Annotated in this window: 48 protein-coding genes and 1 pseudogene; 26 read left to right on the forward strand and 23 right to left on the reverse strand. The window is 66.7% G+C overall.

Going from position 1 to position 57,671, the window contains the following annotated elements; genetic code table 11:
- Positions 1–1,015 (forward strand): reverse transcriptase domain-containing protein (locus ABLE92_RS20055; RefSeq protein ID WP_348806554.1); only part of this gene is annotated, 1,015 nt, incomplete at its 5' end.
- A 537-nt stretch (positions 1,016–1,552) separates the two neighbouring features.
- Here the strand turns inward: ABLE92_RS20055 and ABLE92_RS20060 are convergent.
- The gene (locus tag ABLE92_RS20060; RefSeq protein ID WP_348806555.1) at positions 1,553–4,849 is read right to left on the reverse strand and encodes a hypothetical protein; all 3,297 of its coding nucleotides are present in this window, start codon (positions 4,847–4,849) and stop codon (positions 1,553–1,555) included.
- Positions 4,846–6,201 carry an SWIM zinc finger family protein gene (locus ABLE92_RS20065; RefSeq protein WP_348806556.1) on the reverse strand — a complete coding sequence of 452 codons (1,356 nt, stop codon included), beginning with the start codon at positions 6,199–6,201 and terminating at the stop codon, positions 4,846–4,848. Before ABLE92_RS20065 ends, ABLE92_RS20060 begins: the two co-directional genes overlap by 4 nt.
- A gap of 276 nt (positions 6,202–6,477) precedes the next feature.
- Here ABLE92_RS20065 and ABLE92_RS20070 point away from each other — a divergent pair, with 276 nt between their 5' ends.
- Both ABLE92_RS20070 and lysS read left to right on the forward strand, forming a co-directional pair.
- Positions 6,478–6,897, forward strand: coding sequence for a rhodanese-like domain-containing protein (locus ABLE92_RS20070; RefSeq protein WP_348806557.1), 420 nt, complete (start codon positions 6,478–6,480; stop codon positions 6,895–6,897).
- Between the two features lie 63 nt (positions 6,898–6,960).
- A complete protein-coding gene (gene lysS, locus ABLE92_RS20075) occupies positions 6,961–8,505 on the forward strand; it encodes a lysine--tRNA ligase (protein WP_348806558.1) in 1,545 nt (514 codons plus the stop codon).
- 15 nt (positions 8,506–8,520) lie between these two features.
- Here lysS and ABLE92_RS20080 read toward each other — a convergent pair whose 3' ends face one another.
- Both ABLE92_RS20080 and ABLE92_RS20085 read right to left on the reverse strand, forming a co-directional pair.
- A complete protein-coding gene (locus ABLE92_RS20080) occupies positions 8,521–8,991 on the reverse strand; it encodes a hypothetical protein (protein WP_348806559.1) in 471 nt (156 codons plus the stop codon).
- 22 nt (positions 8,992–9,013) lie between these two features.
- Entirely contained in the window at positions 9,014–10,510 is a 1,497-nt protein-coding gene (locus tag ABLE92_RS20085) for a bifunctional aminoglycoside phosphotransferase/ATP-binding protein (RefSeq protein WP_348806560.1), read from the reverse strand.
- Between the two features lie 193 nt (positions 10,511–10,703).
- On the opposite strand from ABLE92_RS20085, the gene ABLE92_RS20090 reads away from it, so the two are divergent.
- Together ABLE92_RS20090 and ABLE92_RS20095 are read left to right on the forward strand one after the other, a co-directional pair.
- On the forward strand, positions 10,704–10,982 hold the full coding sequence (locus ABLE92_RS20090; RefSeq protein ID WP_348806561.1) for a hypothetical protein: 279 nt from the start codon (positions 10,704–10,706) through the stop codon (positions 10,980–10,982).
- An 80-nt stretch (positions 10,983–11,062) separates the two neighbouring features.
- Complete coding sequence (locus ABLE92_RS20095) at positions 11,063–11,413, forward strand: DUF4259 domain-containing protein (RefSeq protein WP_348806562.1); 351 nt, start codon at positions 11,063–11,065, stop codon at positions 11,411–11,413.
- A gap of 295 nt (positions 11,414–11,708) precedes the next feature.
- Here the strand turns inward: ABLE92_RS20095 and ABLE92_RS20100 are convergent, their stop codons facing one another.
- Positions 11,709–13,256: a FadD3 family acyl-CoA ligase gene (locus ABLE92_RS20100; RefSeq protein WP_348806563.1), complete on the reverse strand. Its 1,548-nt coding sequence runs from the start codon at positions 13,254–13,256 to the stop codon at positions 11,709–11,711.
- 42 nt (positions 13,257–13,298) lie between these two features.
- On the opposite strand from ABLE92_RS20100, the gene ABLE92_RS20105 reads away from it, so the two are divergent.
- From ABLE92_RS20105 to ABLE92_RS20145, 9 genes and pseudogenes are all read left to right on the forward strand, one after another.
- Positions 13,299–14,564 (forward strand): acyl-CoA dehydrogenase family protein, encoded by a 1,266-nt coding sequence (locus ABLE92_RS20105; RefSeq protein ID WP_348806564.1) that lies wholly within the window; start codon positions 13,299–13,301, stop codon positions 14,562–14,564.
- Complete coding sequence (locus tag ABLE92_RS20110; RefSeq protein ID WP_348806565.1) at positions 14,561–15,391, forward strand: SDR family oxidoreductase; 831 nt, start codon at positions 14,561–14,563, stop codon at positions 15,389–15,391. The genes ABLE92_RS20105 and ABLE92_RS20110 overlap by 4 nt, the downstream gene beginning before the upstream one ends.
- 29 nt (positions 15,392–15,420) lie before the next feature.
- A complete protein-coding gene (locus ABLE92_RS20115; protein WP_348806566.1) occupies positions 15,421–16,578 on the forward strand; it encodes an acetyl-CoA C-acetyltransferase in 1,158 nt (385 codons plus the stop codon).
- Between the two features lie 189 nt (positions 16,579–16,767).
- A complete protein-coding gene (locus ABLE92_RS20120) occupies positions 16,768–18,273 on the forward strand; it encodes an aldehyde dehydrogenase family protein (RefSeq protein WP_348806567.1) in 1,506 nt (501 codons plus the stop codon).
- Between the two features lie 61 nt (positions 18,274–18,334).
- Complete coding sequence (locus ABLE92_RS20125; RefSeq protein ID WP_348806568.1) at positions 18,335–18,928, forward strand: TetR/AcrR family transcriptional regulator; 594 nt, start codon at positions 18,335–18,337, stop codon at positions 18,926–18,928.
- A 56-nt stretch (positions 18,929–18,984) separates the two neighbouring features.
- Positions 18,985–20,855, forward strand: a pseudogene (locus ABLE92_RS20130) (ABC transporter ATP-binding protein).
- Entirely contained in the window at positions 20,852–22,687 is a 1,836-nt protein-coding gene (locus ABLE92_RS20135) for an ABC transporter ATP-binding protein (protein ID WP_348806569.1), read from the forward strand. Before ABLE92_RS20130 ends, ABLE92_RS20135 begins: the two are co-directional and overlap by 4 nt.
- A 59-nt stretch (positions 22,688–22,746) precedes the next feature.
- Positions 22,747–23,703 carry a hypothetical protein gene (locus ABLE92_RS20140; protein ID WP_348806570.1) on the forward strand — a complete coding sequence of 319 codons (957 nt, stop codon included), beginning with the start codon at positions 22,747–22,749 and terminating at the stop codon, positions 23,701–23,703.
- Between the two features lie 87 nt (positions 23,704–23,790).
- Positions 23,791–25,407 (forward strand): acyl-CoA synthetase, encoded by a 1,617-nt coding sequence (locus tag ABLE92_RS20145; RefSeq protein WP_348806571.1) that lies wholly within the window; start codon positions 23,791–23,793, stop codon positions 25,405–25,407.
- Between the two features lie 18 nt (positions 25,408–25,425).
- On the opposite strand, the gene ABLE92_RS20150 is transcribed toward ABLE92_RS20145, so the two are convergent.
- The gene (locus tag ABLE92_RS20150) at positions 25,426–26,262 is read right to left on the reverse strand and encodes an SDR family oxidoreductase (protein WP_348806572.1); all 837 of its coding nucleotides are present in this window, start codon (positions 26,260–26,262) and stop codon (positions 25,426–25,428) included.
- A gap of 152 nt (positions 26,263–26,414) precedes the next feature.
- Between ABLE92_RS20150 and ABLE92_RS20155 the strand changes: the two genes are divergently transcribed.
- Positions 26,415–27,458, forward strand: coding sequence for a TY-Chap domain-containing protein (locus tag ABLE92_RS20155; protein ID WP_348806573.1), 1,044 nt, complete (start codon positions 26,415–26,417; stop codon positions 27,456–27,458).
- Between the two features lie 67 nt (positions 27,459–27,525).
- Here ABLE92_RS20155 and ABLE92_RS20160 read toward each other — a convergent pair whose 3' ends face one another.
- The 5 genes from ABLE92_RS20160 to echA20 form a co-directional block, all read right to left on the reverse strand.
- Positions 27,526–28,176 carry an NAD(P)-dependent oxidoreductase gene (locus ABLE92_RS20160; protein ID WP_348806574.1) on the reverse strand — a complete coding sequence of 217 codons (651 nt, stop codon included), beginning with the start codon at positions 28,174–28,176 and terminating at the stop codon, positions 27,526–27,528.
- 64 nt (positions 28,177–28,240) lie between these two features.
- Entirely contained in the window at positions 28,241–29,332 is a 1,092-nt protein-coding gene (locus ABLE92_RS20165) for an NAD(P)H-dependent flavin oxidoreductase (RefSeq protein ID WP_348806575.1), read from the reverse strand.
- Between the two features lies 1 nt (position 29,333).
- Positions 29,334–30,110 carry a CoA-transferase subunit beta gene (locus ABLE92_RS20170; protein ID WP_348806576.1) on the reverse strand — a complete coding sequence of 259 codons (777 nt, stop codon included), beginning with the start codon at positions 30,108–30,110 and terminating at the stop codon, positions 29,334–29,336.
- A complete protein-coding gene (locus ABLE92_RS20175; protein WP_348806577.1) occupies positions 30,107–31,066 on the reverse strand; it encodes a CoA transferase subunit A in 960 nt (319 codons plus the stop codon). Before ABLE92_RS20175 ends, ABLE92_RS20170 begins: the two co-directional genes overlap by 4 nt.
- Before the next feature lies 1 nt (position 31,067).
- Positions 31,068–31,838 carry a (7aS)-7a-methyl-1,5-dioxo-2,3,5,6,7,7a-hexahydro-1H-indene-carboxyl-CoA hydrolase gene (gene echA20 / locus ABLE92_RS20180; RefSeq protein ID WP_348806578.1) on the reverse strand — a complete coding sequence of 257 codons (771 nt, stop codon included), beginning with the start codon at positions 31,836–31,838 and terminating at the stop codon, positions 31,068–31,070.
- Between the two features lie 92 nt (positions 31,839–31,930).
- Here echA20 and ABLE92_RS20185 point away from each other — a divergent pair, with 92 nt between their 5' ends.
- The 3 genes from ABLE92_RS20185 (at position 31,931) to ABLE92_RS20195 (ending at position 34,151) form a co-directional block, all read left to right on the forward strand.
- On the forward strand, positions 31,931–32,731 hold the full coding sequence (locus tag ABLE92_RS20185) for an SDR family oxidoreductase (protein WP_348806579.1): 801 nt from the start codon (positions 31,931–31,933) through the stop codon (positions 32,729–32,731).
- Between the two features lie 78 nt (positions 32,732–32,809).
- Positions 32,810–33,709, forward strand: a complete 900-nt coding sequence (locus tag ABLE92_RS20190; protein WP_348806580.1) for an SDR family oxidoreductase — start codon at positions 32,810–32,812, stop codon at positions 33,707–33,709.
- Positions 33,710–33,779: 70 nt separating this feature from the next.
- Complete coding sequence (locus ABLE92_RS20195) at positions 33,780–34,151, forward strand: DUF8021 domain-containing protein (RefSeq protein WP_348806581.1); 372 nt, start codon at positions 33,780–33,782, stop codon at positions 34,149–34,151.
- A gap of 64 nt (positions 34,152–34,215) precedes the next feature.
- Here the strand turns inward: ABLE92_RS20195 and ABLE92_RS20200 are convergent, their stop codons facing one another.
- Entirely contained in the window at positions 34,216–34,872 is a 657-nt protein-coding gene (locus ABLE92_RS20200; RefSeq protein WP_348806582.1) for a GNAT family N-acetyltransferase, read from the reverse strand.
- Positions 34,873–35,023: 151 nt separating this feature from the next.
- Between ABLE92_RS20200 and fadD8 the strand changes: the two genes are divergently transcribed.
- Positions 35,024–36,661: a fatty-acid--CoA ligase FadD8 gene (gene fadD8, locus ABLE92_RS20205; RefSeq protein WP_348806583.1), complete on the forward strand. Its 1,638-nt coding sequence runs from the start codon at positions 35,024–35,026 to the stop codon at positions 36,659–36,661.
- Positions 36,662–36,895: 234 nt separating this feature from the next.
- Here fadD8 and ABLE92_RS20210 read toward each other — a convergent pair whose 3' ends face one another.
- Entirely contained in the window at positions 36,896–37,252 is a 357-nt protein-coding gene (locus ABLE92_RS20210) for an ArsR/SmtB family transcription factor (RefSeq protein WP_348806584.1), read from the reverse strand.
- A gap of 59 nt (positions 37,253–37,311) precedes the next feature.
- Between ABLE92_RS20210 and ABLE92_RS20215 the strand changes: the two genes are divergently transcribed.
- Positions 37,312–39,258 carry a heavy metal translocating P-type ATPase gene (locus tag ABLE92_RS20215; protein ID WP_348806585.1) on the forward strand — a complete coding sequence of 649 codons (1,947 nt, stop codon included), beginning with the start codon at positions 37,312–37,314 and terminating at the stop codon, positions 39,256–39,258.
- Between the two features lie 23 nt (positions 39,259–39,281).
- Here ABLE92_RS20215 and ABLE92_RS20220 read toward each other — a convergent pair whose 3' ends face one another.
- Positions 39,282–40,433 carry a DUF5685 family protein gene (locus ABLE92_RS20220; RefSeq protein ID WP_348806586.1) on the reverse strand — a complete coding sequence of 384 codons (1,152 nt, stop codon included), beginning with the start codon at positions 40,431–40,433 and terminating at the stop codon, positions 39,282–39,284.
- A 95-nt stretch (positions 40,434–40,528) separates the two neighbouring features.
- Entirely contained in the window at positions 40,529–41,785 is a 1,257-nt protein-coding gene (locus ABLE92_RS20225) for a cytochrome P450 (RefSeq protein WP_348806587.1), read from the reverse strand.
- A 174-nt stretch (positions 41,786–41,959) separates the two neighbouring features.
- Between ABLE92_RS20225 and ABLE92_RS20230 the strand changes: the two genes are divergently transcribed.
- Positions 41,960–42,601, forward strand: a complete 642-nt coding sequence (locus tag ABLE92_RS20230; RefSeq protein WP_348806588.1) for a TetR/AcrR family transcriptional regulator — start codon at positions 41,960–41,962, stop codon at positions 42,599–42,601.
- A 183-nt stretch (positions 42,602–42,784) separates the two neighbouring features.
- On the opposite strand, the gene ABLE92_RS20235 is transcribed toward ABLE92_RS20230, so the two are convergent.
- On the reverse strand, positions 42,785–43,264 hold the full coding sequence (locus tag ABLE92_RS20235; RefSeq protein WP_348806589.1) for a nitroreductase family deazaflavin-dependent oxidoreductase: 480 nt from the start codon (positions 43,262–43,264) through the stop codon (positions 42,785–42,787).
- A gap of 3 nt (positions 43,265–43,267) precedes the next feature.
- Complete coding sequence (locus ABLE92_RS20240; RefSeq protein WP_348806590.1) at positions 43,268–44,431, reverse strand: steroid 3-ketoacyl-CoA thiolase; 1,164 nt, start codon at positions 44,429–44,431, stop codon at positions 43,268–43,270.
- A 421-nt stretch (positions 44,432–44,852) separates the two neighbouring features.
- Between ABLE92_RS20240 and ABLE92_RS20245 the strand changes: the two genes are divergently transcribed.
- A complete protein-coding gene (locus ABLE92_RS20245; RefSeq protein ID WP_496560830.1) occupies positions 44,853–46,040 on the forward strand; it encodes a cytochrome P450 in 1,188 nt (395 codons plus the stop codon).
- Between the two features lie 10 nt (positions 46,041–46,050).
- A complete protein-coding gene (locus ABLE92_RS20250; RefSeq protein ID WP_348806592.1) occupies positions 46,051–46,515 on the forward strand; it encodes a nuclear transport factor 2 family protein in 465 nt (154 codons plus the stop codon).
- A gap of 262 nt (positions 46,516–46,777) precedes the next feature.
- On the opposite strand, the gene ABLE92_RS20255 is transcribed toward ABLE92_RS20250, so the two are convergent.
- The 3 genes from ABLE92_RS20255 to ABLE92_RS20265 are packed head-to-tail and all read right to left on the reverse strand — an operon-like array spanning position 46,778 to position 50,095.
- Positions 46,778–47,956: a thiolase family protein gene (locus ABLE92_RS20255; RefSeq protein WP_348806593.1), complete on the reverse strand. Its 1,179-nt coding sequence runs from the start codon at positions 47,954–47,956 to the stop codon at positions 46,778–46,780.
- The gene (locus ABLE92_RS20260; RefSeq protein ID WP_348806594.1) at positions 47,956–49,005 is read right to left on the reverse strand and encodes a thiolase family protein; all 1,050 of its coding nucleotides are present in this window, start codon (positions 49,003–49,005) and stop codon (positions 47,956–47,958) included. The genes ABLE92_RS20255 and ABLE92_RS20260 overlap by 1 nt, the downstream gene beginning before the upstream one ends.
- A 49-nt stretch (positions 49,006–49,054) precedes the next feature.
- The gene (locus tag ABLE92_RS20265) at positions 49,055–50,095 is read right to left on the reverse strand and encodes a Zn-ribbon domain-containing OB-fold protein (RefSeq protein ID WP_348806595.1); all 1,041 of its coding nucleotides are present in this window, start codon (positions 50,093–50,095) and stop codon (positions 49,055–49,057) included.
- A gap of 87 nt (positions 50,096–50,182) precedes the next feature.
- Here ABLE92_RS20265 and ABLE92_RS20270 point away from each other — a divergent pair, with 87 nt between their 5' ends.
- The gene (locus ABLE92_RS20270; RefSeq protein WP_348806596.1) at positions 50,183–51,220 is read left to right on the forward strand and encodes an LLM class F420-dependent oxidoreductase; all 1,038 of its coding nucleotides are present in this window, start codon (positions 50,183–50,185) and stop codon (positions 51,218–51,220) included.
- A 108-nt stretch (positions 51,221–51,328) separates the two neighbouring features.
- Here ABLE92_RS20270 and ABLE92_RS20275 read toward each other — a convergent pair whose 3' ends face one another.
- The 3 genes from ABLE92_RS20275 to ABLE92_RS20285 all read right to left on the reverse strand — a co-directional run bounded on the left by ABLE92_RS20275 (position 51,329) and on the right by ABLE92_RS20285 (position 54,718).
- On the reverse strand, positions 51,329–52,798 hold the full coding sequence (locus ABLE92_RS20275; RefSeq protein ID WP_348806597.1) for a cytochrome P450: 1,470 nt from the start codon (positions 52,796–52,798) through the stop codon (positions 51,329–51,331).
- A 70-nt stretch (positions 52,799–52,868) separates the two neighbouring features.
- On the reverse strand, positions 52,869–53,873 hold the full coding sequence (locus ABLE92_RS20280; RefSeq protein ID WP_348806644.1) for a TIGR03617 family F420-dependent LLM class oxidoreductase: 1,005 nt from the start codon (positions 53,871–53,873) through the stop codon (positions 52,869–52,871).
- A 23-nt stretch (positions 53,874–53,896) separates the two neighbouring features.
- Entirely contained in the window at positions 53,897–54,718 is an 822-nt protein-coding gene (locus ABLE92_RS20285; RefSeq protein WP_348806598.1) for a crotonase/enoyl-CoA hydratase family protein, read from the reverse strand.
- A 70-nt stretch (positions 54,719–54,788) separates the two neighbouring features.
- On the opposite strand from ABLE92_RS20285, the gene ABLE92_RS20290 reads away from it, so the two are divergent.
- Positions 54,789–56,471 carry an acyl-CoA synthetase gene (locus tag ABLE92_RS20290; RefSeq protein WP_348806599.1) on the forward strand — a complete coding sequence of 561 codons (1,683 nt, stop codon included), beginning with the start codon at positions 54,789–54,791 and terminating at the stop codon, positions 56,469–56,471.
- Complete coding sequence (locus tag ABLE92_RS20295) at positions 56,468–57,607, forward strand: NAD(P)H-dependent flavin oxidoreductase (RefSeq protein ID WP_348806600.1); 1,140 nt, start codon at positions 56,468–56,470, stop codon at positions 57,605–57,607. Before ABLE92_RS20290 ends, ABLE92_RS20295 begins: the two co-directional genes overlap by 4 nt.
- Positions 57,608–57,671: the final 64 nt, after the last annotated feature.

The raw sequence follows: 57,671 nt of genomic DNA on the forward strand, positions 1-57,671 counted from the left end.
TGGACATGCGCAACGCCGGAACTCCTCAGGTTTAGTCTTCGCAAACCAAACCTTAAGCAGGACAACGGCGTTGCGCCCTCACGCCACGCCGAACCCACCCACAACTACGTCACAAGAGCCGTGTTTCGACGAGATCGATCACAGTGCCCTGCTGCAACGGGTGCGTGCTCGGATCGCCGATAAACGTGTTCTGGCCTTGGTCAAGGCGTTCCTCAAAGCGGGCGTCTTGGGTGAGGATCAGCTGACGCGGTATGCCGACTCCGGAACTCCGCAGGGCGGTATCTTGTCGCCTCTGTTGGCCAACATCGCCTTATCGGTCCTGGATGAGCACGTCGAGGGCTGGTGGGCGGCACACACGAATTCCACGGCCCGTTTCCGGCACCGGAAATCCGGAGGAGCGACGTACCGGCTGGCCCGGTACGCCGATGACTTCGTGATCATGGTGAACGGGACGCAGGCGCACGCGGAGTCGTTGTGGACCAGTGTGGGTGACATCCTGGCCCCCATGGGGTTACGCCTGTCGGCGGAAAAGACCAGGGTCGTCCACATCGACGAGGGCTTTGACTTTCTGGGTTTCCACATCCAGCGGCATACCCAGCGAGGCGGCACCCGGCGACATGTCTACATATATCCGTCGAAGAAGTCAGTGGCTTCGATCCGACGGCGTATCAAAGACGTCACCACACAGATCACCCAGCTATCCGCGGATCAGATGTTCCGAGTACTCGGTCCCATCGTTCGCGGATGGACACAGTATTTCTGCACCAGTTCGGCCAGCGACGCATTCGGCGACCTCAATTACTTTCTGTGGCGTCGGGTGTGGCAATGGCTCCGGCACAAGCACCCGCGGACCGGCCGCAGGGACTTGGTTCGGAGATACTTCCGAACGTGGTGGCCGGAATACAACGGGGTCAGGCTCTTCGACCCGGCAGCGGTACGCATCCAGCGTTACCACTACCGCGGCACCAAGATCCCCAACCCCTGGGAACCCCACTCACACGCCGTCCCAGCGTGACCTAGGGAGAGCCGGATGCGGTGAAAGTCGCACGTCCGGTTCGGAGGCGCGGCCCCGGGAAATAGCCCGCGAGCAATCGCGGACACTACGCCCGGGGTCGACGCTCACCATATGGGGTTGTTGATCCCCACCATGTTGTCGGATCGGGCTGTCATCTGGCGTGATCCGGTCACCGGGGAAACCATCACCACCTATCCGCGGTAGGCGGCTGGCTTCGGCTGGTGCTGCGCTGCAATCGGTTTCCAGCATCGGGTTGCGAAAGTGGTGTCGACCTCGACAAGCTCGGCCCGGCGGATACGCGACGAGCTCGCTGCGCTCGCGCGGCGCACGCGACCAACGGGGGTTGCGTGGTCTCGAGGCTCGTCGCCCATGGGCTCCTCGCACCTCGACCGTCGGGAGTTGGGTTGTGCTGCAATTTGTTTCCCGAATCGGGTTGCGCGGTCTCGACCTCGACAAGCTCGGCCCGGCGGACACGCCAGGGGCTCGCAGGATCGCACGAGGCGACTCGACCAGTGGCCGTGGCACTCGAAGCTGATCTCAGCTCTGACGACTCTCGCGATCCTGAAGGTCGCGCAGTGCGCGCGCCTTGACCAATGCCGCGGACCGGCCCTTCCGTCCGGCGATCGCGTCGATTCCTGGCCACGTCACCGTTTCGATCGGTGCCAGGCCGCGTCGGTGGGCCTCGGCGAGAAGTGATGCCACGCCGAGAGATACGTCGAGAATCCCGTTCAGCCATCGTGGCGTCGGACCATCCATGGCGCCGGCTGCGCGCACCGATTCGGTGAGGACCGGCCACAGCGTATGCAAGGTATCCGGCGACTTGTCGATGACCTTGGCGATCTTCGCCGGGCTCACATCGGGTGAGGTGAGCATCGAGCGCATGGCCAACCGAACCGAATCCGCGCCAAAGCGACCGAAGTTGATCATCCACCACACCGCGTAGGTGTCGGCGTATGAATTGCACAGGTGACTCAGTGCAATCGCCACCATCGACACCGTCAGTGGCGGTGGCGGACTCGACTTCGTCGGCGGTGAGTCGGTCTTGGACTCTCGATCACGCCAGCGGGACACTATGATTCGCTCGGAATCGGCATCCCAGTGCAGCCACGCCGAGCGAGCCGTTGCCTCGGCGATCGGGTGCTCCACACCGGATGCCTGTCCCTCGTGCTGCAGCGGGTAGAGCCAGGTGGTCGGCATCCGGAAGGTGCTTCCGGGAAACTGCGGATACGTCAGCAACACCTTCATGGCCCGCCGGGTGGTGGTGGCGCCTTCCTCCCACACCACCGTGATGGTCGCGCCGTCGTCGATGGCGGCCGGTGGCGCGATATCGGGTGACCACACGTCGTCGACGGTATAACTGCCGAATCGCGATGCGGGTGCCGCGGGCTCTGGCGGTCGCGGCGAGGTGATCATCTCCGGCAGCGTCCCGACGACCGTTCGAGCCGCGGCGACCGCGACCCCGGAACCTTTGCGAACGGCCAACTTCCGCACTCCCGGCAGTGCGAGAGAATCGGCGGGGGCGGTACCGCCCGCGACAGCGACGCGCACCGACGGCAGCAGCGCGGCGAGGGTGTCGACGACGACGTCGGTTCCACTGAACACTCGTGTCGCTTCGGCGGCCACTGCGGCGAGATCGTCGAGGATCGGCCACACGACACTGAGGAGGCCGTCGTCGGCGAGTTCCTTCAGGGCTCGTGCGAATGCGGCCACGTTCTGCGGCGTCTCGAACGAGTCCAGGAATCGGACCTCGGCCACACCGGGCCGGAGGAGTCCCCGCGCGAACGCATCGAGCACCGCCTGGTGGGCATCGGCCGCAGCGCGCGGATGCGGATCACGTTGTGCGCCAAGCATGTTGATGGATGCGCCCGGTGGTAGAGGCGAACCACGACGGGCAAGCTGACGCAGGATCTCACCTTGACCGGGGTCGGCCTCGTAGTCCCAGCCGACCGAACCCATAGCCGCGTCGCCCCATGTCGGAAACTCCCAGAACTTCCGTGAATAGCTGTATCGATCGCCGAAGCGCCCATAGAGATCGGTCAACGCGGCCGGCACATGCACATTGCCCGGATGCCACCGGCCCTGCTGCATCACCATCGCGGGCTCGGGGATCGGCTCGTCGACGTACGCACCGACGATCTCGCCCGCAGACCGCGAGTTCTGTTTCCCGCGATGGTCGACGACAGCAACACCGCTCGCCCGCAGGTCGGTCGAGAGCTCCGAGGTCACCGTTGCAAGATCCAGGCGAGTCAGTGCCAATGCCAGGTCTTCCTCGGACGCCGAAACATCATGCAGTGCATAGCTGGTCATCCGGCTCAGCAGATCGGCCGCATCGATGCGGAGATCATCCCAACTCGGCTGCGACAGCACGCACGGAATCTCGCCGAGCCGGCACACCACCGCGTAGTCGCGGGCCTGGGTGAAGCCGTAGGGCTGGTAGGCCTTTCGCGGCAGTTGCCCCTGTCGCCACTCGCTGATCCACGCCAGTCCGAGGCGTTCCGAGTCCCGCACCCCGCGAACCGCGGTGCGCGTTGCCTCGAGGTCGTCGCTTGCGCAGGTGACCGCCAACGCCAAGAACCTTTCCAGTTCAACTGAGGCGAAATCGTGCTCGGCCGAATCCATCAGTGGACGTATCGATTCGGTCAGACGATCCGGCGTCGCGGCGCCGGCATCGAAGCGGGGGACCGTCCACACCTCGGGTGTCGGGGACCACGCAACGACGTCGGACGGAGCGTCGGCGACGTCGACCGACATCTCCCAGGCCTGTGTCAGCGCCGCAAGGGATTTCACGTCGGCCGACGACGTGGCCACCTCGGCCAGTGCTGCCGACACCTCCGCGACCGTGGCGTCGTCGGGTCGTGATCGGCCCGCGAGGGCGTCGAAGATCAGGGTGCGCAGACGACGTGCCTTCACGCCGGGCACGGTGACGGCCACGAGGTCGGCGAGTAGTTCGTCGGGCCCACTGGTGAACAGCGGCAGTCCGAGTCGCTCGATGATCTCCGGTGTCCCGGTCGCCAAAGCCGGTATCCACTGCTCGGCGCGGTCGGCGATCTCGCTGTCGCTCATCGCGAGTTCGGTGGTGAGGAACTGTGCCCACGCCGCGCGATCACCGGGGCGGCGCGCGGCATCGAGACCGACGACGGCCAGATCGAGCATCTCGTCCCGGTCGATCAGCCCGCGCGAGACCCCGGCCGCGAGAGCAGGACGCAAAGGTCCCGTCATCGGTGCGCCGACTGCCACCGCCGCGCGGGCGTGTTCGGCGAAGCGGGCGACGATGTGATCGGCGGTGACGAGCGTGGGGCCGGATCGGGTGAACTCCGCGGTACTGCGGTGCAGCGCCGCGTCGGCGTAGGCGGCCCAATCGATCAGGTAATCGACGTTGTCCGGCACCGGAAGCTCGAGATCGAGGACCAGCCGCAAGGCCACGTCCGCGAACACGGTCGGCTGATGCGTCATGGCGCGCCGTGAGCTCGTGCAGACCCGGCCGATGAATTGTGTCGCGAAGGCCGTCCCGCGGTCGGAGATCACCTGGAGCAGTGCGGCGCGCGGCACCTCGAACGGCACGATGGACGCGGCCCGCCGGGCGTCGACCCCCACCCGGATGGCGAAGATCGAGAGGCGGTTCAGGTCGGCATGGCCCACCTTGCTGATCCAGGTCCACACTCCGGAGTCGTCCTGGTCGTACACCTGCAGCGGCCCGGTCGCCAGGCCGTCGCGAGCGCGGCGCCGCTGATCGTCGGTGCCGATGTCGGCGGTGGCCAGCCGGTCGTACGGCAGGTCGGGCCAACCGAGTTCGGTGAAGATCGAGACCGCGTCCTCACGGGATTGGGCGGTCATGGCCGGCCTCCTTGCATCGGGTCATCGGGGCGCATTCCGGCGGCGATCCGCGCGGCGAGCACATGTTTGCACGGACCGCGATCACCGCCGTGACGCAGATACCAGGTACAGGTGCACCGAGCCTGCGCGACAGCGGGATTCAGGTGGACCCGGTACTCGGACACTGTCCACAGATCGTCGTGCTCGTGGGTGACCGCATGCTCGGCGACGAGCTTCCGCGCCGCCCGCAACCGCGGATTGTCGCGCTCGATTCGGTTCGGATCGTCGGGCAGTTCACGATGAAACCACCTGTCCTCGTGGGCATCCCAACCGACACGCCCTGAGGCGGCGAGAACGGCGAGCGCACCTGCTGCGCGATCGGCATCGATATCGGCCTCGCGTGCCAGGCGGGCGACGTCGATGACCGGATCGAAGGCCAGCAGGACGGAAAGCATTGCGGCATCGTCGAGTACCTGATCGCCGGCTAATGCCGCCAGCAACGATCCCTCACCGGAAAACCCGCGCCACGGCTCACTGGTCAGCCCGATCGTGAGCCGCGCTCCGGGCAACGTCACCTCGAACACCGAGGGTGCACCGTCACCCCCGTCACCGACGATCGCCCGATACGCCGTCAGCCCATCGACATGAATCATCATGCGCCGCAACACATCGAGCCGGTTCATTCCGTGCACGAAGACGCCGTCGGGCACCTCCCGACGACTCACGCGGGCGCCGGTACGATCGGCGACCACCCATCCCCGTTCGGCTTTCGCCGTCGCATGCGGCAGCGTTGCGATGAACCGTCGTGCGCGGGTGCGGTCGAGGGTGAACACCGGCCGCGCACCGTGATGAAGGTGAGCGGCGTTGCCCAGGGCGCGGACCCACCGATCGGGCATGTCCACCGGACGTTCGACGGCCGTGGCCGCCATCGTCGACGCGCGTAGCCCGCCCGAACCGACGTCGAGGTGCAGGAGGTCGGTGCGCCGTACACGGCCCAGGGCGGTGCGGGTCGGCAGGTTGATATCGACGTTGGTGGTGCCGGTGCCGATCTCGCCACCGTCGAGCCCCGAGCCCAGGACGTCGAGTCGGGCGTACACCCCATTGCACGCGGAGAACACCTCGGCGCGCAGCCGGTCGCGATTCGCGGTGAGGACCGGATCGCGCTGACTGGCCGGGGTGAACTGGAAGTAGCGGGTGCCGGTGACGTCGGCGAGGGCCAGCAGTCCCTGGGCGACCACGACCGGATGGGTGGCGAATCCGTGGAAGAAGCTCGGATCGGTGTCGAGGCCGCCGGGAACCCGGGCCGGTGCGAGGGCCAGCGCCAGTCGGTCGGCCTCGAGCGTGGACGCCCCCACGAACATGCGCTCACTCATCGCCCCGCACCATATCGGACCGGCGAGGGACCACCGCGCGACGTCATTCACGGGAACGCCGAGCGACAGCTCCCCGGCGCGACTTTCACCCACCCCGAGCAAGAAACCCCATCGCCTCTGGTCACGCCGCCGCAACTGTGGCAGACTTGTCGCCGTGATCAAGAGCTGTCAGGAGTGTTGTCAGGGCTGAGCCCGCGTCGTCGTTTTTTCACGACACAGCGGTGGCCCCCTCGCCAACCCTCCCGCTCGTTTCGATCACTTTCGAGGTTTCCTCCCATGACCGCATCGGTCCAGCTTCTCGCACCTGTTTCTGCTCCCGCCCCCAGCGCTCCGCTGTCGCTGCGCATCGCCGACTACCGCGACGCTCTCGCCGCCGGCGCCACCCCCATTGACGTGCGCAGTCAGCGCAAACGCCAGGCCGACGGCGCGCTGCTCGGTGCGATCGCCGTCGACGCCGCCGAGGCGATCGACCTGCTCACCCCGGGTTCGCCGTCCGCCCTGCGTATCGCCGCCGGTGATGCCCGTTGGATTCTCGTCTCCGACGACGGCCACGAAGCCGAGTGGCTGGCCTGGCATCTGCAGGCGCGCGGCGTCCCCGGAGCGGTGTTCGTGATCGGCGGATATCGCGGTCTGCGTCGCGCCGGGATCAACGGGCAGATCAACCAGGGTGAGCTCGACGTCTTCTCCGCCCACTGACCCGCGGGTGACCCACGCGACGCAACTTGGCCGACGCCCCGACCACCGAATACCCTCACGTGCGTGAGTGACGCCCAGACATCCCAGGCCCCCGCCTCGTCGGCCGACGAGCAGACTCCCGAGCAGCTGCGTATCCGCCGGGAGAAGCGGGAGCGGATTCTCGGAGAAGGACGCGACGCCTACCCGGTGTCGATTCCGCGCACCCACAGCCTCGCCGAGATCCGCGCGACGTACCCCGACCTGGAGGCCGGCACCGAAACCGGTGAGATCGTCGGCGTCGCCGGGCGCATCATCTTCCTCCGCAACAAGGGCAAGCTGTGCTTCGCGACGCTGCAGGAGGGCGATGGGACGCAGCTGCAGGCGATGATCTCCTTCAACGGTGTCGGCGAGGATTCCCTGGCCCGATGGAAGGCCGAAACAGATCTCGGGGACATCGTCTTCGTCCACGGCGAGGTGATCAGCTCCCGCACCGGCGAGCTGTCGGTGATGGCCGACTCCTGGGAGATGGCCTCCAAGGCGCTGCGTCCGCTGCCGGTCGCGCACAAGGACATGAACGAGGAGACCCGCGTCCGGCAACGCTACGTCGACCTCATCATGCGTCCCGAGGCCCGGCAGATCGCCCGCACCCGCATCGCGGTGATCTCCGAACTGCGCAAGGCCCTCGACCGCCGTGACTTCCTCGAGGTCGAGACCCCGATGCTGCAGACCCTGCACGGCGGTGCCGCGGCGCGCCCGTTCACCACGCGCTCCAACGCCTTCGACATCGACCTGTTCCTGCGGATCGCGCCGGAACTGTTCCTCAAGCGCTGCATCGTCGGCGGAATCGAGCGGGTCTTCGAGATCAACCGCAACTTCCGCAACGAGGGCGCCGACTCCACCCACTCGCCGGAATTCGCGATGCTGGAGACCTATCAGGCCTACGGCACCTACGACGACGCCGCGGTGATGACCCGCGAACTCGTGCAGGAAGTGGCGCAGGGCGCGCTCGGCACGCTCACCCCGACGATGCCCGACGGCTCGGTATACGACCTGTCCGGTGAGTGGACGCCGCTGTCGATGTACCCGTCCCTGTCGGAAGCCCTCGGCGAACAGATCGTGCCGATGAGTGACTCCGGCGGCACCAGCGTCGACGAACTGCTGGCGATCGCCGCCCGTGTCGGCCTGGAGATCCCCAAGGACAAGGGCTACGGGCACGGCAAGCTCGTTGAAGAACTGTGGGAACACATGGTGGGCCAACACCTTTCGCAGCCCGTCTTCGTGCGCGACTTCCCGGTCGAGACGTCACCGCTGGTGCGCGCCCACCGCAGCACCCCCGGCGTGGTGGAGAAGTGGGATCTCTACGTCCGCGGCTTCGAATTGGCCACCGGCTACTCCGAACTCGTCGACCCGATCATCCAGCGGGAACGTTTCGTCGACCAGGCGCGCCTCGCCGCAGCCGGCGACGACGAGGCGATGGTCCTCGACGAAGAGTTCTTGGCCGCAATGGAATACGGCATGCCGCCGACCGCCGGCACCGGCATGGGCATCGACCGGCTGCTGATGGCGCTCACCGGTCTCGGCATTCGCGAGACCATCCTGTTCCCGTTGGTGAAGCCGCTGCGGGACTGAGCCTGCGAGAGCGGTTCAGAACCTGCTCAGCAGCCGACGGGCGGTGAACACCGTCCCGCCGATGCCGAAAAGCAGTGCCAGCAACCCGATCCCGGCGGTCTGGATGATGTGCTCGGTGCGGGTACGACCCCGCGTCGGAGTCATCACGACCGGGTCATCCGGGCCGATGGTCTCGCGGTCGGCCGCGTAGCCGTCGGGTGCCTCGAAGGACAACTCGTCCGGCAGCGTTGGTGACGGGACAGCGGGCAGCGTGACCGTCGTCGGGGTCAGGAGAAGGTCAGGGCTGTTGCGGCCCTGCGAAACACACCGGTCGCCGGCGCCCATCGAGGTGCCGGCGCACTCATCGGGGTCGGCAAGCATCATGATGCCGAAGACGATCCCGAACACCGACCCGATCGCGATCGCGATCGAGCGCAACGTCCCGATCGAATCTGCCTTTCCCGGCTGTGCCTGTCCCGCCTCTGCTTGTTCGTTACCCCGACCCACCAGTCAGTTGTGTCACATCCGTTCACCGCGACGCAAATACGTCGCGTACCGCGTCGACCGAATCGCCGACGCGGTGCCACCGCTCGTCCGGTGTTTCCAAGGTCCGGGTTTGTCGCCGCGCCACGTCGGCAGTGGCGTCGGATGCATCCGGACCGCGATGCTCGATGCGTGAGATACGTTCGCTCTCGGGGAGTTCCAGCCATACTCCGGTGAATACGCAGCCCGCGTGCTCGGCCACATCGGCGATCGCCTCGGATTGCGTGCGCCGCCCGAACACCGCGTCGGCGATGACGCTCATCCCGTTCGCGAGGTCAAGGCCCGCCAGCCGAAACACCTCGGTGTAGACGCCGGCCCGCGCCTCGTCGGTGTAGGCCGAGCGGGGCAGCGGCTCGTCGACGGCCACCCCGGCGAGCCGTTTGCGGAGCACGTCGGTGCGCAGAATCCGCGCACCCGGGGCCGGTGCGAGATCACCGCCGACGGCCCGCGCCACCGTCGACTTCCCGGTACCCGACCCGCCGCCGATCGCGACGAGCCGCGGTGCGACGGGTTCGGTAAAGCCCAGCGCCAGAGCAAGATACGAGTTGGCCCGATCGGCGGCACCCTCGGCGGCGGCGACATGTGCACGGACCGTCGCCCGCACACCGAGGATCAGCGGCAGCAGTGCGAAGCCGTCCTCATCGTCGGCGGAGAGATCGAGGTAGGCGTTGATGACGACGTTGGCCTCATGCCGTAACCCGCGGGCCCACAGATCCATCACCAGGAAGCCGATGTCGTAGAGCACGTCGGTGGTGGCCATCTCGGCGTCGAATTCCAGGCAGTCGAACGGAATTGGCTCGCCGTCGACGACGGCGATGTTGCCCAGATGCAGATCACCATGCCCGTGCCGGACGCGCCCGGCCCGTGCGCGAGCGTCCATCAGGTCGGCGTGCGCGGCGATCATGGCGGTCAAACGGTCGGTGAGTTGTTGTGCCAGTGCGGGTTCCAGGATCTCGGGGAACACCGACATACTCGCCAGATTTCCGTCGACGACCTCCTGCAATCGGGTTGCGCCGTGCGGATCGTCGGACACCTGTGCGTCGCGGTGCATGTCGACGACGCGTGCGGCGAGGTTCTGCAGCAGGCGGTCATCGAGGGCTCCGGCGTCGGCCTGCCGGCTGAGCAGCGCATCGTCGGCGAAGCGCGTCATCTCGAGAACCCAGTCGACGGTCTCGCCGGGTCCGTCCAGCGACGCCGATCCGTCATCGGCGCGCCGCAGTGCGTGCAGTCCGAGGTAGATGTCGGGGGCGGTGCGGCGATTGAGGTCGAGTTCGGCGGCAAGGGCGTCGTGTCGCAGGTCGGGGGTGGAGAAGTCGAAGTAGCGCAACCGAACCGGCCGTTTGAGCTTCCACGCCCGATCACCGTTGAGCAGGATGGTCGCGCCGTGCGTGTCGATGCGGGTGGTGGGCGCAGCGGGGTCGAGGACACCGGTCTGGGCCAGCAGGTCGGTGCTCTCGGTCTCACGGGTCCGCGCGGAAGTCACGCATCAAGCACATCACAGGTCATGGAGGTCGGCTGGACGAGGTCGCATGGCTCTTTGACCGGTCAGCTGTTGCAGACTTTGGTCGGTCGACACGCCGAGGTCATCCGGTGATCAAACGTCTACGATCTGTGACACACAGGCGTGGCGCGTCGGACTGCCGTAAGCCATACCGCCGGTCGCAGAGTCGGTCCTGATGACTACGCTGGGTGGTCATATCACGGGCACGGCAGATGCTGGGACGGTTCACATGGGTATTGGACAACGACTCTGGGATGACGGCGTTTTCGTGCCCGAAGGCGACAACACGCCACAACCGGTGTTCGTCAACGCTCTGCTGGCGCGACTTGGGTTGCTCGATGCCCCGCGCGACAAGCAGGAGTCGGGCATCGCCACCTGGTTGCAGTCCAACCAACCCAGCAAGACCCTGATCATCAGCCTCGAGCGTCAAGGGTTTGGCGACCTACTGCACTGACCGCAAAGTCCTGTTCTATCGGTGATGCCGGCGGCCGGATCGGTAGGAACAGCACACGCTCATTGATAGCGTCGGGAGCCATGGGTATGTGGGCAACCGGGCCGTTCGGCAACGCCAAGGCGCTCGACTTCGTCGGTGACGTGGTGGATCAGCTGACCGAGCCGATCGCCGAGTTCCTGGAGTCGCCGTCGATCGACGAGACCTTCGACGAAGCGTTCGCCGCCCTAGCCCCGCTCAACGAGGTGATGGCACGTACGCCCGTTCGGCCGTGGGGTGGTGACGGTCCGTCGGCCGGCGATCTCCGCGTGACGTTCCTGCGGTGCTATGACGACCAGGTCGGTGACATGGGCGCGGGCGAGCAGTTCTCGCCCGATCAGCGGGCTGCGCTGGTCGCCGAACTCGACCGGTATGCCGGGCTCCACGGCGGATGACTGAAGTCGTCCCCGTCAGCGGTTCTCACTGGAAATATCCGGTGAGCTCGCCTCACGGAGACGTTTGTGGGCATTCCTCGTCGGCACCGCGCTGGCAAAAACTCCAGTGTGAGGCATGCGAGATACGCACGGGCATAAGGGATCAAGACCGACTGCGTCGAGCAACGCCTCGCTGCTCGACATGCCAAAAGTGGGGGAAGAATCTTCTTCCCCCACCTGTTGCTTCCTTCCCCAGCAGTTTCGTGCCGACGAGACGATTTCCGGGGGAGGAACGTTCTTCCCCACTTTCAGCCGCTCACGCCAACTCCCGTTTGAGGATCTTCCCCGCGGCGTTGCGCGGGAACGCGTCGACGAACACCACCGAGCGCGGCACCTTGAAGTTCGCGAGATACTCACGCGCATAAGCGATCACACCGTCCTCGTCGAGGTCGGCGTCATCGCGGACGGTGAGATAGGCCCGCCCCACCTCACCGAGACGTTCGTCGGGCACCCCGATCACCGCGGATTCGGTCACCCCGTCGAGTCGGGCGAGGGTCTGCTCGATCTCGGCGGGATAGACGTTGAAGCCGCCGCAGATGTACATGTCCTTCAGGCGGTCGGTGATCTTGAGGTTGCCGCGCTCATCGATGGTGCCGATGTCGCCGGTGTGCAACCAGCCGTCGGCGTCGACGGTCTCCGCGGTGGCCTGCTCGTTGTCGAGGTAGCCGCGCATCACCATCTTCCCGCGGGCGAGGACCTCGCCCTGATCCGACAGTGCGATCTCCATCCCCGCAAACGCCCGGCCGCAGGTGTTGGCGACGGTCTCGTCGTCGTCATCGGGGGTGCAGGTCGAGACGAATCCACTGGCCTCGGTGAGGCCGTACGCGGTGATGACGGTGTCGACGCCGAGATCGGCCTGGATCCGTTCGATGAGGACGACCGGCACGATGGCCGCACCGGTCACCACCAGCCGTAGCGAGGAAAGGTCGAGGCAGTCGCGGGCCGGATCGTCGAGGATGGTCTGGAAGATCGTCGGTGCCCCGGGGAACACGGTGATGCGCTGGGCAGCAACCTGTTTCATCGCCTCGCTCGGTGAGTAGACGGCCAGCGGATACATGGTGGTGCCGAACAGGGTGCACGGCAGGATGCCGGCCTTGTAGCCGAAGGTGTGGAAGTACGGGTTGACCATCAGATAGCGGTCATCGGGGGAGAGTCGGCCGTTGGCGCCCCAGGCATGTGAGCCGGCGAGAGTCTGCTGATGTTCCGCCAGAACACCTTTCGACTTTCCGGTCGTACCCGAGGTGAACAGAACGTCGGAGATGTCGTCGGGCGCAACCGCTTCGGCCCGGTGTTGTGCCTCCGCCCGGGTCTCGTCGGTGGCGCGGGCCAGGAAGGCGTCCCAGTCCAGAACTCTGTCGAGGGGTTCAGCGCCGGCCGAGAACGGAATCCGCACGACCACCTGGGGAAGCGCGGCAGCGTGGTCCCGGATCAGGTCCGCGGCGTGATCCGCCCCGAGGAACTCGCCGGACACGAAGACCGCCTGCGCATCGGACCGTTCGATGACGTCGATCGCCTCACCCGCGGTATAGCGCGTGTTCAACGGAACCAGCACCGCGCCCGCGTGATGGACGCCGAGTGCGGCGACCGGCCAGTGATGACTGTTGGGTGACCACAGTGCCACCCGGTCGCCGGGCCGGATGCCCGACGCGATCAGTGCGGCGGCGACGTCGATGACCCGCTCCCGCAATTGTGCCCACGTGAGCGCGACGGGCGTGCTCCACTGGGTGTCGACCAGGGCCGGACGATCCGGCCACGACGTGGCGGCCCGCGTCAGCGCGGCGGGGGTCGTCGAGACGCTCTCCATGCTCCCAACCTAGCACTTGCTTGGTGGGCTATGCTAGCGATCATGACCTCGATCAATCTGGCAGACAGATCTCTGGATCTGGGCGAATGGGCAGCTCAGACGCCCGACGCCACCAGGATCTTCGCCAAGGCGGTCCGCGACTGGCTGGCCGAGAACCTCGTCGGCGACTTCGCCGACCTCCGGGGCTGCGGCGGGCCGGGCAGCGAGCACGAGTTCTTCGCAGAGCGACTCGAATGGGACCGGCACCTCGCTCGCGCCGGCTGGACCTGCCTGGGCTGGCCGACCCGCCACGGCGGTCGCGGCGCCACCCTCGAGCAGCGGATCATCTTCCATCAGGAGTACGCCCGAGCCAACGCGCCCGCCCGCGTCAATCACCTCGGCGAGGAACTCCTCGGCCCGACACTGATCGAATACGGAACTCCCGAGCAGCAGCAGCGTCTCCTGCCGGGCATCGTCGACGTCACCGAGCTCTGGGCGCAGGGATACTCCGAGCCGGGCGCCGGATCGGACCTCGCGGGCGTGTCGACGTCGGCGCGACTCGACGACGACGGCCGCTGGCATCTCAACGGCCAGAAGATCTGGACCTCCCTCGCCCACGTCGCACAGTGGGTCTTCGTCATCGCGCGCAGCGAACCCGGCTCCAGTCGGCACCATGGACTGAGCTTCCTGCTGGTCCCCCTCGACCAACAGGGGATCACGGTCCGGCCCATCCAACAACTCACCGGCACATCGGAATTCAACGAGGTCTTCTTCGACGACGCCGTCACCGACGCCGATCTCATCGTCGGCGAGCCCGGCCAGGGTTGGTCGGTCGCGATGGGACTTCTGCAGTTCGAACGCGGCGTGTCCACGCTCGGTCAACAGGTGGGCTTCGCCCGCGAGCTCGACTCCATCACCGAGATCGCCCGCACCAACGGCGCCATCGATAATCCGGAGATCGCCACCCGAGTGGTCCGCGCCGACATCGGCCTGAAGGTGATGCGTGCCCACGCGCAACGCACCCTCGACGGTGACGTCGTCTCCCAGGCGGGTGCGGCGTCGGTGGCAAAACTGTTGTGGGCCAATTGGCATCGCGATCTCGGTGCACTCGGCATGGACGTTCTCGGTGCACCGTCGCTCATCGGACCCGGCGCCACCGTCGAAGGCCGACCCAACGACATCACCGACCCCGAACACGTCGAACTCGACGAATGGCAACGACTGTTCCTGTTCACCCGCGCCGACACCATCTACGGCGGGTCGAATGAGGTGCAGCGCAACATCATAGCCGAGCGAGTCCTCGGCCTACCGCGGGAGGCACGCGCATGACTGTATCCGACACCCAGGCCGACCAGACCGGCCGATCGTCACTGGCCGATCCGCCGGCGGAGACGCCCGGGCACGGACTCCTGTTGGGCCGCAAGGTGGTTGTCACCGCGGCCGCCGGAACCGGCATCGGTTTCGCCACCGCCCGCCGCGCACTACTCGAGGGTGCCGACGTCCTCATCTCCGACTGGCACGAACGTCGCCTCGCCGAGGCGCACGACGCACTCGCCGCGGAGTTCGCCGACCAGACCGTCACCCAAGCGCCGTGCGATGTCTCCGACACCGACCAGGTGGACGCGCTGATCACCCGCGCCGCAGACGAACTCGGCCGGGTCGACGTCCTGGTCAACAATGCCGGTCTCGGTGGTGAGACGCCGGTCGCCGACATGACCGACGACCAATGGGATCGTGTCCTCGACATCACCCTCAACGGCACCTTCCGTGCCACCCGCGCCGCACTGCGCTACTTCCGCGCCGTCGAACACGGCGGCGTGATCGTCAACAACGCCTCCGTCCTCGGGTGGCGCGCCCAGCGCGGCCAGGCCCACTACGCCGCGGCCAAGGCCGGGGTGATGGCACTGACCCGTTGTGCCGCAGTCGAAGCCGCCGACTTCGGGGTGCGCATCAACGCCGTCGCCCCGTCTATCGCCAAGCACCCGTTCCTGGCGAAGGTCACCAGTGACGACCTTCTCGACGAACTCGCCTCCCGCGAGGCCTACGGCCGCGCCGCGGAGGTCTGGGAGGTCGCGGCCACCATCGCGATGCTCGCCAGCGACTACACCACGTACCTGACCGGCGAGGTGGTCTCCATCTCCAGCCAACGCGCCTGAGCGCAACCAGAACCGAACCAGGAGAACAGATGTCCGCACCACAGGCCTACATCGTCGACGCCCTCCGCACCCCGGTCGGCAGACGCAATGGCGCCCTCGCCAAGACCCATCCCGCCGACCTCGGTGCGCATGTGATCACCGCGATCCTCGATCGCACCGGCATCGACCCGATGATCGTCGACGATGTGGTGTTCGGCTGCGTCGATGCGATCGGCCCGCAGGCCGGCAACATCGCGCGCACCGCATGGCTCGCCGCCGGTGGACCACTGGCCATTCCGGGGACAACCGTCGACCGCCAATGCGGTTCCAGCCAGCAGGCGATCCACTTCGCCGCGCAGGGCGTGATGAGCGGCACCCAGGACGTCGTCCTCGCCGGTGGTGTCCAGAACATGAGCGCCATCCCCATCAGCCAGGCCATGATCGCCGGGCAGGAGTTCGGATTCACCACGCCCACAGCCGAATCCGCGGGCTGGCGGGAGCGCTTCGGGGATGCCGAGATCTCCCAGTTCGCCGGCGCCGACGCGATCGCGTCCAAGTGGGACATCAGCCGCGAGGACATGGAGGCGTGGGCGCTGCAATCGCATCAGCGCGCCAAGACGGCCATCGCCGAAGGTCGTTTCGACAAGGAGAACGTGCCGCTCGGCGACTGTGTCGTCGACGAATGCCCGCGCGAGACCTCACTGGAGAAGATGGCCGGTCTGGCGCCCCTCGCCGAGGGGTCACGGCTCACCGCTGCCGTCGCGTCACAGATCTCCGACGGCGCGTCGGCGGCGCTCGTCGTCTCCGAACGGGCACTGAAAGAGTACGGACTCACCCCGCGGGCGCGGATCCATCACCTGTCGGTGCGCGGCGACGACCCGGTGATGATGCTCTCGGCTCCTATCCCGGCCACCGCCTACGCGCTGGCGAAGACCGGGCTGAGCATCGACGACATCGACGTCATCGAGATCAACGAGGCCTTCGCGTCGGTGGTGCTGGCCTGGCTCAAGGAGACCGGTGCCGATCCGGCGAAGGTCAATCCGAACGGCGGCGCCATCGCCCTGGGCCACCCGCTCGGCGCGACCGGCGCCAAGCTGTTCGCCACACTGCTCAACGAACTCGAACGCACCGGCGGTCGCTACGGACTGGAGACCATGTGCGAGGGCGGCGGCACGGCGAACGTCACGATCATCGAGAGGCTCGGCTGACACTGACAGCGTCGTCAACGGGGAGGCGAGCGCTGTCAACGCTGGTGAGGGCGCCGTCGAACCATCTGGGAACATCTGTAGTCACATGCCTGTGATGTGTCGCATACTATGGTGGAACGAATGGGCGTGAACGTCTCAGCGGTGCCCGCCGCGAGCGTCGCCTGATGATCGACCAATCTGGAGGCGGCGATGACCAAACCTGCTGACGTGTCCACCAAGATCGAGGGGAACGTCTCCTCGGAGGCGCACTCGATGACCGAACTGCTGGAGATCCAGCGAGCCGCGTTCCTGCGCGACGGCATTCCGGATGCGAACACCCGCATCGATCGGATCACCCGACTGACCGCCCTGCTGCTCGACCACGGTGACGAGATCGCCGAGGCGCTGACCGTCGACTTCGGGTCGCGACCCAAGGAACTCAGCATCGCCTCCGATGTCGCGGGTTGCATGATCGACCTTGCCCATCAGCGTCGCGGGGTCAAGGAATGGATGGCCGAGTCGCCGTCGGCAAAGGTCCAGGGCCTGATGGGCTTCAAGCAGCGCGTCCGTCACGACCCGCTCGGTGTCGTCGGCATCATGGGGCCGTGGAACTTCCCGTTGCAGCTCACCTTCGTGCCCGCGGGATCGGCCTTCGCCGCCGGTAACCGCGTCCTGATGCGCCCGTCGTCGATCACCGCCCGCACCACCGCGGTGATCGCCAAGTACGCACCCGACTACTTCTCCATCGAGGAACTCGCCGTCATCACGCCCAAGCATGGGTCGGGTTCGGATTTCGCGAAGCTCACTGTCGACCACATGTTCTTCACCGGTTCGCCCGACGTCGGCAAGTCCGTCGCGCAGGAAGCCGCCAAGAACCTGGTGCCGGTCACCCTTGAACTCGGTGGCAAGAACCCGGCTGTCGTCGACGTCTCGGCCGACATCGACAAGGCCGCGAAGATGCTCGCCGATGCCCGCATGGTCAACGGCGGCCAGGTCTGCCTCTGCCCCGATTACGTCTTCGTCCCGGAGGCCAAACTCGGCGAGTTCACCGACAAGGTGATGGCCCGTTGGACCGCGAATTTCGCGACCATCTACGACAATCCGCAGTACACCTCCACGATCAACCAGAAGAACTACGACCGCATCGTCGACCTGATCGACGACGCCGTCTCGCTGGGCGCGGAAAAGCGTCAGGTGATCCCCGGTGGCGAGCCGCTGCCGTCGGCCGAGCGTCGCAAGATCCCGCCGACCCTGCTCACCGGGGTGAAGGCCGGCATGAAGATCGCCGACGACGAGGTCTTCGGTCCGGTCCTGTCGGTGTACCCGTACCGCGACCTGACCGAGGCCATCAACCACATCGCGAGCAACCCGCATCCGCTGACGATGTACTGGTGTGGCGACGACAACGACAACCTCAAGCGTCTCGCCGACAACACCCGCTCGGGGTCGATCAACGGCAACGACTTCGCCCTGCACATGTTCGGGGCGGAACTGCCGTTCGGTGGCGTCGGCCGCAGCGGCATGGGTGCCTACCACGGCAAGACCGGCTTCGACACGTTCAGTCACGCACGCGCCGTGGCATATTCGTCGATGCCGTTCACCGTGGCCGAGATGATGTCGCCGCCGTTCCTGCCGCGTGACACCAAGATGGGCAACGCACAGATGAAGCTGTGGGGCTTCTTCAACAAGCGTGCGCAGAAGAAGGTGCGTAAGTAGCGCCGGATCGCCGAAACCGACTGGGCCACCCCCATACCCAAGCGCTTGCTAGGGTATGGGGGTGGCGCCACGTAACGGTACTTCCCGTCGCGACGAACTGCTGACGACCGCGAGTGCGATGTTCGCCGAGCAGGGACTTCGCTCGACCACGGTTCGCGACATCGCCGACGCCGCCGGCATCCTGTCGGGCAGTCTGTATCACCATTTCGACTCCAAGGAATCGATGGTCGACGAGATCCTGCGCGGCTTCCTCGATTCGTTGTTCGGTCGGTACCAGCAGATCGCCGACGCCGGACTCTCGGCCGCCGACACCCTCCGGCAACTCGTGATCGCTTCCTTCGAGTCGATCGACGCCGACCACAACGCCGTCGCGATCTATCAGGACGAGGCCAAACGGCTTGCGCCACAAGATCGTTTCGCCTACATCCGAGAACGCAACACCGAGTTCCGGACCCTGTGGCATGCGGTGCTGACCCGTGGTGTCGCCGACGGCGAGTTCCGCTCCGACCTCGACGTCGAACTCGTCTACCGCTTCCTGCGTGACACCGTGTGGGTGGCGGTGCGGTGGTATCGCCCGGGCGGCAGCATGGGCGTCGAGCAGATCGCCGATCAGTACCTGTCGGTGGTGCTCGACGGGATCCTGCCGCGCACCTGAGCAAGGAAACTTAGGTTACCCTTCCTTTTGTTGGGCGTACGCGTTAACGTACGCGTATGACATCCACCGCGGAGGCCCCGCCGAGTCCGGTCGCCACGGCACCGGACGCCGACACCGATGCCCACGCCAGAGCCCGGGAGAACTCCGGCGCGCTCCGGGAACTGCTGGCGCCGGTCAGATCCCGGGTCAGGCTGGGCCAGTCGCTGCAACTCCTCGCCTCCGCGGCGACGGTCGTGCCCTTCATCGGCATCGTCGAACTCGGTCACACGCTGCTCACGCCCGGACCGGTCGATGAGTCACGCGTCTGGGTGATCGTGGTGATCGTCGTCGCTGGGCTCGTCGCGCGGGGTCTCTTCGGTGGCGCCGCGCTCGGGGTGACGCATTACGCGGACATCGACCTGCAGGCGATTCTCCGCCGACGCATCGTCGCCAAACTCGGACGCCTCCCGCTGGGCTGGTTCAGTGCCAACACCTCTGGAGTCGTCCGCAAGACGGTGCAGCACGATGTCGGTGAACTCCACTACCTCGTCGCACATGCGGATGTGGAAACGACTGCGGCCGTGGCGACTCCACTCTTCGCGCTGATCTACTGCTTCGTTCTCGACTGGCGTCTGGGCCTGCTCGCCATCGCGACCCTGCCGCTCTACGCGATCGCCTACGCCTGGATGATCCGCGACAGCACCGCACAACAGGCGAAGATGAATGCGTCGCTGGAGAAGATCAGTGCCACCATCGTCGAGTTCGTGACCGGGGTGGCCGTCGTCAAGACCTTCGGACGCACCGGACGCGCACATCAGGCATTCATCGACGCCGCAGACGAATTCAACGACGACTTCGAGGGATACATCCGTCCGATGCTGCGCATCGAGGCGCTCGCCGGTGTGATGCTGTCGGCGCCGCTGATACTGCTGGTGAACCTCGGTGGTGGCTACTGGTTCGTCCGCGAGGGATGGGTCGCCCCGATCGACATGCTGGGCGCGACGCTGATCGCCATGGTGTTGCCGAGCACTCTGATGGCCGCAATGATGGCCATGCACAATCGGCAGCAGGCCGCCGCGGCAGCCGGACGCATCGTCGACCTGCTGACGTTGCCGGAACTGCCGATCACGGCACATCCCGTTGTCCCCGAGAGTAATTCGGTGGTCATCGATGCCGTGAGCTACACCTATCCGGATACGGGGCAGGGCAACGGCGTGACGGCTCTGCGCGAGGTGAGCCTCACGCTGCCCGCCGGGAGCCTGACCGCGGTCGTCGGTCCCTCGGGCAGTGGGAAGTCCACTCTCGCGACACTCATCCCGCGCTTCGTCGATCCCGATGCCGGCCGGGTCACCATCGGTGGCGTCGACGTGCGCGACATCGACCCCGAGGTGCTCTACCGGCACGTGGGATTCGTGCTCCAGGATGTCGCATTACTCGAACTGACTGTGGCGGAGAATATCCGGCTCGGGCGGCCCGATGCCTCGGATGCGGAGGTCGAGGCGGCGGCACGCGCCGGACGGATCCACGATCGAATCGTCGCCCTACCGCGCGGATATCACTCGGTGATCGGGGTCGACGCGCACCTGTCCGGCGGTGAGGCGCAACGCGTCGCGATCGCACGCGCGTTTCTGTGTGCGATGCGCCGATCCTGATCCTGGACGAGGCCACCGCATTCGCCGATCCGGAGTCCGAAGCCGATATCCAGCAGGCGATTTCAACCCTGATCGCCGGTCGCACCGTTCTGGTGATCGCGCATCGTCTGGGTTCCATCACTCATGCCGACTCGATCGTCGTGCTCGAATCCGGGCGGATCGCGGAACGAGGCACTCACGATCAGTTGCTGGCCGCGGGCGGGTCGTATGCCGCGCTGTGGGCCGCCTGGCAACGGGGCACCGAGCCGACCCAAGAGGCCGAGTCGACCGAACAGAATGACGGAGAGACACCATGATTCGCGGATACCTGACCATCCTCGGTGACGAACGTCGCCGGTTGTATGTGGTCCTTGCCTGGGCCGTCGCCTACGGCGTGGCCCAGGGGGTGTCGATGCTGCTGTTGGTGCCGATCACCCGCGCCCTCTTCGACGGCGACGTCCACACCGCCGGAGGATGGTTGCTGCTCCTCATTCCGGTGGTCGCACTGTGCTGCGTGACGTTCTACCTGCAATCGTTGTCCGCCATGCAGATGGCCGTACACACGATGCGTGCTCTGCATCATCGCCTCGGTGACCATCTGGTCACGTTGCCACTCGGCTGGTTCACCCGAGACAAGACGGCGTCGGTCTCCCAAATAGCGGTCAAGGGAACGATGTTCGTCGGAAGCGCCGGAGCGCACCTGATGACCCCGATCATCACCAACCTCGCCGGATCGGCCACCGTCGTGGTCGGACTGTTCTTCTTCGACTGGCGGATCGGACTCACCGCCGCCATCGGAGCGATGGTGCTCTGGGGAGTGGGAATGCGTGCGAGCGCGCTGATCGCCGACGCGGAGTCGCACAACCATGACACCGCGGTGACAGTGAACGGCCGGGTCCTCGAGGTGGCGCGCCACCAGCCGACCCTACGGGCCTTCGGGAGCGCCGGTGCCGATTACCGGCCACTGGAAGACGCTCTCGAGCAACAGCATTCGATCGGTCGGTCGATGATGGGCCGATCGGTGACCGGTCTGCTGATCAACGGGCTCGCGGTACAGGCGGTCTTCACCGCGATCCTCGTCGTCGGAGCGGCACTCGCGGTCTCCGGTGACATAGAGGCGGCTGTGGTGATGGCGGTGTTCGGTCTTGCGGCCCGCTTCACCGACCCGATTTCCGAACTCGCCGAACTCGGTTCGGCGATGCGGATGTCCACCGCGGAGATCGATCGGATCACCGACATCCTGCACACCCCGGCGATGCCGCAACCCGCGTCGCCGGTCGCCCCGACCGAACGCGGGTCGATCGAGTTGGTGGACGTGTCGTTCTCCTACGACAGTGATCCGGACGACGGTGATCCGGACGACGGTGATCCGGACGACGGTGATCCGGACGTCACCGCCGGCACCGGGTCGCCTCCATCACGGGTTGTCCTGCGCGACATCGGTTTCAGTGTTCCGAACGGGTCGATGACCGCCCTCGTCGGTCCGTCGGGCTCCGGGAAGACCACCGCCACCCGGCTGATCGCCCGTTTCTACGACGCCACGGCGGGAACGGTCCGCGTCGGCGGCGTGGACGTTCGCGATCAGGACACCGCGACACTGATGGCGCAGTTGTCGCTGGTGTTCCAGGACGTGTATCTCTTCGACGACACGCTGTGGGAGAACATCCGGATCGGTCGTCTCGACGCCACCGACGACGACATACGTCGGGCGGCCGCCACCGCGGGTGTCGACTCCATCGTGGAGCGACTGCCCGGCGGATGGGAGACGCGGGTGGGCGAAGGCGGTTCGGCGCTGTCCGGCGGGGAGCGGCAGCGCGTCTCGATTGCCCGCGCACTGGTGAAGAACGCGCCGATCGTGCTGTTCGACGAGGCGACGAGCGCGCTCGACCCGGAGAACGAGGCACATGTCGCGGCGTCGATCCGGGAACTGGCCCGAGAATCCACGGTGCTGGTGATCGCGCACAAGATCTCCACCGTCCTCGCCGCCGACCAGATCGTGGTGCTGACCTCTGACGGGCGCCTCGCGGACATCGGACGCCACGACGAATTGTTGGCCCGCGGCGGGACCTACGCCGACTTCTGGCGACAGCGCAACGCGGCGGCCGGATGGACGATGGGCGTCGCTCAACCCGCGGGTACCGCAGGCTGATGCGCCGTCGACGGTAGTGTTGCCGCCGGAGAAACACCAGCGAGGCGGGGAGAAAAGCGGTGACCGAGCGATACTCGTGGGAAGCGCGACCGGGAGATGTCACACGGTCGGCGCGGATCGTCGCGCTGCGCACCATGACTCGGCCCGTCACGGCCGGGATGCAAGTCCTCACCGTCGGAGCTGCGCTGCTCGCCGCAGCGATCCTGGACGAGTGGGCCATCGCCATCGGGGCCGTCGTGTACATCGTCGCGCTGTGGGCGCTGGTGTACGTGCAGAAGTCGCGGGCCCTGCGGAAGTTGATGGCGCCCGGCATGCGCATCGATGTGGCCGTCGACGACGACGGCTTCGCGTTGACGACTGCCCTCGGGGACGGTCGCCAGAACTTCACCGCGATCGAGTCCATCGCGCGGATGGGTGGCCTCGTCTTCGTTCGATCCGCCGGTAGCGGTGACGCGCTGATCGTGCTGCCGGCGGCGGTGATGCCCGGCCACATCGACGAACTGTGGTCATTCGCGATCCGACGGGCCGGACTCATGGCGACGGGCCCGCGGCCCTCATTCCCTCCGACACCGAGCGGATTGACACCGCAACTGTGGTGGCAGGCCGCCGAGGATTCGGCCACGCAGATGACCATTGCGGCGCTGCGGTTTCAGTTCGTCCGGCCGAAAACCCTCGTCGTCACCTGCGTGTACATCGCAGTGCTGATCGCGCTGGCGGTGTGGCTGCAGAGCTGGTTCGTCCTCGCCGCTCTACCGGTGTGCGTGGCGCTCGTGATCGGGATCGCCGCCTCGCGCGCCCGGCGAATGGGTGCCGCGACGGCCGGTCCCGGGATGTGGATGGCCAGTGCATCCGGTGATGCGGAGTTCGCCATGTGGAGCGCAAGTGGCCAGTTCGCCATGCCCACAACCGATCTGCATGACATTCGCCGCCTCGGTGAGTTCGCCGTCATCCGACGGCATCGGGGTATCCCGCTGCTCGTGCCGACCGCGCTTCTTCCGTCGGGTATCCGCGCCTGACCGTCCGGTGAGCTGTGCCCCTCTTGTCGTTTACTAGGACAACCTAGTAACTTGTGATGCCGGTAACACCAGGCGACAAGGGAGTGCATGATGGCGGCGGATTTCAGCGACACCGGATTCAGTGAGGCCACCACCGCATCGATCGCCACCGCACGCGAACACTCGATCGGCGCGCTCCTGCACCGCAGCGCCCGGCGCACCCCGGACAAGACCGCCATCATCAACGGCGACGTCACCCTCACCTTCGCCGAACTCGACACCGCGGTGAACCGCTGCGCCAACGCACTGACCGAACGTGGCCTGCGCCGCGGTGACCGGCTCGCCCTCGTCAGCCACAACTGCTGGCAGTTCGCCGTGCTGAACTTCGCCGCGGCGCGGATCGGCGCCATCCTGGTACCCGTCAACTTCGGCCTCGGCGCCGACGAGATCGCGTTCATCCTGTCCCACAGCGGCGCTCGCGGCGTCGTCGTCGAGGACGCGCTGGGTCAGACGGTCATCGACGCCATCGACCGGGCCGCCGCGGTCATCGACATCCAGGGCTGGATCGCGTTGTCCGGCACGCCCGCACCCGACGGCTTCCAGGACGCCACCGAGTGGATGAGTTCCGGCGACGCCACCGCTGTGGGCGTGGTCATCGGCGACGACGAGCCGGTGCGGATGATGTACACCTCGGGCACCGAGTCACGGCCCAAAGGTGTTCTGCTGTCCAGCAAATCGCTCATCTCGCAGTACGTGTCGTGCATCATCGACGGCGGCATGACCGCCGACGACGTGGAGATCCACTCGCTGCCGCTGTATCACTGCGCGCAACTCGACTGCTTCCTGTCCACCGACATCTACCTCGGTGCCACGAGCATCATCCTGCCCGCACCCGACCCGGCGACGATCCTCGCCACCATCGAATCGGCGCGCGCCACCAAACTGTTCTGCCCACCAACGGTGTGGATCTCGCTTCTGCGGCACCCCGATTTCGACACCCGGGACCTGTCGTCGTTGCGCAAGGGTTATTACGGTGCGTCACCGATGCCGGTCGAGGTGCTGCGTGAACTGTCCCGCCGGCTGCCCGACGTACAACTATGGAACTTCTACGGACAGACCGAGATGTCGCCGCTGGCAACGATTCTGCAACCGCACGAACAGATCGACCGCGCCGGATCGGCCGGGCGCGCCTCACTCAACGTCGAGACCCGGGTCGTCGACGACGACGGGAATCCGGTGCCCACCGGCGAGGTCGGCGAGATCGTGCACCGCAGTCCCCATGCGGCACTGGGGTATTACCGCGACGAGGAGAAGACCGCCGCGGCGTTCGCGGGCGGCTGGTTCCACTCCGGTGACCTCGGCATCATCGACAAGGACGGCTATCTCAGCGTCGTCGACCGCAAGAAGGACATGATCAAGACCGGCGGCGAGAACGTCGCCTCCCGCGAGGTCGAGGAGGCCATCTACCTGCTCGACGGGGTCGCCGAGGTGGCGGTTTTCGGTGTGCCGCACCCGAAGTGGATCGAGGCGGTCACCGCGGTCGTCGTGCCCAAGGAGGGTGCGCAGCTGACCGAGGAGGTCGTGGACGCGCATCTCGAGGACATCCTCGCCGGCTACAAGCGCCCCAAGTTCGTCGTCTTCGCCGACGCGCTGCCCAAGAATCCCAGCGGGAAGATCCTCAAGAAGGATCTGCGCACCGAGCACAACGACATCGCCACGAGCTGAGGGCTTCTCGCCGGCTGCTCAGTACAAGTAGTCCTCACCGGAGGCACGCACCGTCACATCCGACAGGCTGATACCCCACGGTTGATCGATGACGTGGACGACGGCGTCGGCGAGCTCGTCGGGGGTGATCAGCCAGTACTCGATGGAATCGGGGTCGGTGAGTTCGGCGGGCAGCGTGCCCTTGATCATCGCCTTGGAGTGTGCGGCGTAGTCGGTCGCCCGCCCGCCGACCATCCCGAAGATGGCCTCGCCGTTGACGATCCAGCTCGCCAGGTTCGTCCCGGCGACGCCCGTCGGACGCACCGTGGTCACCTTGATCTTGCCCTTGGTCTCCGCGCGCAACGAGTCGGAGATGGCGTTGACCGCGGCCTTGGTGGCGCTGTACACACCCGATCCGGCGATTCCGGCGTTGCCGTAGATCGAGGAGATGTTGACGACCTGACCGCGACCCTGCGTGATCATCTGGTCGTACACGGCGGAGATGCCGTTGACGACGCCCTTGATGTTGATGTCGATCGCGCGATGCCAGCGGTCGGCGGCACGTGCGTGATCGGCGAAGAACGCCAACGGCATCACGCCGGCGTTGTTGACGATGACGTCGATGGCACCGAACTCCGCGACGGCGCGATCGGCGACCGCCCGCATCTGGGCCAGATCGGTGACATCGCCCGGCATCCCGAGGCCGATGTGGCCGGCGGCCGTGATGCCGTCGAACACCGAGGCCAGCCCGTCGGCGTCGATGTCCACGCCGACCAGCTTCGCCCCGGCGGCGGCGCACCTCTCGGCAATGAGTTTGCCGAAACCGTTTCCGGCCCCGGTGACGATGATGACCTTGTCCTGCAGATGTTGCGACACTGACGTATTCCTCCGGCATCTCGATCGTCGACCCCCACCGGTCGATCGCCACGAGGGTCGATCATATGACAGACAGTCAGCGCTGACCGCTCCGGTGTCGTGTCAGGATGTCGGCTCGGTGGACATTCACGAGCTCATTGAATCGGGGGACCATGATCGACATCGACAACTATGTGCGACTGCTGCGGCTGATGTCGGCGGCCGATCTCGGGGACTGGTCGGAGTTTCCGGTGCGCCGGTTCCTCGACAGGCAGGAATGGTGGATCCCCGGTGACGATGCGTACCGCACGGCGGTCGAGACGACCCCGCCATGGCTCGGCGCGACGTTGACGTCGTCGAATCGCCGAGATGGGTACACGGCGCTCGCCGTGCGAATCGCCGACAACACGGACAGCGGCGACCTCGAACGTTGCGTGCGTGCCACCGAGAGCGTTCTCGGCGAGCCGGCCCAATTGCTCGGTGGCTACGACTCGATGTCCGGTGGCGTGTTCCGACAGTGGCGCAGACCGGACCACGGGCCGACGGGAACCACCTACTCGGTCGAGTTCGATTCGGGCCGAATCGAACTCGTGCTCTACCCGTCCAAGGAGTTCGAACACGAGTGGTACAAGAACGTCGACTACGGCGACGGAGCCCATGATGCGCCACTGTCGCCGCTGTGGCTGGTCACCGGGCCCGGACCGCAAGAGAACCTCGACGGCATGATGTTCCCGGGCGTACGGATCGTCACCAACTGGGCCGACCTCGCGGACTCGATCCAGTACTCGATTCGCACGCTGGCGCGGGATCTGCGGGTGCTCGGCGACGGCATGTCGATCATCTTCGCCCCCGAAGGCCACGGCGAACGCTACGTACGGTTCCTCATCGACGACGAGGACGGCTTCCTGTTCGCCGAGGCGGCACGCGGATGGGGCGGCCCCGACGACGCGACGATGACCGCGCTCGGCTGGACCACCCTGAACGACGACCCGAACTCCGACTGGGCGTCGATTCATACCGATCCGGTGGCCGATTCACGGGTCATCGCGGAGCGGGTGGCCGCGACGTTGAAGGCCTACGGCGCGGTGCTTCCCGAGTTCGGCGGTGACGACGCCCCCGGTCTGCTGCTGTGCCGTACCAACTACGTGTCCGAGGGCCCCTTCGGTGGTGGTCTGTTCACCATCTACGGCATGCACGTCACCGAAGCCGGGGGCTGACCGGTCGGCTCCCCTGCGGCCGCTCGGTCGTGTCGAGTCCATCCGCTGGTCGGGCGACGACCGACCGTCAGTGACCGGTGGTGAACCGCTGCCGGACGTGGTGGCGCTGTTCGATCTCGTCGACGAACGCGACCGCGAAGTCGGCGCCGGAGATCTCGGAGCTGCCGTCCTCCTTGGTCACCAACTCGTCGCCGCCCGTGCGATAGGAGCCGGTGGCCTCACCGGGCGCGAACGACCCGAACAGGGCGGCGGGGGAGACGTAGAACCAGTTGAGCTCAGCCGGGCTCTGACGCAGGGCGTCGAGGACGTCGGCGTGCGCGAGCGCCTCGGGCTTCCAGGCGTCCTGGAACTCCGGGGTGTCGACGAGGCGAGGGCCGCCCGGGGCGACCAGCGAGCTACCGGCACCGCCGACCACACCGACGCGGGCACCGCCGGCGATGGCGGCCCTGGTGATCTCCGGAACGAGCTCGACCAGCGGATGTCCGTCGACGTCGGCGCCGTGTACCGCGATGACCAGGACGTCGGAGTCGACGCCGACCCGGTTGACCAGGTCGGCGTCGGTCAGCGAACCGGTCTTGTAGGTGACGCCGTCGACGGGCTGCCCGGGTGCGCCGTGACGGCTGTACGAGGTCACCTGGTGGCCGCGTCGGGCCGCCTGGGCGGCGATGTGTCCACCGGCGTATCCGGTGCCTCCGAAGATGCTGATCGTGGTACTCATACTTCGCAAAACGAAGGATCTGTGTGTCGGTATTCCGATGAGTGACGTATTTCGCGTCGACCTCTCAGCCCAACGCCCCCAGCACCTTCAACCGTTCGTGCGCCTGACCCATGATCGACTGAATGAGTTGATCGCAGCTGGGCAGGTCGTCGATCATGCCGACCACCTGTCCGGAGGCGAGCACTCCGGCACTGGTGTCCCCCTCGACGAGTCCCGCGCGCAGCAGCATCGGGGTGTTGCCGGCCATGATGATCTGCTGCCAGCTGCGTTCGCCGGACTTGCGCATCGCGCGGCCGTCGCGGAGCATCGTCGTCCACTTCATCCCGGTCAGTTGCTTGAACTCGTTGGCGTTGCGTGCCGCTGCCACCAGGGCTTTGACGCTGCTGCCGCTCTCCAGTGCGTCGACCAGCGGTGTGCGCAGCACGCGGTGCGGCATCCCGTCGACCTTCACCGACACGACGGTGTCGCCGAGTCCGCGATGCAGATACTCCTGCTTGACCGCATCGGGCACCGCCGAATCCGAGGTGAGCAGGAAGCGGGTGCCCATGGCCACACCCTCGGCGCCGTAGGCGAGGGCCGCGGCCAGACCGCGGCCGTCGAAGAATCCGCCGGCCGCGACGACCGGCATGTCCGAACCGTTGGCGGCGAGCGCGTCGAGGACCGACGGCAACAGCAGGGTGGTCGCCACCGGACCGGTGTGCCCGCCGCCCTCACCGCCCTGCACGATCACCGCGTCGGCACCCCAGGACGCCACCTTGACGGCGTGTTTGGCCGCGCCGATCGACGGGATCACCACCACCCCAAGGTCTTTGAGCTTGGCGATCAGGTCCTGCTTGGGTGCCAGCGCGAACGACGCCACCTTCACCTTCTCGCGGATCAGCAGATCGATGCGCGCCGGTGCGTCGGTGGCGTCGGCGCGGATGTTCACCCCGAAAGGCTTGTCGGTCAACGACTTCGTCTTGGCGATCGCCGCTTCGAGTTCGGCGAACGTCATGGTGGCCGAGGCCAGGATGCCCAACCCGCCGGCATTGGATGTCGCCGACGTCAGCGACGGCCCCGACACCCAGCCCATTCCGGTCTGCACGATCGGGTACTCGATGCCGACGAGGTCGGTGAAGCGGGTCGACAGCGCGGCGGCGCGTCCGGCGGCACTCATGTCAGCGCACCTCCTTACTGCGAACACCCTTGGGATCGAGGACATCCCGGATCAGGGTGAGTTCCTCCTCGGACGGCTCGCGAGTGGGCGGGGCGTCGGCGAGGCCGGCGATCTCGAACGACGTGTTCTCGGCGACCTCGTCGGCACTCACCCCCGGATGCAGCGACAGGGCCCGCATCGTGTGATCGGGCCCGCCGAAATCGAAGACCCCGAGGTTGGTGACCACCCGGTGGATGTCGACGTCATCGAACGCCGGATTGTCGGGATCGAGCTTGTCGTAACCGATTCCGGCGACGATGTCGACCGAATCGCAGAACACCCGCGCGGTATGCCGGGGCACCCAGTAACTCGTCGGATGGTTGATGGTGTTACCCGGCGCGCCGCGCACCCCGAACATCTGCCGGCTGGGTTTCTGCAGCGCGCCGAATGCGGAGAGGTTCTGGTTGCCGAAGCGGTCGATCTGATTGGCGCCCATGATCACATGACGTCGGCCGGACGCGACGACGTCGAACACCTTGGAGAACGGCATCCAGCCCTCGATGGGACCGGTCTTCCCAATCGCCGGGGTGTCGGCGAGGATCAGCGCCTCACCGTCGGTGATCAACAGATCGGGCTCGAAGGTCAACCGCGCCAGACGTGCTCCCAGAAGCGGGGTCGGAGCCATCGGGGAGGCCATGATCTCGCCCGCACCACGGAAGATCTCGGCACAGGCGACGACGCAGTACTCGGCGCGGGTGACCTCGATGACCTCGGTGGGAGCGGTGTTCGCGGTGGTCATTTCGATTCCTCCGGCTTCGCGTTCTCCTGTTCGGTGCGCCATGCGGTCACCTCACGCTGATAGGTGGCCTCGTCGACGTCGAGGAAGCGACGATGAAACGCCGCCCACGTCTCGGGGTCCTTCGCCGATTCGACGTAGAACCGTTGGAACGACTCATCGCGGCCGTAGTCACCGGCAAAGGTGAAGTGGGCGCCGTTCGGAGCGTGCACCACACGGTCGACATTCATCCGATTGAGCAACAATCGTTGGGTGGGAACGGATTTGACCAGGACCTCGGTGTCGACGAGTTGATCGGTCTCCAGGTAGCGGCGCGCGGCGGCCGCACAGAACAGATCATCCATGTACGGATCGACACCGGTGTAGGCGGCGTTGCCGCGGGAGTCGGCGAGATCGAGATGGACGAACGCGGCGTCGAGTCGCAGCGCCGGCATGGCGATCAGGGTCTGGGTGCGGCCGTCGTCATCGGAGTAGGGCGATTCGACGGTCTTGAGTTCCCCCTCCCAGAAGGCGAGGACATCCGAACCGAGGCCGGCTCGGATCGGCAGGAACGGCAGCCGTGCGGCCGCGGCCTGCAGCCCGCACTTGACCATGCCCTCATCCATCTCACGGGCCTCGATGGCACCGGTGGTACGGGCGTGGGCGAACCACGGATCGTAGAACGGCGCCGAATCCAGCGAGACGAACCCGTAGTAGGCGCGGCGGACCTTGCCTGCGGCGCACAGCAATCCGAGGTCGGGTCCGCCGTAGGTGACCACGGTAAGGTCTTTCACGTCGGAGCGGGCGAGGGCCCGGACCAGTGCCATCGGTTTGCGTCGTGATCCCCATCCGCCGATGCCGATGGTCATCCCGTCACGCAATTCGCCGATGACGTCGTCGAGGGTGCTGGTCTTGTCGGTGGGTGTCGCAGTGGTGGGCGTCGCAGTGGTGGGTGTCGAATTCGCGGGTGCCGCCGTCATCTCAGGAATGTCCTGTCGTGTTGAGTGCTTTTCCGGTGGCCACGAACGCATCTCGATGCTCGTCGGCCACCCCGGCCAGGTTGAGCTCGAAGGTGTAGCCCTGCTCGAGCCGGTAGCTCGCCTTGACGTCGACCGGATCGATGTGGTTGATCGCCGACTTCGCGGCGCGGATCACCCGGGTGTCCTTCGCCGCGATCTTCTCGGCCACCTCGGTTGCGGCGGAATCGAGTTCGTCGGCGGGTACCACCCGGTACACCGAACCGAAGTGCAGCAACTGTTCGGCCGTGACGTTCTGCGCGGTGTAGTAGAGGGTGCGCATCATGTGCTGTGGTACCAGGCGGGCGAGATGTGTTGCGGCGCCGAGTGCTCCGCGGTCGACCTCGGGCAGCCCGAACACCGCCCCCTCGGATGCGACGATCACGTCGGCGTTGCCGACGAGGCCGATACCGCCACCGACGCAGAAACCGTTGACCGCGACGACCACTGGGACCGCGCAGTCATATACGGCGCTGAAGGCGGCCGCACAACCATGATTCGCCGCGATCAGCGCATCGAAGCCGTCGGTCGCCTGCATCTCCTTGATGTCGACGCCGGCGTTGAAGCCGCGGCCCTCGGCGCGCAGGACGACGACGTGGGTCTCCGGGTGCTCACCGAGGGAGGTGATCTCCTCGGCGAGTTCGAACCAGGCCGCCGACGGCAGGGCGTTGACCGGCGGGAAGTCGACGGTGACGGTGACGACCCCGGTGGCGGTGCGTGTGGTGGTGATCGGCACGCGTGCTCCTCTCGGCAGAGCGGACTTGGGTCACCAGAACGATCTGGAGATCCAACCAAGCAAGTGCTTGGTTGTTTGGTAGGGTAGCACCCATGACGGCGACGGTGCGTGCGAGCAGCGGATTCGATCTGGGGCTGACCGGCAAGGTCGTCCTGGTCACCGGCGGTGTGCGCGGCGTGGGCCTGGGCATCGTGCGGGTCCTGGCCGAATTCGGGGCGATCCCGGTGGCATGCGCCCGGCATCGCAACGACGCCCTCGACGCGGTGGCCGGTGCCGGTTTCGCCGCCTGCGACGTGCGCGACGAGGATGCGGTGGCCGACACGCTCGCCGGGATCGTCGCCGAGCACGGTCGCGTCGACGGCGTCGTCAACAACGCGGGTGGGTCGCCGTTCGCTCTCGCCGCCGACGCGTCGCCACGATTCGCCACCAAGATCATCGAACTCAACCTCGTCGCGCCGCTGATCGTCGCGCGTGCCGCGCATGCGGTCATGCGTACGCAGGAGGGCGGCGGTGCCATCGTGAACATCTCGAGTGTGAGCGGGCACCGTCCGTCGCCGGGAACCTCCGCCTACGGGGCGGCCAAGGCGGGCCTGGACAACCTGACCGGATCGCTCGCCGTCGAATGGGCACCGCGGGTGCGCGTCAACTCGGTCGTCGCCGGTCCGGTGGAAACCGAACAGGCACACCTGCATTACGGCGACGACGACGGTGTCGCCGCGGTCGGGCGCACCATCCCGATGGGCCGGATGGCCCGGCCCGCCGACGTCGGGACCGCGGCCGCATTTCTGTTGTCGCCGTTGGCTGCTTACATCACCGGCTCCACCCTCACGGTGCACGGCGGCGGCGAGCGGCCGGCGTTCCTGGCCGCGTCCACCGCGGGTAACGACGGCTGAGGGTCGTCGGCACTCATACCTCGCGCGAAACATGCTCGAGCTTCAAGACTTTCCGGATGTCATCGAAAGGGAACAATCGTGGGTGATGCGGGATTGAACGCCGGACGGGTGGTCGTGGTGACCGGGGCCGGCCAGGGGATCGGCCGGGCGCACGCGCTGGCGTTCGCCGCCGACGGGGCGAAAGTCGTCGTCAACGACTTCGTGCCCGAGGCCGCCGAGGCCGTCGTCGCAGAGATCCGGGCGGCCGGCGGGTCTGCGGTGGCGGCACCGGGTGATGTGGCCGACTGGGAGACCGCGGCAGGCATCGTCGCGACGGCCGTCGACGAGTTCGGTGCGCTCGACATCCTGGTCAACAACGCCGGTTTCGTGCGCGACCGGATGCTGGTGTCGATGTCCGAGGACGAGTGGGACGCGGTGATCCGCGTGCATCTCAAGGGGCACTTCGTCATGCTGCGTCACGCCGCGGAATACTGGCGGGCGCAATCGAAGTCGGGTGCGCCGCGCGCCGCGCGGGTCGTCAACACCTCGTCCGGTGCGGGTTTGTTCGGGTCGGTCGGGCAGGGCAATTACGTTGCGGCCAAGGCGGGTATCGCCGCGCTCACCGTCCAGGCGGCCGCCGAGATGGGCGGGTACGGGGTGACGGTCAACGCGATCGCGCCGGCGGCGCGCACCCAGATGACGCTCGGGGCGGGCGAGGAGATGGCCGCGCAGATGGCGGCGCCGGCCGACGGCTCCTTCGACGCGATGGACCCGGCCAACATCTCGCCGCTCGTGCTGTGGCTGGCCTCGCCCGAATCCGGGTCGGTGACCGGCCGCGTATTCGAGGTCGAGGGCGGCAAGATCTCGGTCACCGACGGCTGGCAGCGTAGCGTCGAACGCGACAAGGGGGATCGGTGGTCGCCGTCGGAACTGGGGCCGGTGATCGCCGAGATCCTGGACAAGGCACCGGTGCCGATGCCGGTGTACGGCGCGCGCTGACCGGCAGGGCGCGCTGACGACGCAGGTAGCATCACCGAGTTACGTCCGGCCACAACAGATCTGGGGATCAATGACCGAGTCCGTCGAACAGTCACGGGTCGCGGCCGCCAAAGCCTACGTCGACGCGCTGGTGTCGCACGACGCATCCGGGGTGTCCCTGCACCCGGACTGCACCCGCGTCGAGTTCGGGATCAAGACCGGCCGCAACGGTCCGCACATCGCGAAGAGTCTGGAACGCGGGCCCCAGTTCCGGGTGATCATGAGGATCAGCGGATTCGAGGCCACCGTCGACGGGCACAGCGTCACCACGCGCTACTTCGTGCATGTGCGACCGAAGGTCGCGGGGCTTGCGGCGCCCGTCTCGGAGACGTTCGTCGTCGACGAGGATCTGCGCATCCGGGCCATCGTCGCCCGCTTCGGGGTGCCGCGGCGGGTGGACTGACTGCTCGCGGAGACGACGAACGCGGCCCGCGAAGGCGAGCCGCGTTCGTGACAAGAGTCGGGGTTCAGGCGCCCGGGGCGCGCACCACCATCGGGACACCCGGGAAGTAGGCGGCCATCTCCGAGCGGGACTTGCGCAGCGCCGCGGTGCCGTAGCCGTGCTTGCGGTGCTCCGGGTGAATCCAGATACGCACATCCACCTCGCCGGAGGTGAGCTCGCCGAAGACGAAGCCGACCTTCGCGTCGCCCTCGGTGGCGACCAGCCAGACGGCCTCCTCCTTCTCGACGCGGTCGGTGGCCTTGGTCAGCTCGTCGTCGAGATCACCCGCGGGGGCGCCCGAGCCGTCGCCGGCGACGCCGAGTTCCTCGGTGCGCACGGCGAAGAGATCGGCGTCGAGTTCGAGGGCGAACGGCCGCAGGTCCAGGGTGTCGCCGCTGCTGGCCGGGCGTTCGGCGAGGGTGAAGGTCAGCGCGTTGTTGAGGTCGTCGAGTTCGGCCTGATTCTTGCGGCGCTCGCTCTTGGTGAGCTGATCGAGTTTCATGTCGAGGATCGCCTCGGCGCCGAGCTGAGACTTGTCCAGCAGGGTGGCGAGGGCGGCGACCGCCTCGTCGTGATCGTCGGCCTCGACGATGGTGTCGAGGACCTCGTGGCGGCGTTCGAGCGCGGTCAGAAGGGCATCGGTGATGTCGCGGCGGGTGGTGGCCAGGTCCAGATCTGTCATGACGTCGATCCTAGTGAGCTACCGGTAAGTAGGATGTGTAACACGTTCTAGTGTGTATCTGACGCTACATGGGGTGTATTCATGCACGTCATACGGAATTCGTGGCGGCTTGCCCTTTCCCATTTCTGGAACACGTCCTAGTCTTGGGGTCATGACTGTGGACAGCTCAGCGACCGACTTCGACCCACTGCGCACCGGAGTGCACCTCGGCGATCTGATGGTCGCCGCCCTGCGTCGGCACCGCGACCACCAGGTTCTCGAGCTCGGCGACGTCGAATTGACCGGCGGTGAGATGGCCGACGCCGTCAGCCGATACGTCCAGGCCTTCGAATCTCTGGGAGCCGGATCCGGGTCGGCAGTCGGGTTGCTGGCGCTCAACCGCCCCGAGGTGCTGCTGGTGATCGGTGCCGGCCAGACGCAAGGGTGGCGACGCACCGCCCTGCATCCGTTGGGGTCGCTCGACGACCACGCCTACGTCCTCTCCGACGCCGGCGTCACCACCCTCGTCATCGACCCGGTGCCGATGTTCGTCGAACGGGCCGCCGCGCTGGTGGAACGCGTCGACAGTCTCAAGCAGGTGCTGACGCTCGGTCCGGTGCCGGAGGCGTTGTCGGCGTACGGCCGGGATGTGATCGCCGAGGCCGACACGTTCTCGCCGCGCCCGCTGACCGCGGCACCGCTGCCGCCGGATCACATCGTGTCCATCACCTACACCGGTGGCACCACCGGAAAACCCAAGGGCGTCATCGGTACCGCGTCGGCGATGGCCACCATGACGCAGATCCAGCTCGCCGAATGGGAGTGGCCCGAACGCCCCCGGTTCCTCATGTGCACGCCGTTGTCACATGCGGGCGCCGCCTTCTTCGTGCCGACGCTGATGAAGGGCGGCACCATGATCGTGCTGGCCAAGTTCGATCCGGCGGATGTGTTGCGCACCATCGAGGAGAAGAAGATCACCGCGACCATGCTGGTGCCGTCGATGCTGTATGCACTGCTCGATCATCCGGATTCGAAGACCCGCGATCTGTCGTCTCTGGAAACCGTGTATTACGGTGCGTCGGCGATCAATCCGGTGCGGCTGGCCGAGGCGATCGAACGATTCGGGCCCATCTTCGCGCAGTACTACGGGCAGTCCGAGGCGCCGATGGTGATCAGCTATCTCGGCAAGCACGATCATCCCGGTCCGGGGGAGGACCCGCGTCGGCTCGCCAGTTGTGGTCGGCCGTCTGCCTTTCTGCGGACCGCGCTGCTCGGCCCCGACGACGCCCCGGTCGCGCCGGGTGAACCGGGCGAGATCTGTGTCGCGGGACCGCTTCTCGCCGGCGGGTATTGGGGCCTGCCGGAACAAACCGCCGACACTTTCCGCGACGGCTGGCTGCGCACCGGCGACGTCGCCCGTGAGGACGAGGACGGCTTCTGGTACATCGTCGACCGCACCAAGGACATGATCGTCACGGGCGGTTTCAACGTCTTCCCGCGCGAGGTGGAAGATGTTGTCGCCGAACACCCCTCGGTCGCCCAGGTCGGTGTCATCGGAGTCCCCGACGAGAAGTGGGGTGAGGCGGTGACCGCGGTCGTCGTGCTGCGGTCCGACGCCGCCGCCGACGATGCGGCACGCGCGACTATCACCGCCGAGATCCAGGAGTCGGTGAAGGCGCGCAAGGGTGCGGTGCAATCACCCAAACAGGTCATCTTCGCCGAATCGCTGCCGCTGACCGCCCTCGGCAAGCCCGACAAGAAGGCGCTGCGCGCACGGTTCTGGGACGCCTCGGAGCGGGGTGTGGGCTGAGCGCAGCGTCCCGGTTGCGTTGAGTGGGCGTCCTTTTCCGTCGACTGTGCGCCGTTTCGCGTTGAGTGTGCGTGCTTTCGTGTCGACTGTGCGTTGAGAGGCTGATCCGACGAGCCTGCGGGTGCCCTCTAGACGAGGAACAGCGCCCACTCGACTGAAATCAGCGCCCACTCGACTGAAATCAGCGCCCACTCGACGGGGAACAGCGCCCACTCGACGGAAGCGTGCCGGGGACTACGCGGTGTCGTGCCCGCGATCCCCGAGGCGCAGGTGCTCGATGTGGTACACCGCTTCGTCGAGGAGCGACGCGACGTGTGAGTCGTAGAGGCTGTAGGTGACACTGCGGCCGTTTCGGGTGCCGACGACAAGGCCGAGTGCGCGTAACAGGCGTAGCTGGTGCGAGACCGCGGGTTGTTCCATCCCGACGGCCTCGGCCAGTTCGGTGACGGTGCACGGTTCGTTCCGCAACTGCGTGAGGATCAGTAGGCGATTGGGGGAGGCCAACGCCTGCAGGGTCTCGGCGACGGTGGCGGCCGACGCGGCATCCAGCGAGGCGCTCGGCGTCGATCTGCCCTGCACTCCGTGACCCATGGATCGAGTCAACCACATCCACAATATATGTACATATCTACATGTGTAGTCTTCTGCATATGTCGAGTGATGTGTGCGTGTTGTCGGTGCCGCGTTCCAGTGGAGTCCCGCGTCGTCGATGGTGGTCGGGGCTGTGGGCGGTGCCCTCGGTGCGGTGGGCCGTGGCGGCGACGATGCTGTTTCTGGGTGGCCTGGCCGTGCAACTCTCCGGCGGCCCGACGTGGTTGATGTGGGCGCTCTACCTGGCCTGCTACGTGACCGGGGGATGGGAACCGGCACTCGAGGGCTTGCTCGCGCTGCGTGGGCGTGCGCTCGACGTCGACCTGTTGATGATCGTCGCCGCCATCGGGGCCGCCGCGATCGGGCAGATCTTCGACGGTGCCCTGCTCATCGTCATCTTCGCCACCTCCGGCGCGTTGGAGGACGTCGCCACGCGACGCACCGAGGATTCGGTGCGCAGCCTCCTCGATCTCACCCCCGAACAGGCCACCCGCATCGACGCCGACGGCGCGGAAACCGTCGTCGACGCCACGGCGTTGCGGGTCGGTGACGTGATCGCGATCCGCCCCGGAGAACGCATCGCCGCTGACGCCACCGTGCTCGACGGGGCCAGTGACGTCGACCAGTCCTCGATCACCGGCGAACCCCTCCCGGTGGCCACCACCAGTGGCGGGACGGTCTACGCCGGAACGCTCAACGGCACCGGGGCATTACGGGCTCGCGTCGACACCCCGCCCGGACAGACGGTGGTGGCACGCATCGTTGCGATGGCCGAAGAGGCGAGCGCCACCAAGGCGTCGGCCCAACTGTTCATCGAGAAGGTCGAGCACGTGTACTCAGTCGTGGTGGTCGGCGCCACCCTGGCGCTCTTCGGAATTCCGCTGGCGTTCGGTGCCGACCTACAGCCAACCCTGTTGCGCGCCATGACCTTCATGATCGTCGCGTCGCCGTGCGCGGTGGTGCTGGCCACGATGCCTCCGCTGCTCTCGGCGATCGCGACCGCCGGGCGCCGCGGTGTGCTGGTGAAGTCCGCGGTGATCATGGAGAAACTCGCCGACATCGGTCGGGTCGCGCTGGACAAAACCGGGACGTTGACCACCGGTCGGCCGACCGTCACCGACGTCGTCGCGATCGGAAGCGCCGGCGCTACCGAGGTTCTCGGGTTGGCGGCCGCCGCGGAGCAACACAGCGAGCACCCGCTTGGCCGGGCCATCGTCGCCGCCGCACGCGAGCAAGGAGTCGCCGTCGCCGACGTCACCGACTTCGGATCGCGGCCCGGCGTCGGCGTCCACGCCACCCTCGATGGCCGCATCATCGAGGTTGTCGCCGCCGAGAAGGTCGCCGATGATCCACGAATCATGGTGCCCCGCTCCATGATCGATGAGCTCGGTGGAACCGGTGTCGGTGTCCGTGTCGGCGGCGAGGTCATCGGCGTGATCGGGCTGCATGACCGGCTCCGGTCCGGCGCACGCGACGTCGTCGGTGCGATCACGGTGGTGACGGGCACCATCCCGGTCCTGTTGACCGGTGACAATCACGCTGCGGCGCAGCATATTGCGGATTCGGTCGGCATCCGCGGGGTGGGTGCGCAGATGCTGCCGGAACAGAAGGTCGACGCGGTCAACAAGATGCGGGAGGACGGCGCCGTCCGGGTCGCGGTGGTCGGCGACGGCATCAACGATGCGCCCGCCCTCGCGACCGCCGACGTCGGAATCGCCATGGGCCGCATCGGTGCCGACCTCACACTGGCGACCGCTGACGTGGTGATCGTCCGCGACGACCTGGCCGCCGTACCGGCGGTGCTCTCGCTGGCGCGCCGCGTGAGACGGGTCGTCATCGCCAACCTCGTCATCGCGTCGACGTTCATCGCGGTGCTCGTGACCTGGGATCTCGTAGGGCATCTGCCGCTACCACTCGGGGTCGCCGGTCACGAGGGTTCCACTGTCATTGTGGCGCTGAACGGGCTTCGGCTGCTGTCGTCACGGGCGTGGCCGTCGGATCACTGACACCAGAGCGCAAGCGCGTGTCCTCAGGGGCAATCGCAGCAGTCGCAATCGCAGCAGTCGCAATCACAATCATCGCAGTCGCAGCACTCGTTCTTCCACTTGTCGCTGCAGTGATTCCAGTGGTCGGTGCAGCAGGCCTGGCCCGAGCAGGTGGTCCACACGAACGGTCCGAGGCGCTCGAGAAACCCGCGGTTGGGCCGGAAAGGTGGTGGGTACGGCCATGATTCGGGATAGTCCGGGGGCGGGAACGGCGGCCAGCCGGTGGGATTGGGGTAGGCGGACTCCGGGGAGTGGTTGTGGCACAGCGAAACAAGCCCGTGGCTACGTGAGCGTCGGGAGATGGCACGGTGTAGCCCGTCGAGGAGTACCGCGCGCAGCAGTCGGTCATCGTCGAGGTGGAGCAGGTCGTAGCGTCGGCGGATGGCCTTGGCCAGTCGTCGGCAGTCGGCCAGTGCCGACGCGACATCGGTATCGGTGGCGCGCAGCGGATTGAAGACGCCCTCGGTGAGGTCGGTGTCGTAGTCGTCGACGGCGTCCAGCAGATGGGCGATCGCACCGAAATCGGCGCCGATCGCCGCGAGGTGATCGCGATTGCCCGGAACCCCGGCGGCGTCGGCGGTCGCGGCAAAGACGTCGGCGCAGACCTGGGTGGCGGGCGACAGGATCTCGTGTAGGTCGGTGGAAGTGGATTCGATGTCGGCCTGGCGGGCCAGGGTGGCCATCATGTCGTCGATGGACAGGTCCGTCGACGACGACGCGGACCTGGTGGCGGCACGGTGCAGTCGCCGCGCCGCGACTCCGGCGGCGGCTGCGCGGACGCGGGAGCGTGGTGCCAGGCCGTGGGTCTGTTCGGCGGGGATGTCGGCGGCCTTGCCCGCGGCCAGGGTCAGGGAGGCGGTGGCGGCCAATCGAATTCCCGGCTCCGCGCCGACCATGACTTCGGCACGACGCATCCCCCGCAGCGGGCATCGTCCGGCGGTGGTCAGCTCGGCTGGGACGCTGCGCTGCGCAGCCGTGAGCACCGAGATCATCACCGCATCGGTGTTTGTGGTCAGCCGCGAGGCCTGCCCGTGGGAATCGCGCAGTTCCAGGCACAATCCACACAGATGTGCGCGCCACAGGTCGGCGAGTTCATCGTCGAGTGTGTGGCGGCATGGTTGCAGGACCCCGAACATGGCGACATCCAATCACTTCGCGTGAACGTCCACCAGCGGAGCGTGCCGACGGGTCCGTCGGATGGCGTACCCGGTCGGCCTCCCTACGCGGAGCCTCAGTGCGCCACCGGACAGGCGGAGTAGCGGACCGGTAGCTCCTTCACCCCGTTCAGCCAGCCCGAACGGACCCGACGCATCTCGCCGACGCGCGAGATGTCCGGCAGAACGTCGGCGATCGCATCGAAGATCAGGTTCAGTTCCAGCCGGGCCAGGTTCGCGCCGATGCAGAAGTGTGCACCGTTGCCACCGAAGGCCAAGTGCGGATTGGGATCTCGAAGGATGTTGAACGTGAATGGATCGTCGAAGACGTCCTCGTCGTAGTTGGCGGAACTATAGAACAGGCCGACGCGCTGGCCCTTGGCGATCGGTACCCCGCCGAGTTCGGTGTCGGCCAGGGCGGTGCGCTGGAACGCGTTGACCGGGGTCGACCAGCGTAGGATCTCGTCGACGGCCGTCCGGGGCCGGTTGTCACGGAACAACTTCCAGACGTCGGGGTGGTCGAGGAAGGCATTCATGCCGTGCGTCGTCGCGTTGCGGGTGGTCTCGTTGCCGGCGGTCATCAGCAGGATGACGAAGAACCCGAATTCCATCTCGTCGAGCGCCTCACCGTCGATGTCGGCCTGCACGAGGGTGGTGACGATGTCCTCGGCCGGATTCTTGCGGCGTTCCTCGGCCATCTGATAGGCGTAGCCGAGGAGTTCGGCGTTGGCGACGGTCGGTTCGATGGTCTGATCGGGATCGTCGGAGTTGATGATGGCGTCGACGAGTTCGTGGATCCGCGGGCGATCGGGGATCGGCACCCCGATGAGGTCCAGGATGGCCTGCAGCGGAAGGTGGATCGCGATGTCGTCGACGAAGTTTCCGGTATCGCGTGCCGCGGCCTCCTCGACGACCCGGCGGGCGGTGTCGTGCAGTCGCTCTTCCAGCGCGCCGACGGCCTTGGGCGTGAAGATCCGCGAGATGATCTTGCGCAAACGAGTGTGCTCCGGCGGATCATGGTTGATGAGAAGGGCTTTGGTGAACTCGATCTGATCGGCCGTGACGTACTCGGGTAGCCGGATGATCGCGCCGTTGGCGTTGGTGGACCACAGCGCGGAGTTCTTCGAGATCTCGCGGACGTGCTGATGCTTGGACACCACCCAGAAGCCGCCGTCATGGAATCCGCCGCCGGTGCCCGGCGCCTGGGCGTTCCACCACACCGGGGCGGTGCGACGTAGCTGTGCGAACTCGTCGAGGGGTAGGCCCCGCTCGAGCAGGTCGGGATCGGTGAAGTCGAAGCCCGGACCGAAGGGGCAGGTGGTGGCTGCGGTCATGGTTGTCCTCCCGGCGCGGATCGCGAGCCGTGCATAAATCCGCCAAATGATGTGTCGTGAGTCACTTCACCATACACCTATTCAAGTCCGTATGGTCAACAGATCCGAGACCCGATCAAGGACCGACGCGCTAGGGTGAGCATCCATGGGGCGGACGGGACACGAGGGACGCTGATGCGCACACATGGATGGTCTGGTCGCCCTCCGGCCACCGACGACGAAGCCGTGGCCCGGATCCTCTCGGCCACGCGGGAGGTCATCGACGAACGCGGCGAGGCGACCAAACTCGCCGACGTCGCACGCCTGCTCGGCGTCACCCGGCAAACCGTGTACCGCTACTTCCCCAGCACCGAAGCCCTTCTCGCCGCGACCGCCATCGACGCCGTCGGCGGCTTCCTCGACGGAATCGCCGCCCGACTGGCGGGCGTCACCGAACCGGACGTCGCCATCATCGAAGGTGTGCTCGCCGTCCTCGACTCCGTCGCGCAGGACCGATACATGGGCATCCTGCTGCGGCCCGGACATCAGAGTCTCCCGGTGATCGGGGAGATCACCTCCGGCGGCGCACGAGTGTTCGCGCACACCATGGTCGATCGGATGGACGTCGACTGGGCCGGCCGCGGCTACACCGACGCCGACAAGGAACTCATCGTCGAAATCGTGCTACGCACACTGCAGTCACTCATCATCGACCCCGGCGACGACAAGCGCTCCGAGACCGGCCGTCGCGAGCTGCTCGACCGGTGGCTCGGTGCCGCGGTCCGGGCGATGCCTACGACAGTTTCGGCCGAGATCGGCGAGATGCGTTCTCGCTGAGTGTGGTTGGCGGTGGTGAGCTGTCCAGCGCCGGTGTGGGAGGTCTCGACGCGGACTCAGCTTCGCTTCGCCCGGCTCGACCATCGGACGGGGCTCGCTTGACCGGTCGCCCTCAGCGCGGTTCGCAGATGACCACCGGAATGGTCCGCTCCGGCGGTGACATTCGTTGGACGGGAGCGGACCTCAGCGCGGTTCGCAGATGACCACCGGAATGGTCCGCTCCGTCCAGGCATCGTAGGTGTCGAAGTCCGGATACAGCTCCACGAGCTGCGGCCACAACTCATCCCGCTCGGCGGCGTCGGCGGTCCGCGCGGTGAGTTCGTGACGATCGCGTCCCACCTCGATCGTCACCTCGGGGTTGTCCCGCAGATTCAGATACCACGCCGGATTCTTCGCCAGGCCGCCCTGGGACGCCACGACGACGAAATCCTTTCCGCGGCGCAGATAGAGGAGTGGGGCGGTACGCGGCTTGCCGGACTTGCGGCCCGTGGTCGTCAACAGGCACACCGACACCGGCTTGCGAAAACCGGCACCGATGCGCCACTTGTTGCCGAGCCGGCCACCGCTGATCCGATAGATCGCGGTGTTGAACCGCGAACCCACCTTGATCAGCTTCGCTACGACCGGCGAATCCAGTTGGTCGGGACGGTTGTTGGCGTCCACGGATCAGATGCGTTCGAGGATCGTGCCGGTCGCCATGGCGCCGCCGGCACACATGGTGATCAGCGCTGTCTGCTTGTCGGTCCGTTCCAGTTCGTGCAGGGCCGTCGTGATCAGGCGAGAACCGGTGCTGCCCACCGGATGTCCGAGGGCGATGGCACCGCCGTTGACGTTCACCTTGTCCATGTCGGCGCCGTGTACCTGTGCCCAACTCAACACCACCGATGCGAACGCCTCGTTGATCTCCACGAGATCGAGGTCGGACAACGACATTCCGGCCTTGGCCAGCACCCGTTCGGTCGCCTGCACCGGACCGTCGAGATGGAAATGCGGTTCCGCACCGACCAGCGCCTGCGCGCGAAGCCGGGCCCGCGGGGTCAGGCCGAGGTCCCGCGCCTTCGCCTCGTCCATCAGCAGGATGGCCGCGGCACCGTCGGAGATCTGCGATGACGTTCCCGCGGTGTGGATTCCCCCGTCGATCACCGGCTTCAGTGCGCCGAGTGTCTCCAGTGTGGTGTCGCGCAGTCCCTGATCGCGCGTCACGTCGAGAACGTTGCCGGTGAACTCGCCGTCCTTGGTACGTTCAGGTGCCTTGAGGCTCAACACCTCTCGATTGAAGCGGCCTTCGTCCCAGGCCTTCCGCGCATTCTGCTGACTGCGCAGGCCGAGGGCATCGATGTCGTCCCGGGTGATCCCGCGTCGCCGGGCGATCCGCTCGGCCGCCTCGAACTGGTTGGGCATGTCGACGTTCCACGAATCGGCGTGGTAGGGGCCGGCCGACGTGCCGACGTTGGCGCCGAGGGGCACCGTCGTCATCGTCTCCACCCCGCAGGCGACGCCGACGTCGATGGTGCCGGTGGCGATGAGGCCCGCGATGAGGTGATTGGCCTGCTGCGCCGACCCGCACTGGCAATCGATGGTCGTCGCCCCGGTCTGCTCGGGAAGGCCCGCCGACAGCCACGCCTTCCGGGTGATGTTCCCGGCCTGGGCGCCGGCCTGCGTCACACATCCGCCGATGGTCTGCTCGACGAGGGCGGGGTCGATCCCGGCCCGCTCGAGCAGGCCGCGTTGGGTGAGGCCGAGTAACTCCTCGGCATGCAGGCCCGACAACCAGCCGGCTCGCTTACCGATCGGTGTCCGCACCGCTTCGACGATCACCGGGACGCCCATGGTCAAGTCCTTTCGAGGTTACCGACTTCTCCGCCCAAACTAGAACATGTTTCAGTTTGAGTCCAGGTCTTGCGGATGCGGAGGAAGCCGCCGGTGGCGATATCTCGATCATCCCTGGACATCAGTCCTGTAATCACGGACTGGGACGGTCGCCCAAATCACAAAAGGGACGCTCGTCTGGGGCGATCGTCCAGAAAAAAGTAGAACGAGTTCTCGTCTTGGCTGGTGTACGTGTGTACCGTGGGTCACACATGAGACCGAAACCGGATCTCATCTCACGCAGGAAACGACAGGTGGTGTGACAGTGGTCAAGACCGTCAACGTTTCCGCAGAGGAATCGTCAGCAGGCGCTTCATCTGCGGAGGGGGCGAACAGCCTCGCCTTCACGCAGCAGGAGGGATGGGACTTCACCAACCCTGAGCTGCTCGAACACGGGCTGCCGGTGCGGGAGTTCGCGGCGCTGCGCAAGACGGCGCCGGTCTGGTGGAACGCGCAGCGGCCCGGCAAGGGTGGCGGCTTCCACGACGGCGGCTACTGGGTGGTCTCCAAGCACGCGCACATCCGCGAGATCTCCAAGAACAACGCCGACTGGTCCACGGCGAGCAACGGCGTCATCATGCGCTTCGACGACGACATGCCGCAGGACCAACTCGACGTCACCAAGGCGCTGCTGATCAACCACGATCCGCCGGATCACACCCGGCTGCGCAAGCTGGTCTCCAAGGCCTTCACCCCGCGCGCGGTCCAGGCCCTCGAGGACAAGCTCGACGACGCGGCACGGACCATCGTCAAGCAGGCCGCGGATCGGGGAACCGGCGACTTCGTGCACGACGTCGCCGTCGACCTCCCCCTGCTGGCGATCGCCGATCTGCTCGGCGTGCCCGAGGCCGACCGCGTCAAGCTGTTCGACTGGTCGAACAACATGATGAATTACGACGATCCCGACTTCGCCGAGGATCCGCAGATGGCGTCGGCCGAGATTCTCGGCTACGGCTACACGATGGCCGAGGAGCGTCGCCGCAATCCCGTCGACGACATCGTCTCGGTGCTGGTCAATGCCGACATCGACGGCCAGAGCCTCGACGAGACCGAGTTCGGGTTCTTCTTCATCCTGCTCACCGTCGCCGGCAACGAGACCACCCGCAACGCGATCAGTCACGGCATGAACGCCTTCCTCGAACATCCCGATCAGTGGGAGCTGTTCAAGCGGGATCGTCCGGCCACCGCCGTCGACGAGATCGTCCGATGGGCGACACCGGTGAACTGCTTCCAGCGCACCGCCAAGCGGGACACCCAGATCGGTGGCGTCGACATCGCCGAAGGGGAGCGCGTCGGCCTGTTCTACGGATCGGCCAACTACGACGAGGACGTCTTCGAGGACCCGTACTCGTTCAACATCCTGCGAGATCCCAACCCGCACGTCGGATTCGGCGGCAACGGAGCGCATTTCTGCGTGGGCGCCAACCTCGCACGCATGGAGATCAACCTGATGTTCAACGCGCTGGCCGATCTCGTTCCCGACATCACCCGCCTCGAGGTGCCCCGCCGGCTGCGGCACGGCTGGATCAACGGTGTCAAGGAACTGCAGGTCGACTACGGGACGAAGTGACAGCCGTTCCATGACAACAGCCAAAGAGGTTGGGGCCCAGCAGGGCCCGGCGTACCTGAACATCGACCGGGAGAATCACCCGGCGGTCGTCGCCGGACAGCGGTCACGCGAGTTCGTCGAAACCCGGGACAAGCAGGCCTGGGTGGACAACTTCGCCGCCGACGCCACGGTCGAGGACCCGGTCGGACCGTCGATGTTCGACGCCGAGGGAGTGGGATTCACCGGGCATCAACGGATCTCGGAGTTCTGGGATCTGTCGATCGGAACGACGGAGAAGATCGAGTTCGTCTTCGACGAGGAGATCATCTGTGGCAACGAGGTGGCCTACATCGGAAAGATCGTGACGCACATCGCCGGTCACATCTCCGAGGCACGAGGGGTGTTCACCTACCGGGCCGGCGATGACGGCAAACTGTCTGCGCTGCGGGCCTTCTGGGAGGTCGAGAAGACCATCAACTCGGTTCGTCCGGCCTGAGCGGTACCTCTCACAGGCTTGGGGTGGACGGCTGAGTTTGGCTCGGCTCGGTTCCGCTGAAAGTGGGGGAAGAATCTTCTTCCCCCACTTTTCGTTTCGTCGGCCGGCAGTTTCTGGCCGACGACGCGATTTCCGGGGGAGGAACGTTCCTCCCCCAGGAATCGACTCGCTCTTCGGGAGTTCCCGGCGGAGGACAGAGAAAGTGGGGGAAGAACGTTCTTCCCCCACTTCTCGTCGACGACGATCAACCGAGCCGAGGGGACTAGTGCACCGGCTTCTCCGCGCCCACCAGCCACATCGAAAAGTACTGCGATCCACCGCCATACGCGTGGCCGAGGGCCTTGCGGGCGTCGGGGACCTGATGGGCCCCGGCCTTGCCCATCACCTGGATGGCGGCTTCGGCGAAGCGGATCATGCCGGAGGCACCGATCGGATTCGACGACAGCACGCCGCCGGACGCGTTGAGCGGGATGCGCCCGCCGATCTCCGTCTCATGTGCCTCGGTGAGTTTCCAGCCCTCGTTCTCGGGGGCAAATCCCAGGTTCTCCAACCACATCGGCTCGAACCAGGAGAAGGGGACGTAGATCTCGGCGACGTCGATCTCCTCGATCGGGTTGTCGATGCCGCCGGCCTTCCACAGTGCCGCCGCGGCGTCCCGACCGGCCTGCGGACTCACCACATTGCGGTGTGCGAAGCTCAACGGCTCGGTGCGCATCGCGGTCGCGTGAATCCAGGCGACCGGATTACCCTGGGCAACAGCGGAATCTGCGACGTCCTCGGCGCCGATCACCACCGCACAGGCACCGTCCGACGATGGGCAGGTCTCGTCGTAGCGGATCGGATCCCACAGCATCTGCGATTCCATCACGCTCTCGGCGGTGATGTCGGGCTGATGCAGATGCGCCAGCGGATTCAGTGCACCGTTGCGGCGATCCTTGGCGGCCACCATCGCACCGATGTGTTCGGGTGCTCCCGACTGCCGGATGTAGGCACGCACGTGCGGGGCGAAGAATCCGCCGGCGCCTGCGCCCACCGGCTTGGTGAAGGGCACCGGAATCGACAACGCCCACATGGCATTCGATTCCGACTGCTTCTCCCAGGCGACGGCGAGCACCCGCTGATGCACCCCGGCGAACACCAGTGACGCGGCGACATTGGCCGTCGAACCGCCGACCGAGCCGGCGGTGTGCACCCGGATCATCCGCTTGCCGACGGCGCCGATGGCCTCGGCCATGGCGAGTTCGGGCATCATCGAACCCTCGAAGAGGTCGGGGGCCTTGCCGATGACGATGGCGTCGATGTCGTCGATGCTCACCTGGGCGTCGGCGAGGGCGGCGTCGATGGCCTCGCGGCACATGCCGGCCATCGTCACATCGTGACGTTTGGCGACGTAGCGGGTCTGCCCCGTCCCGAGGACGGCCGCGCGATTGTTGTGTGCCATCAGTTCGATTCTCCTGAGTTCGCGTCGGATGCCAGGGTGACCACCATGTTCTGCTGCAGCAGTGGACCGCTCGTCGCGTGGGCAACCGCCGTTCCGACGTTGCCGCCGATGATCTCGTGCGCGGCATAGCCGATACGCTGCAGGCCGGCGGAGAACAGTGAGTTGCCGGCCAGGGTGCCGCCCGACGGATTGATGCGGACCGAATCGGGCAGACCGAGCGCGTTGCGCACGATCAGTTCCTGATGGGTGTACGGCGCGCCGATCTCGGCGATGTCGACGGCGCGACTGCGGTTTCCGAAGGCGGTGTCACCGGCGAGCGTCGTCGACGGTGACACGGTGAGATCTCGTGCGCCGAAGTTGGGGGTGTCGATCCGGTGATCCCAGCCGGTGATGAACGCCGGGTTGGCGACGAGTTCCCGGGCCCGCCGTTCGGAGGCGATGATCACCGCGGCGGCGGCGTCGGTGTAGGGCGCGATGTCATGGGCGCGAAGCGGATTCGCGACGTACTCGGCGGCGAGGAGTTCGCCGACGGAGGCGCCGGAGGTGCGGGCGGCGACGGCGGCCATGTCGGCCTCGGTCCAGGTCCCGGCGTCGATGCCGGCGCGGGCCTGCAGCGCGGCCAGCGATCGGGCCTCGGGCCACAGCGGCGCAACGGTATACGGGTCGGTCTGCAGGGCCAGGGTGAGGTCGGCGTTGCCGGCGGTGGCCTTGCCGAAGCCGTAGGCCAGCGCCAGATCGACCTCGCCGGTGGCGATCTTGACCCACGCCTCATACAGCGCCCAGGCGCCGTCCATCTCCACATGCGACTCGTTGATCGGCGGCATGGCACCGATGGAGTCGATCGCCGAGATGAACGAGAAAGCGCGCCCGGCAAGGTAATCCGACGATCCACTGCACCAGAACTCGATGTCGGTGCGGGTGATGCCGAGTTCGGCGTAGAGCTTGGCGAAGCACGGGATCAACATCTCCACGCCGTTGGTGGTGCCGTGCGTCCCGACGACGTTCGGGCTGTGCGCGAACCCGACGATCGCTATCCGGGGGAGGGTCACAGGGTGCTCCTAGATCGAGAGGTGTGCGTGTCCGAAAGGTGGTGCGGGGTCACAGGAATGCCCGATACGACTCGTACTCGGCGTCGGGCTCCCCGGTGGGCCGGAAGTGACTGATGCTGCCCAGTGACAGTTCGCGTTCGCCCTCGGGCACCCAGACCGCCTCGACACGCATACCCATCCGGACCTCGTCGGCCGGGCAATCGAGGATCAGGTGCAGGAACGGGATGTCGGTGCCGTCGAGCAGGACATAGGCGGCGACGTAGGGCGGCTTGATCCGCTGTCCCTGGAACGGGACGTTGACGATGCAGAAGGTGGTGACGATGCCCTTGTCGGACAACTCAACTCGCTCGACAGACGGTGCGCCGTCGGACGGGCTGACCTTGCGCGGCGGGAAGTACACACGGCCGGCGTCGACCCCGGAGCCGATGCGGGTGCCGTAGAGCTTGCCCGCCTTCAGGCCCTGGAGATACCAGGTCTCCTCCTCGGTGGCCGAATGCGTGATGGCGGTGGTGATGGGTGTCGTGATCACCACGTTGCCGTTGTGGGGGAGGTCGTCGTCGGAGGTGTTGGGCGCCGCGACGGCCGGGGTGTCACCCGGTGCGAAGTGGCTGATGTCGTCGATGCGGCCGGTGCGCGCGGCACGCCACACCGCGTGCACGCGCATGCCGGTGCTCAGGTCGTCGGGGGAGTCGACGCGCAGGGCGTGCAGCAGCGCGGTGTCGGCGCCGTCGAGCCGGATCAGCGCCCACGCGAAGGGGGTGTCGAACGGTTGCGGTTCGGCGGGCACCGGATTCCACGTCCACGTCGTCACGGTGCCGACGGCGGCGACGTCGACGAGGTCGGTGGTGGCCTTGCCGGTGGAGGGGTCGAATTCCACCGGCGGGACCGACACGGTGCCGTCGGAGTTCTTCGAGCCGACGATCCGGCCGTCGCGCAACCCGAGCGCGAACTGTGACAGGACCGGCCCGAGCGACCGGGTGTAGCCGAAGGTGTTGGTCAACGGCGCGGTGAGGATGGTCGTCTCCGGTTCGGGAACCGTGGCGACGGGACTCGATGGGCCGTCGTGGGTGTCAGTTGCGATGCTGCTCACACAATCGAGTAGAACACGTTCTAGTATTGGGCACAAGGCGCATGTCATCGCGCTTCTGATCGGTGCCACGAGAGGACGGCGACCATCGTGAAACTGTCGTTACAACTGGGCTATTGGGGAGCGGAACCGATCACGCACGCGCCCGCGCTCATCGCAGCGGCCGAGGAGAACGGGTTCGACTCCGTGTTCACCGCCGAGTCCTGGGGATCGGATGCCTACACGCCACTGGCGTGGTGGGGTGCGTCGACGTCACGGGTTCGGCTCGGTACCGCGGTCGCCCAACTCTCCGCCCGGCCGCCGACCTCCTTGGCGATGGCGGCGCTGACGCTGGATCACCTCTCGGGAGGGCGCCACATCATCGGACTGGGGGTGTCCGGGCCGCAGGTGGTCGAGGGCTGGTACGGGCAGCCGTTCGCAAAGCCGTTGGCGCGCACCAGGGAATACGTGGAGATCGTGCGGTCGGTGCTCGGACGGGAGGCGCCGGTGACCAGCGGCGGTCCGCACTACCCGTTGCCGTATCCCGCCGATGCGCCCGGCGCGACCGGTCTGGGGAAGGCGCTCAAGCCGATCACCCATCCACTGCGCGCCGACATCCCCATCTGGCTCGGCGCGGAGGGGCCGAAGAACGTGGCGCAGACCGCGGAGATCGCCGACGGGTGGCTGGCGATCTTCTACAGCCTGTCACTGGCCGATCAGTACGAGGAATGGCTTGCCGACGGATTCGCCCGGCCCGGTGCACGTCGCACCCGTGAGGACTTCGAGGTGGCGGCGACGGTGCAGATGGCCATCACCGACGACGTCGCGTCGGTCATCGATCGGTACCGGCCGTCGACAGCGCTCTACGTCGGCGGAATGGGCGCCAAGGAGAAGAACTTTCACGCCGAACTGTATCGGCGGATGGGTTACGGCGACGTCGTCGACGAGATCGGGAGGCTGTTCCTGGCGGGGCGCAAGGCCGAGGCGATCGCCGCCGTACCCGACGAGATGGTGCGCGAAACGTTGATCGCCGGGACCGCCGACGAGGTGCGCGACCAGATCAAGCAGTGGGAGGCCGCGGGCGTCGGCATGCTGATGGTGACCGCCCGCGATGTGGCGACCATCGAGCAGGTGGCGGGGTTGGTGTAGGCCCACTCGACGGGATGGGACGCCCACTCGACGGGATAGGGCGCCCACTCGACGGGATACGGCGCCCACTCGACGGGATACGGCGCCCACTCGACGGGATGGGACGCCTCAGCCGATGCCTGCCGTCGCCGGGATCGTCCGCTTCGTCAGCGACAGGTGGAAGTCCTTGGGCACCATGGTGAGTCGCTCGTCGACGGCCAGCTGGTAGCTCGGGTCGGCGGCCAGCTCGTAACGATGCAGGAGCCCGGCCAGAACCAGGACCGCCTCGTGCAGCGCGAACTGGCGACCGATGCACGCCCGCAGTCCCGCTCCGAACGGCTTGTAGCTGTGGGCGGGGCGCTTCTTCACGTTCTCGGCGAGGAAGCGGTCCGGATCGTAGACATCCGGGCGGTCCCACACCTCGGGGTCGCGGTGTACCAGACCGAGCATGATGACGGCCCAGTCCTGCGGTCGCATCCGGTACCGGCCGGCGATCTCGGTGTCGGCGCGGGGGCTGCGGGCGAAGGCGGGCACCGTCGGCCAGATCCGCAACGCCTCGTCGAGGCACCGTCGGATGTAGCGGAATTTGGGGACCTGCTCGAAGGTCGGCATCGCGGTCGGATCGTCGCCGAGGATGTCGTCGGCCTCCGCGCGGGCCCGCGCCAGGCACTCCGGGTTCTGCGAGAGGTAGTACAGGGTGAATGACAGTGCACCGGAGGTGGTTTCGTGCCCGGCGACGAGGAAGGTGAGGATCTGATACCGGATGTTGAGCATCGACAGTTTCTCGCCGGTCTCGGGATGGGCCACGTTGAGCATGATGCCGAGCAGGTCGTCCTGGCGGTGGTCGTCGGCGCGCTCGGCGATCACCTTGTCGAGCAGGGAGTCGATGTAGGCCTGGTGCTCGGCGTTGCGGTGGTCGAGATAGCGGGTCAGGAACCGGCCGCCGGGCGCGGTGCCGAGTCCGCCCTTGCGGCGCCCGGTTTCGAGTGCGCGAATCATCGCCGCCACAAACGGATGCTGCTCCGGCGAGGTGAACGACCCGAAGTCCCGACTGAACGCGGTGCGCGTCAGCGTCTCCATCGTCAGCTTCGTCATGTCCTGGGTGACGTCGGAATCGGTGGTGGCCCCCGAGTCGGTGGTGGCGCCGGCATCCGCGGCGCCGACGGCGCGACGATCCCAGTAGTCGAACAGTTCGCACGCCGTGGCCGTCATCGTGGAGTGATACGACCGCATCGCCGCCTTGGTGAAGGCCGGCATCAGCAACTCGTGGGCGAGTTGCCAATTGGGCTCGTCGTTGAAGGCGGTGAACAGGCCGTCGCCGGCGTACTGGCGCAGGGCGGTGATGGCCGGCGGCAAGGCCTTGCAGAAACGGGTTTCGTCGCATAGCTCCGCGGTCAGTTCCGCCGACGCGACGAACACGAACTTCTGGCGGAAGACCTGCAGTTCGAAGATCGGGCCGAGTCTCGCGCCCCACTGCAGAACGCTGAGGATCGGATTGCGCGGATCGGACGCGCCGAGTTCGCCGATGATCGGCCGCCGCTTGGTGGGGTGCGGGAACCGCTGGCCGGACCAGTCGTTGTTCACGGGACGTCGGAGCATGTCCTAGACCCTGCCGTCGCCCAATGGCAGTGTCAATCTCTCACCGGGGTCGATCTCACCGGCGGCAACGTCACCGGACGGACAGCGCGTCGAGCACCTCGCCGAGCGTGCCGGTGGCGAGGGGGAAGGGCTGGTAGAGGGCCACCTCGTCGGCGATGCCGGCGATGCGGGCATGAACCCGCTCGGCGACCTGCACGGGTGTTCCGCGGGCGACGATCGTATCGAGGAGACCGTCGTCGATCAGTCCGGGCATCTCGTCCCATCGGCCGATCTTGGAGAGCCGATTGAGTTCCGGTTGCAGGTCGCCGTAGCCGTGCAGGTCGAGGACCGGACGGTAGGCGGGGGTGGAGCCGTAGAACGACAGGAGGCGGCGGGCGGCGGTGACGGCGGTGTCGTACTCGTTCTCGTCTCGGCCGGTCGCGACGATGATCTCGGGCATGATCGTGAACTCGGCGGCGGTGCGGCCGGCGTCGGCGAGACCGGCGGCGACCCTGGGGAGGATCGATTCGCGGACGAACCGGTCGCTGGTGAACGGCATGATCAGCAGGCCATCGCAATGCCTGGCGACCGCGCGGGTCAGTTGCGGGCCGAGGGCACCGACCATGATCGGGGGCCTGCAGTGCGGATTGGGCGGCGGGCTGAAGGTGGGCGTCATCAGGCGGTGACGATAGAAGTCGCCGTCGAAGTCGAGGCGCGCGCCGGTCTCCCAGCTGTCGAAGATCGCGTGGAGTGCGGCGACGAACTCGACCATTCGCCCGACCGGACGGTCGAAGTCGGCGCCGAACCGTTTCTCGATCTGTGGCCGGATCTGGGTGCCGAGACCCAGCCGGAATCGTCCGTCGCTCAGCAGTTGCAGATCGTTGGCCTGGTGCGCGACGTGAATGGGGTTGCGGGGGAATGCGATCGCGACATTCGTCATCAGATCGACATCGTCGACCTGGGAGGCGAGTACCAAGGGGGTGAAGACGTCGTGCGGACCCTCGAAGGTGAACACGCCGCTCACGCCCGCGTCGCGCAGTGCGGTGGTCTGCGCGACGGCACCGATCGGTGAGAAGAGCGCGGTCCAGACGCGGATGGCGCAGTCGCCCACGATGCGTCCTATTCGCCGGTGAACACCGGTTTCTGTTTGGTGGCAAAGGATTTGGGCCCGACCTTGGCGTCCTTGCTCTGGAACACCGAGATCCCGATCGGTGCCTCGACCTGGAAGGCATCGAGTTCGTGCATTCCCTCGGTTTCGCGGATGGTGCGCAGAATGGCCTGCACGGCGAGCGGACCGTTGGCGGCGACCGCCTCGGCGAGTTCGAGGGCTTTGTCGAGCGCGGTGCCGTCGGGGACGACGTGGCCGATCAGTCCGTACTCCTTGGCCTCGGCGGCGCTGATGTGGCGCCCGGTGAGGAGGATGTCGCAGGCGACGGTGTAGGGGATCTGCCGGACCAGCCGAACCGCGCTGCCGCCGAGCGGGAAGAGTCCCCAACGGGCCTCGGACACACCGAATTTCGCACTCTCGCCGGCGACCCGGATGTCGGTGCCCTGCAGGATCTCGGTGCCACCGGCGATGGCGGGTCCCTCGACCGCGGCGATCAGCGGTTTGGTCAGCCGTCGTCCCTTGAGGAGGGCGGGCAGCGACGCGGGGTCCCACGACCCGGACTTGACGGTGTCGCCGGGAGCGTTCTTGGACATGGCCTTGAGGTCCATCCCCGCGCAGAAGGCGCCACCCGCGCCGGTCAGGATCGCCACCCGGATCTCGGGATCGGAATCGACCCGATCCCAGGCCTCGGTCATGATCGCCATCATCTCCGACGAGAGGGCGTTGCGGGCCTCGGGCCGGTTCATCGTGACGATGAGGACATGTCCCCGCTGCTCGACGAGGCAGTGGGGGATGTGGTCGGTGGCGGACTCGGGCTGCGACAAAGCGGTCATCTCGACCCCCAGATCGATCGAAGTGGAAGAATCTCTTGCCGGAAACAGTAACACGTTCTAATTTTGTCTCATGGCTTTCACCATCGGCGACCTCATCGAGCATGCGGTCGACCTCATGCCCGACCGCACCGCACTCGAATCCGGCGAGCGCGCCCGTACCTATGCCGAACTCGAGGCGCGCAGTAACGCGCTGGCCCACAAGCTCCAGGAACTCGGCGTCGCGCCGGGCGACGCCGTGGGGCTGTACAGCAGAAACACCATCGAATCCGTCGAGGCGATGGTCGCGATCTTCAAGGCCCGGGCGGTGATGGTCAACGTCAACTACCGCTACGTCGAGGCCGAACTCGATCACATCTTCAGTGACTCCGGGATGAAGGTGCTCATCCATGAGCGGCAGTACTCGCCACGCGTCTGCAACGTGTTATCGAATCGGGCCGACTATGGGGGAGCGGACCTGGCGGTCGAACATCGGATCGTGATCGAGGATGGCAGCGACGTCGACGTCGCTTGCGCCGACGCGGTGGCGCCGGCGATCGCCTACGAGGACGCGATCGCCGAATCGTCGACCGCGCGCGACTTCGGGGACCGCTCCAACGACGATCTGTACATGCTCTACACCGGCGGCACCACCGGGAAGCCGAAGGGCGTGGTGTGGCGGCAGGAGGACGTCTGGCGGGTACTCGGCGGCGGCATCGAGTGGTACACCGGTGAGCCGGTCGCCGACGAATGGGAACACGCCAAGACCGGCGCCGCCGGCGGGCAGTTGGTGCGGTTCCCGATCCCGCCGTTCATCCACGGCGGTTCGCAGTGGGCGGTCTTCCAGGCGCTGTTCGGCGGCGGAAAGGCCGTGGTGTACCCGGACTTCGATGCGCACTCGGTGTGGGAGGCAGTCGGCCGGCATGGTGTGAACGTCATCTTCATCACCGGAGATGCCATGGGGCGCCCCATGATCGAGGCGCTCGAACAGCGTGACCACGACACCTCGACGGTGGTGTCGGTGGCCAGTTCGGCGTGCCTGTTCTCGCCGAGCGTCAAGGAACAGTTCCTCGCCAAGTTCCCGAACGCCGTCATCATCGACGCCATCGGATCGTCGGAGACCGGATTCGGTGGGCTGGGCGTCGTCGCCAAGGGGCAATCGCACGTCGGGGCGCCACGGGTCAACGCCGACAAGCAGACTCACGTCTTGCGCGAGGACGGCACCCGCGTGGAACCGGGCAGCGGCGAGGTCGGTGTGCTGGCGCGCACCGGTCACATCCCGCTGCGCTATCACAACGATCCGGAGAAGTCGGCGAAGACCTTCAAGGAGTTCCATGGGGTTCGCTACTCGATCCCCGGCGACTTCGCGCAGGTCGAGACCGACGGCAGCATCACGATGCTCGGGCGCGGGTCGGTGTCGATCAACACCGGCGGGGAGAAGGTGTTCCCCGAGGAAGTGGAAGCGGCGCTGAAGGCGCATCCCGACGTCTTCGACACCGTCGTCGTCGGCGTGGCCGACCCCCGCTTCGGTCAGCGGGTCGGGGCGGTGATCGCGACACGCGACGATGCCCGACCGTCGGTGACCGAGCTCTCCGACGTCGTCCGAAAAGAGTTGGCCGGCTACAAATCCCCGCGCAGTGTCTGGTTCGTGGATGCGATCAAACGGTCACCGGCGGGTAAACCCGACTACCGGTGGGCGGTCTCGGTTGCCGAGGGCCGACCTGCCGACACCACCATCGAGGATGCCCGCGCGGCGGTTACGGAGACCACGAAATGAAAACCGATCTGGCGACACGCTTCGGCATCGACTATCCGATCTTCGGCTTCACGCCCAGTCAGCATGTGGCGGCGGCGATCAGCCGGGCCGGTGGCCTCGGCGTGCTGGGCTGCGTGCGGTTCAACGATCCCGACGAACTCGACGAGGTCCTCGAGTGGATGCACGAGAACACCGACGGCAAACCGTTTGGCGTCGACGTGGTGATGCCGGCCAAGATCCCCACCGAGGGAAGCCATGTGGATCTCGACGCGATGATCCCGCCGGAACACCGCGCCTTCGTCGAGCGCACCCTCGACGATCTCGGCGTCCCGCCGCTGCCCGACGGTGATCGCGTCAATGCCGGTGTCCTCGGGTGGCTGCACTCGGTGGCCCGCTCGCATGTCGATGTGGCGATGACCCATGCCGACAAGTACGGGCAGATCAAGCTCATCGCGAATGCGCTCGGCTCGCCGCCGGCCGATGTGATCCAGACGTCCCATGACCATGGTGTGCTGGTGGCGGCCCTCGCGGGTGCGAAAGACCATGCGCTGCATCATGTCGACGCGGGTGTCGACATCGTCATCGCCCAGGGTTACGAGGGTGGTGGGCATACCGGCGAGGTCACGTCGATGATCCTGTGGCCCGAACTCGTCGACGCCGTCGGCGACCGCGCCCCGGTCCTCGCCGCCGGTGGAGTGGGAAGTGGCCGACAGATCGCTGCGGCCATCGCCCTTGGTGCACAAGGTGTCTGGATGGGCACCTACTGGCTGACCGCCGCCGAGTACAAACTCGGTATGGCCGAGGGGCAGGAGGGTCCGTCGACGGTGCAGCAGGCGCTGCTGGATGCGACCTCGCGTGACACGGTGCGGCGACGGATCTACTCCGGCAAACCCGCCCGGCTGCTCAAGACCCGTTGGACCGACGCGTGGGATGCCGACAACGCTCCCGACCCGCTGCCCATGCCGCTGCAGAACATCCTGGTTTCCGAAGCGCACGCGCGGATTTCGGCGTCGGACGACCCCGGCGTCGTCGCGATGCCGGCGGGACAGATCGTCGGCCGGCTCAACGCCATCACACCGGTCGCCGAACTCATCGCCGACATGGTCAGCGAGTACGAAGAGGCCGTCGGCCGGATGACGAAGACGTTGGAGGGGTAGGAGAGTAGCCGCGCCCGGTATGCCGAGCCGCCTCGTGCGATCCTGCGAGCCCGTGGTGTGTCAC

Origin of the sequence: Gordonia oleivorans (assembly GCF_040044975.1) — a bacterium.
Classification (GTDB): Bacteria; Actinomycetota; Actinomycetes; order Mycobacteriales; family Mycobacteriaceae; genus Gordonia; species Gordonia oleivorans.

Bases quoted from the DNA above. Each gene is read 5' to 3' on its own strand.
- ABLE92_RS20170 (WP_348806576.1), bottom strand. From the start codon at position 30,110: ATGACCACCGCGAACACCGCTCCCACCGAGGTCATCGAGGTCACCCGC.
- ABLE92_RS20090 (WP_348806561.1), top strand. From the start codon at position 10,704: ATGACTACGCTGGGTGGTCATATCACGGGCACGGCAGATGCTGGGACG.
- ABLE92_RS20115 (WP_348806566.1), top strand. From the start codon at position 15,421: ATGTCCGCACCACAGGCCTACATCGTCGACGCCCTCCGCACCCCGGTC.
- ABLE92_RS20135 (WP_348806569.1), top strand. From the start codon at position 20,852: ATGATTCGCGGATACCTGACCATCCTCGGTGACGAACGTCGCCGGTTG.
- ABLE92_RS20110 (WP_348806565.1), top strand. From the start codon at position 14,561: ATGACTGTATCCGACACCCAGGCCGACCAGACCGGCCGATCGTCACTG.
- ABLE92_RS20160 (WP_348806574.1), bottom strand. From the start codon at position 28,176: ATGAGTACCACGATCAGCATCTTCGGAGGCACCGGATACGCCGGTGGA.
- ABLE92_RS20255 (WP_348806593.1), bottom strand. From the start codon at position 47,956: ATGGCACACAACAATCGCGCGGCCGTCCTCGGGACGGGGCAGACCCGC.
- ABLE92_RS20065 (WP_348806556.1), bottom strand. From the start codon at position 6,201: ATGAGTGAGCGCATGTTCGTGGGGGCGTCCACGCTCGAGGCCGACCGA.
- ABLE92_RS20295 (WP_348806600.1), top strand. From the start codon at position 56,468: ATGAAAACCGATCTGGCGACACGCTTCGGCATCGACTATCCGATCTTC.
- ABLE92_RS20185 (WP_348806579.1), top strand. From the start codon at position 31,931: ATGACGGCGACGGTGCGTGCGAGCAGCGGATTCGATCTGGGGCTGACC.
- ABLE92_RS20070 (WP_348806557.1), top strand. From the start codon at position 6,478: ATGACCGCATCGGTCCAGCTTCTCGCACCTGTTTCTGCTCCCGCCCCC.
- ABLE92_RS20250 (WP_348806592.1), top strand. From the start codon at position 46,051: ATGACAACAGCCAAAGAGGTTGGGGCCCAGCAGGGCCCGGCGTACCTG.
- ABLE92_RS20200 (WP_348806582.1), bottom strand. From the start codon at position 34,872: ATGACAGATCTGGACCTGGCCACCACCCGCCGCGACATCACCGATGCC.
- ABLE92_RS20120 (WP_348806567.1), top strand. From the start codon at position 16,768: ATGACCAAACCTGCTGACGTGTCCACCAAGATCGAGGGGAACGTCTCC.
- ABLE92_RS20175 (WP_348806577.1), bottom strand. From the start codon at position 31,066: ATGACGGCGGCACCCGCGAATTCGACACCCACCACTGCGACGCCCACC.
- ABLE92_RS20145 (WP_348806571.1), top strand. From the start codon at position 23,791: ATGATGGCGGCGGATTTCAGCGACACCGGATTCAGTGAGGCCACCACC.
- ABLE92_RS20105 (WP_348806564.1), top strand. From the start codon at position 13,299: ATGACCTCGATCAATCTGGCAGACAGATCTCTGGATCTGGGCGAATGG.
- ABLE92_RS20240 (WP_348806590.1), bottom strand. From the start codon at position 44,431: ATGGGCGTCCCGGTGATCGTCGAAGCGGTGCGGACACCGATCGGTAAG.
- ABLE92_RS20155 (WP_348806573.1), top strand. From the start codon at position 26,415: ATGATCGACATCGACAACTATGTGCGACTGCTGCGGCTGATGTCGGCG.
- ABLE92_RS20100 (WP_348806563.1), bottom strand. From the start codon at position 13,256: ATGGAGAGCGTCTCGACGACCCCCGCCGCGCTGACGCGGGCCGCCACG.
- ABLE92_RS20230 (WP_348806588.1), top strand. From the start codon at position 41,960: ATGCGCACACATGGATGGTCTGGTCGCCCTCCGGCCACCGACGACGAA.
- ABLE92_RS20210 (WP_348806584.1), bottom strand. From the start codon at position 37,252: ATGGGTCACGGAGTGCAGGGCAGATCGACGCCGAGCGCCTCGCTGGAT.
- ABLE92_RS20165 (WP_348806575.1), bottom strand. From the start codon at position 29,332: ATGAGTGCCGCCGGACGCGCCGCCGCGCTGTCGACCCGCTTCACCGAC.
- ABLE92_RS20225 (WP_348806587.1), bottom strand. From the start codon at position 41,785: ATGACCGCAGCCACCACCTGCCCCTTCGGTCCGGGCTTCGACTTCACC.
- ABLE92_RS20095 (WP_348806562.1), top strand. From the start codon at position 11,063: ATGGGTATGTGGGCAACCGGGCCGTTCGGCAACGCCAAGGCGCTCGAC.
- ABLE92_RS20195 (WP_348806581.1), top strand. From the start codon at position 33,780: ATGACCGAGTCCGTCGAACAGTCACGGGTCGCGGCCGCCAAAGCCTAC.
- ABLE92_RS20220 (WP_348806586.1), bottom strand. From the start codon at position 40,433: ATGTTCGGGGTCCTGCAACCATGCCGCCACACACTCGACGATGAACTC.
- ABLE92_RS20060 (WP_348806555.1), bottom strand. From the start codon at position 4,849: ATGACCGCCCAATCCCGTGAGGACGCGGTCTCGATCTTCACCGAACTC.
- fadD8 (WP_348806583.1), top strand. From the start codon at position 35,024: ATGACTGTGGACAGCTCAGCGACCGACTTCGACCCACTGCGCACCGGA.
- ABLE92_RS20275 (WP_348806597.1), bottom strand. From the start codon at position 52,798: ATGCTCCGACGTCCCGTGAACAACGACTGGTCCGGCCAGCGGTTCCCG.
- ABLE92_RS20215 (WP_348806585.1), top strand. From the start codon at position 37,312: ATGTCGAGTGATGTGTGCGTGTTGTCGGTGCCGCGTTCCAGTGGAGTC.
- ABLE92_RS20290 (WP_348806599.1), top strand. From the start codon at position 54,789: ATGGCTTTCACCATCGGCGACCTCATCGAGCATGCGGTCGACCTCATG.
- ABLE92_RS20285 (WP_348806598.1), bottom strand. From the start codon at position 54,718: ATGACCGCTTTGTCGCAGCCCGAGTCCGCCACCGACCACATCCCCCAC.